Source organism: Micromonospora sp. LZ37 (assembly GCF_059359015.1).
In genome coordinates this window covers 511,534-565,215 of record NZ_JCADBL010000002.1, presented here as the reverse complement: position 1 = coordinate 565,215, position 53,682 = coordinate 511,534, and the positions used below count along the sequence as shown (strand labels likewise).

Annotated in this window: 60 protein-coding genes (1 of these 60 only partly in view); 32 read left to right on the top strand and 28 right to left on the bottom strand. The window is 74.4% G+C overall.

All coding sequences use genetic code 11. From position 1 onward, the window contains the following. The 4 genes in view from AC5L3Z_RS06780 to AC5L3Z_RS06765 are tightly spaced (each overlapping or abutting the next) and all read right to left on the bottom strand, a layout consistent with a single transcriptional unit that may run on beyond the window. On the bottom strand, positions 1 to 1,041 hold the 5' portion of the coding sequence (locus AC5L3Z_RS06780) for an MAB_1171c family putative transporter (protein ID WP_494840363.1). Its footprint begins 255 nt before the window's first position; only the first 1,041 of its 1,296 coding nucleotides appear in the window; the start codon lies at positions 1,039 to 1,041; its stop codon lies off the left edge, out of view. Next, positions 1,038 to 1,577: a hypothetical protein gene (locus tag AC5L3Z_RS06775; protein WP_494840362.1), complete on the bottom strand. Its 540-nt coding sequence runs from the start codon at positions 1,575 to 1,577 to the stop codon at positions 1,038 to 1,040. The genes AC5L3Z_RS06780 and AC5L3Z_RS06775 overlap by 4 nt, the downstream gene beginning before the upstream one ends. Then, complete coding sequence (locus tag AC5L3Z_RS06770) at positions 1,574 to 2,104, bottom strand: hypothetical protein (protein ID WP_494840361.1); 531 nt, start codon at positions 2,102 to 2,104, stop codon at positions 1,574 to 1,576. The genes AC5L3Z_RS06775 and AC5L3Z_RS06770 overlap by 4 nt, the downstream gene beginning before the upstream one ends. After that, a complete protein-coding gene (locus tag AC5L3Z_RS06765; RefSeq protein ID WP_494840360.1) occupies positions 2,101 to 2,544 on the bottom strand; it encodes a hypothetical protein in 444 nt (147 codons plus the stop codon). The genes AC5L3Z_RS06770 and AC5L3Z_RS06765 overlap by 4 nt, the downstream gene beginning before the upstream one ends. Positions 2,545 to 2,919: 375 nt before the next feature. Here AC5L3Z_RS06765 and AC5L3Z_RS06760 point away from each other — a divergent pair, with 375 nt between their 5' ends. From AC5L3Z_RS06760 to AC5L3Z_RS06750, 3 genes are read left to right on the top strand one after another with little or no spacing between them, the layout of a single operon-like run. Continuing rightward, a complete protein-coding gene (locus tag AC5L3Z_RS06760; protein WP_494840358.1) occupies positions 2,920 to 4,422 on the top strand; it encodes an ATP-binding protein in 1,503 nt (500 codons plus the stop codon). 21 nt (positions 4,423 to 4,443) lie between these two features. Continuing rightward, a complete protein-coding gene (locus AC5L3Z_RS06755; protein WP_494840357.1) occupies positions 4,444 to 6,252 on the top strand; it encodes an acyl-CoA dehydrogenase in 1,809 nt (602 codons plus the stop codon). A 47-nt stretch (positions 6,253 to 6,299) separates the two neighbouring features. Beyond that, positions 6,300 to 6,650, top strand: coding sequence for a hypothetical protein (locus AC5L3Z_RS06750; RefSeq protein WP_494840355.1), 351 nt, complete (start codon positions 6,300 to 6,302; stop codon positions 6,648 to 6,650). A gap of 6 nt (positions 6,651 to 6,656) precedes the next feature. On the opposite strand, the gene AC5L3Z_RS06745 is transcribed toward AC5L3Z_RS06750, so the two are convergent. The 4 genes from AC5L3Z_RS06745 to AC5L3Z_RS06730 all read right to left on the bottom strand — a co-directional run bounded on the left by AC5L3Z_RS06745 (position 6,657) and on the right by AC5L3Z_RS06730 (position 10,192). Next, positions 6,657 to 8,336: a long-chain-fatty-acid--CoA ligase gene (locus AC5L3Z_RS06745; RefSeq protein ID WP_494840354.1), complete on the bottom strand. Its 1,680-nt coding sequence runs from the start codon at positions 8,334 to 8,336 to the stop codon at positions 6,657 to 6,659. A 172-nt stretch (positions 8,337 to 8,508) separates the two neighbouring features. Continuing rightward, a complete protein-coding gene (locus AC5L3Z_RS06740) occupies positions 8,509 to 8,688 on the bottom strand; it encodes a hypothetical protein (RefSeq protein WP_494840353.1) in 180 nt (59 codons plus the stop codon). A gap of 82 nt (positions 8,689 to 8,770) precedes the next feature. Beyond that, the gene (locus tag AC5L3Z_RS06735) at positions 8,771 to 9,481 is read right to left on the bottom strand and encodes a polyamine aminopropyltransferase (protein ID WP_494840351.1); all 711 of its coding nucleotides are present in this window, start codon (positions 9,479 to 9,481) and stop codon (positions 8,771 to 8,773) included. Positions 9,482 to 9,589: 108 nt separating this feature from the next. After that, the gene (locus tag AC5L3Z_RS06730; protein ID WP_494840349.1) at positions 9,590 to 10,192 is read right to left on the bottom strand and encodes a class I SAM-dependent methyltransferase; all 603 of its coding nucleotides are present in this window, start codon (positions 10,190 to 10,192) and stop codon (positions 9,590 to 9,592) included. A 133-nt stretch (positions 10,193 to 10,325) separates the two neighbouring features. Here AC5L3Z_RS06730 and eccB point away from each other — a divergent pair, with 133 nt between their 5' ends. Then, positions 10,326 to 11,717 carry a type VII secretion protein EccB gene (gene eccB, locus AC5L3Z_RS06725; RefSeq protein WP_494840348.1) on the top strand — a complete coding sequence of 464 codons (1,392 nt, stop codon included), beginning with the start codon at positions 10,326 to 10,328 and terminating at the stop codon, positions 11,715 to 11,717. A gap of 53 nt (positions 11,718 to 11,770) precedes the next feature. Here eccB and AC5L3Z_RS06720 read toward each other — a convergent pair whose 3' ends face one another. The 4 genes from AC5L3Z_RS06720 to AC5L3Z_RS06705 form a co-directional block, all read right to left on the bottom strand. After that, the gene (locus AC5L3Z_RS06720) at positions 11,771 to 12,376 is read right to left on the bottom strand and encodes a class I SAM-dependent methyltransferase (RefSeq protein ID WP_494840346.1); all 606 of its coding nucleotides are present in this window, start codon (positions 12,374 to 12,376) and stop codon (positions 11,771 to 11,773) included. A gap of 101 nt (positions 12,377 to 12,477) precedes the next feature. Continuing rightward, complete coding sequence (locus AC5L3Z_RS06715; protein WP_494840344.1) at positions 12,478 to 13,344, bottom strand: carbohydrate ABC transporter permease; 867 nt, start codon at positions 13,342 to 13,344, stop codon at positions 12,478 to 12,480. Beyond that, positions 13,344 to 14,303 (bottom strand): carbohydrate ABC transporter permease, encoded by a 960-nt coding sequence (locus tag AC5L3Z_RS06710; RefSeq protein WP_494840342.1) that lies wholly within the window; start codon positions 14,301 to 14,303, stop codon positions 13,344 to 13,346. The genes AC5L3Z_RS06715 and AC5L3Z_RS06710 overlap by 1 nt, the downstream gene beginning before the upstream one ends. Continuing rightward, positions 14,300 to 15,694 (bottom strand): ABC transporter substrate-binding protein, encoded by a 1,395-nt coding sequence (locus AC5L3Z_RS06705; protein ID WP_494840340.1) that lies wholly within the window; start codon positions 15,692 to 15,694, stop codon positions 14,300 to 14,302. The genes AC5L3Z_RS06710 and AC5L3Z_RS06705 overlap by 4 nt, the downstream gene beginning before the upstream one ends. Positions 15,695 to 15,811: 117 nt before the next feature. Between AC5L3Z_RS06705 and AC5L3Z_RS06700 the strand changes: the two genes are divergently transcribed. From AC5L3Z_RS06700 to AC5L3Z_RS06690, 3 genes are read left to right on the top strand one after another with little or no spacing between them, the layout of a single operon-like run. Then, positions 15,812 to 16,849 carry a zinc-dependent alcohol dehydrogenase gene (locus tag AC5L3Z_RS06700; protein ID WP_494840338.1) on the top strand — a complete coding sequence of 346 codons (1,038 nt, stop codon included), beginning with the start codon at positions 15,812 to 15,814 and terminating at the stop codon, positions 16,847 to 16,849. Further along, a complete protein-coding gene (locus AC5L3Z_RS06695) occupies positions 16,849 to 17,667 on the top strand; it encodes a sugar phosphate isomerase/epimerase family protein (protein WP_494840336.1) in 819 nt (272 codons plus the stop codon). The genes AC5L3Z_RS06700 and AC5L3Z_RS06695 overlap by 1 nt, the downstream gene beginning before the upstream one ends. 38 nt (positions 17,668 to 17,705) lie before the next feature. Next, positions 17,706 to 19,043: an MGH1-like glycoside hydrolase domain-containing protein gene (locus tag AC5L3Z_RS06690; RefSeq protein WP_494840637.1), complete on the top strand. Its 1,338-nt coding sequence runs from the start codon at positions 17,706 to 17,708 to the stop codon at positions 19,041 to 19,043. Between the two features lie 43 nt (positions 19,044 to 19,086). Here AC5L3Z_RS06690 and AC5L3Z_RS06685 read toward each other — a convergent pair whose 3' ends face one another. The 4 genes from AC5L3Z_RS06685 to AC5L3Z_RS06670 all read right to left on the bottom strand — a co-directional run bounded on the left by AC5L3Z_RS06685 (position 19,087) and on the right by AC5L3Z_RS06670 (position 21,446). After that, the gene (locus tag AC5L3Z_RS06685; RefSeq protein WP_494840335.1) at positions 19,087 to 19,491 is read right to left on the bottom strand and encodes an arsenate reductase ArsC; all 405 of its coding nucleotides are present in this window, start codon (positions 19,489 to 19,491) and stop codon (positions 19,087 to 19,089) included. Between the two features lie 33 nt (positions 19,492 to 19,524). Next, the gene (locus AC5L3Z_RS06680) at positions 19,525 to 20,268 is read right to left on the bottom strand and encodes an aquaporin (RefSeq protein WP_494840333.1); all 744 of its coding nucleotides are present in this window, start codon (positions 20,266 to 20,268) and stop codon (positions 19,525 to 19,527) included. Positions 20,269 to 20,345: 77 nt separating this feature from the next. Then, positions 20,346 to 21,029 (bottom strand): arsenate reductase/protein-tyrosine-phosphatase family protein, encoded by a 684-nt coding sequence (locus AC5L3Z_RS06675; RefSeq protein ID WP_494840332.1) that lies wholly within the window; start codon positions 21,027 to 21,029, stop codon positions 20,346 to 20,348. 33 nt (positions 21,030 to 21,062) lie between these two features. Beyond that, complete coding sequence (locus AC5L3Z_RS06670) at positions 21,063 to 21,446, bottom strand: ArsR/SmtB family transcription factor (protein ID WP_494840330.1); 384 nt, start codon at positions 21,444 to 21,446, stop codon at positions 21,063 to 21,065. Positions 21,447 to 21,561: 115 nt separating this feature from the next. Between AC5L3Z_RS06670 and AC5L3Z_RS06665 the strand changes: the two genes are divergently transcribed. From AC5L3Z_RS06665 to AC5L3Z_RS06650, 4 genes are all read left to right on the top strand, one after another. Then, the gene (locus AC5L3Z_RS06665) at positions 21,562 to 22,059 is read left to right on the top strand and encodes a GNAT family N-acetyltransferase (RefSeq protein ID WP_494840328.1); all 498 of its coding nucleotides are present in this window, start codon (positions 21,562 to 21,564) and stop codon (positions 22,057 to 22,059) included. 74 nt (positions 22,060 to 22,133) lie between these two features. Beyond that, entirely contained in the window at positions 22,134 to 23,552 is a 1,419-nt protein-coding gene (locus AC5L3Z_RS06660; RefSeq protein WP_494840326.1) for an FAD-dependent oxidoreductase, read from the top strand. A gap of 107 nt (positions 23,553 to 23,659) precedes the next feature. Then, positions 23,660 to 24,058: an NUDIX hydrolase gene (locus tag AC5L3Z_RS06655; RefSeq protein ID WP_494840325.1), complete on the top strand. Its 399-nt coding sequence runs from the start codon at positions 23,660 to 23,662 to the stop codon at positions 24,056 to 24,058. Positions 24,059 to 24,189: 131 nt separating this feature from the next. Then, positions 24,190 to 24,612 (top strand): DUF2267 domain-containing protein, encoded by a 423-nt coding sequence (locus AC5L3Z_RS06650; RefSeq protein WP_494840323.1) that lies wholly within the window; start codon positions 24,190 to 24,192, stop codon positions 24,610 to 24,612. Between the two features lies 1 nt (position 24,613). Here AC5L3Z_RS06650 and AC5L3Z_RS06645 read toward each other — a convergent pair whose 3' ends face one another. The 3 genes from AC5L3Z_RS06645 to AC5L3Z_RS06635 form a co-directional block, all read right to left on the bottom strand. Next, positions 24,614 to 25,858, bottom strand: coding sequence for a hypothetical protein (locus tag AC5L3Z_RS06645; RefSeq protein ID WP_494840321.1), 1,245 nt, complete (start codon positions 25,856 to 25,858; stop codon positions 24,614 to 24,616). 41 nt (positions 25,859 to 25,899) lie between these two features. Next, positions 25,900 to 26,415, bottom strand: coding sequence for an NUDIX hydrolase (locus tag AC5L3Z_RS06640; RefSeq protein ID WP_494840320.1), 516 nt, complete (start codon positions 26,413 to 26,415; stop codon positions 25,900 to 25,902). Between the two features lie 234 nt (positions 26,416 to 26,649). Beyond that, positions 26,650 to 27,252: a DUF4291 domain-containing protein gene (locus tag AC5L3Z_RS06635; RefSeq protein WP_494840319.1), complete on the bottom strand. Its 603-nt coding sequence runs from the start codon at positions 27,250 to 27,252 to the stop codon at positions 26,650 to 26,652. 93 nt (positions 27,253 to 27,345) lie between these two features. Between AC5L3Z_RS06635 and AC5L3Z_RS06630 the strand changes: the two genes are divergently transcribed. Next, complete coding sequence (locus AC5L3Z_RS06630; RefSeq protein ID WP_334613557.1) at positions 27,346 to 27,840, top strand: type II toxin-antitoxin system PemK/MazF family toxin; 495 nt, start codon at positions 27,346 to 27,348, stop codon at positions 27,838 to 27,840. A gap of 33 nt (positions 27,841 to 27,873) precedes the next feature. Here the strand turns inward: AC5L3Z_RS06630 and AC5L3Z_RS06625 are convergent, their stop codons facing one another. After that, the gene (locus tag AC5L3Z_RS06625; protein WP_494840318.1) at positions 27,874 to 28,524 is read right to left on the bottom strand and encodes a GGDEF domain-containing protein; all 651 of its coding nucleotides are present in this window, start codon (positions 28,522 to 28,524) and stop codon (positions 27,874 to 27,876) included. A gap of 267 nt (positions 28,525 to 28,791) precedes the next feature. Between AC5L3Z_RS06625 and AC5L3Z_RS06620 the strand changes: the two genes are divergently transcribed. The 6 genes from AC5L3Z_RS06620 (at position 28,792) to AC5L3Z_RS06595 (ending at position 34,049) form a co-directional block, all read left to right on the top strand. Next, positions 28,792 to 29,031, top strand: a complete 240-nt coding sequence (locus tag AC5L3Z_RS06620; protein WP_334524252.1) for a DUF397 domain-containing protein — start codon at positions 28,792 to 28,794, stop codon at positions 29,029 to 29,031. A gap of 135 nt (positions 29,032 to 29,166) precedes the next feature. Further along, complete coding sequence (locus tag AC5L3Z_RS06615) at positions 29,167 to 30,048, top strand: Sco1979 family transcriptional regulator (RefSeq protein ID WP_494840636.1); 882 nt, start codon at positions 29,167 to 29,169, stop codon at positions 30,046 to 30,048. Between the two features lie 96 nt (positions 30,049 to 30,144). Beyond that, the gene (locus AC5L3Z_RS06610) at positions 30,145 to 31,005 is read left to right on the top strand and encodes an SAM-dependent methyltransferase (RefSeq protein ID WP_334524258.1); all 861 of its coding nucleotides are present in this window, start codon (positions 30,145 to 30,147) and stop codon (positions 31,003 to 31,005) included. 175 nt (positions 31,006 to 31,180) lie between these two features. Further along, positions 31,181 to 32,236: a LacI family DNA-binding transcriptional regulator gene (locus AC5L3Z_RS06605; RefSeq protein ID WP_494840317.1), complete on the top strand. Its 1,056-nt coding sequence runs from the start codon at positions 31,181 to 31,183 to the stop codon at positions 32,234 to 32,236. 2 nt (positions 32,237 to 32,238) lie between these two features. Further along, positions 32,239 to 32,442 carry a hypothetical protein gene (locus tag AC5L3Z_RS06600; RefSeq protein WP_494840315.1) on the top strand — a complete coding sequence of 68 codons (204 nt, stop codon included), beginning with the start codon at positions 32,239 to 32,241 and terminating at the stop codon, positions 32,440 to 32,442. A gap of 125 nt (positions 32,443 to 32,567) precedes the next feature. Next, the gene (locus AC5L3Z_RS06595; RefSeq protein ID WP_494840314.1) at positions 32,568 to 34,049 is read left to right on the top strand and encodes a serine/threonine-protein kinase; all 1,482 of its coding nucleotides are present in this window, start codon (positions 32,568 to 32,570) and stop codon (positions 34,047 to 34,049) included. A 42-nt stretch (positions 34,050 to 34,091) separates the two neighbouring features. Here the strand turns inward: AC5L3Z_RS06595 and AC5L3Z_RS06590 are convergent, their stop codons facing one another. Both AC5L3Z_RS06590 and AC5L3Z_RS06585 read right to left on the bottom strand, forming a co-directional pair. Next, complete coding sequence (locus tag AC5L3Z_RS06590; RefSeq protein WP_494840313.1) at positions 34,092 to 34,736, bottom strand: phosphotransferase; 645 nt, start codon at positions 34,734 to 34,736, stop codon at positions 34,092 to 34,094. 156 nt (positions 34,737 to 34,892) lie between these two features. Then, positions 34,893 to 35,597, bottom strand: a complete 705-nt coding sequence (locus tag AC5L3Z_RS06585; protein WP_494840312.1) for a carbon-nitrogen hydrolase family protein — start codon at positions 35,595 to 35,597, stop codon at positions 34,893 to 34,895. Positions 35,598 to 35,687: 90 nt separating this feature from the next. On the opposite strand from AC5L3Z_RS06585, the gene AC5L3Z_RS06580 reads away from it, so the two are divergent. From AC5L3Z_RS06580 to AC5L3Z_RS06560, 5 genes are all read left to right on the top strand, one after another. Beyond that, positions 35,688 to 36,473 (top strand): DedA family protein, encoded by a 786-nt coding sequence (locus AC5L3Z_RS06580; RefSeq protein WP_494840310.1) that lies wholly within the window; start codon positions 35,688 to 35,690, stop codon positions 36,471 to 36,473. Between the two features lie 525 nt (positions 36,474 to 36,998). Further along, positions 36,999 to 37,595 (top strand): hypothetical protein, encoded by a 597-nt coding sequence (locus AC5L3Z_RS06575; RefSeq protein WP_494840309.1) that lies wholly within the window; start codon positions 36,999 to 37,001, stop codon positions 37,593 to 37,595. 217 nt (positions 37,596 to 37,812) lie between these two features. Further along, positions 37,813 to 38,730: a hypothetical protein gene (locus tag AC5L3Z_RS06570; protein WP_494840307.1), complete on the top strand. Its 918-nt coding sequence runs from the start codon at positions 37,813 to 37,815 to the stop codon at positions 38,728 to 38,730. Between the two features lie 25 nt (positions 38,731 to 38,755). Then, complete coding sequence (locus AC5L3Z_RS06565; RefSeq protein WP_494840305.1) at positions 38,756 to 39,727, top strand: pirin family protein; 972 nt, start codon at positions 38,756 to 38,758, stop codon at positions 39,725 to 39,727. A 41-nt stretch (positions 39,728 to 39,768) separates the two neighbouring features. Next, on the top strand, positions 39,769 to 40,434 hold the full coding sequence (locus AC5L3Z_RS06560; RefSeq protein WP_334525848.1) for a hypothetical protein: 666 nt from the start codon (positions 39,769 to 39,771) through the stop codon (positions 40,432 to 40,434). Positions 40,435 to 40,735: 301 nt separating this feature from the next. Here the strand turns inward: AC5L3Z_RS06560 and AC5L3Z_RS06555 are convergent, their stop codons facing one another. Further along, entirely contained in the window at positions 40,736 to 41,005 is a 270-nt protein-coding gene (locus AC5L3Z_RS06555; protein ID WP_494840304.1) for a DUF2795 domain-containing protein, read from the bottom strand. Positions 41,006 to 41,159: 154 nt separating this feature from the next. Here AC5L3Z_RS06555 and AC5L3Z_RS06550 point away from each other — a divergent pair, with 154 nt between their 5' ends. Then, the gene (locus AC5L3Z_RS06550; RefSeq protein ID WP_494840302.1) at positions 41,160 to 41,573 is read left to right on the top strand and encodes a DUF2267 domain-containing protein; all 414 of its coding nucleotides are present in this window, start codon (positions 41,160 to 41,162) and stop codon (positions 41,571 to 41,573) included. Between the two features lie 10 nt (positions 41,574 to 41,583). On the opposite strand, the gene AC5L3Z_RS06545 is transcribed toward AC5L3Z_RS06550, so the two are convergent. Next, entirely contained in the window at positions 41,584 to 42,753 is a 1,170-nt protein-coding gene (locus AC5L3Z_RS06545; protein ID WP_494840301.1) for a CaiB/BaiF CoA transferase family protein, read from the bottom strand. A gap of 270 nt (positions 42,754 to 43,023) precedes the next feature. On the opposite strand from AC5L3Z_RS06545, the gene AC5L3Z_RS06540 reads away from it, so the two are divergent. The 5 genes from AC5L3Z_RS06540 (at position 43,024) to AC5L3Z_RS06520 (ending at position 46,384) form a co-directional block, all read left to right on the top strand. Then, positions 43,024 to 44,040 (top strand): TerC/Alx family metal homeostasis membrane protein, encoded by a 1,017-nt coding sequence (locus AC5L3Z_RS06540; RefSeq protein WP_494840299.1) that lies wholly within the window; start codon positions 43,024 to 43,026, stop codon positions 44,038 to 44,040. 137 nt (positions 44,041 to 44,177) lie between these two features. Then, positions 44,178 to 44,768 carry a sulfite oxidase-like oxidoreductase gene (locus AC5L3Z_RS06535; protein WP_494840635.1) on the top strand — a complete coding sequence of 197 codons (591 nt, stop codon included), beginning with the start codon at positions 44,178 to 44,180 and terminating at the stop codon, positions 44,766 to 44,768. Continuing rightward, a complete protein-coding gene (locus tag AC5L3Z_RS06530; RefSeq protein ID WP_494840298.1) occupies positions 44,765 to 45,499 on the top strand; it encodes a ferredoxin reductase in 735 nt (244 codons plus the stop codon). Before AC5L3Z_RS06535 ends, AC5L3Z_RS06530 begins: the two co-directional genes overlap by 4 nt. Before the next feature lie 16 nt (positions 45,500 to 45,515). Then, positions 45,516 to 45,803 (top strand): DUF6510 family protein, encoded by a 288-nt coding sequence (locus AC5L3Z_RS06525; protein ID WP_494840296.1) that lies wholly within the window; start codon positions 45,516 to 45,518, stop codon positions 45,801 to 45,803. Between the two features lie 53 nt (positions 45,804 to 45,856). Beyond that, on the top strand, positions 45,857 to 46,384 hold the full coding sequence (locus AC5L3Z_RS06520) for a GNAT family N-acetyltransferase (RefSeq protein ID WP_494840295.1): 528 nt from the start codon (positions 45,857 to 45,859) through the stop codon (positions 46,382 to 46,384). 39 nt (positions 46,385 to 46,423) lie between these two features. Here the strand turns inward: AC5L3Z_RS06520 and AC5L3Z_RS06515 are convergent, their stop codons facing one another. After that, on the bottom strand, positions 46,424 to 46,585 hold the full coding sequence (locus tag AC5L3Z_RS06515) for a hypothetical protein (RefSeq protein WP_334525867.1): 162 nt from the start codon (positions 46,583 to 46,585) through the stop codon (positions 46,424 to 46,426). A gap of 99 nt (positions 46,586 to 46,684) precedes the next feature. Continuing rightward, positions 46,685 to 48,127, bottom strand: coding sequence for a M20/M25/M40 family metallo-hydrolase (locus tag AC5L3Z_RS06510; protein WP_494840293.1), 1,443 nt, complete (start codon positions 48,125 to 48,127; stop codon positions 46,685 to 46,687). A 114-nt stretch (positions 48,128 to 48,241) separates the two neighbouring features. Between AC5L3Z_RS06510 and AC5L3Z_RS06505 the strand changes: the two genes are divergently transcribed. The 3 genes from AC5L3Z_RS06505 (at position 48,242) to AC5L3Z_RS06495 (ending at position 51,766) form a co-directional block, all read left to right on the top strand. After that, positions 48,242 to 50,230, top strand: a complete 1,989-nt coding sequence (locus AC5L3Z_RS06505) for an amylo-alpha-1,6-glucosidase (RefSeq protein WP_494840292.1) — start codon at positions 48,242 to 48,244, stop codon at positions 50,228 to 50,230. Between the two features lie 17 nt (positions 50,231 to 50,247). Beyond that, positions 50,248 to 50,397, top strand: coding sequence for a hypothetical protein (locus AC5L3Z_RS06500; RefSeq protein WP_494840291.1), 150 nt, complete (start codon positions 50,248 to 50,250; stop codon positions 50,395 to 50,397). Positions 50,398 to 50,467: 70 nt separating this feature from the next. Then, positions 50,468 to 51,766, top strand: coding sequence for an NAD(P)/FAD-dependent oxidoreductase (locus AC5L3Z_RS06495; RefSeq protein WP_494840290.1), 1,299 nt, complete (start codon positions 50,468 to 50,470; stop codon positions 51,764 to 51,766). Positions 51,767 to 51,831: 65 nt separating this feature from the next. On the opposite strand, the gene AC5L3Z_RS06490 is transcribed toward AC5L3Z_RS06495, so the two are convergent. Next, positions 51,832 to 52,620 (bottom strand): spermidine synthase, encoded by a 789-nt coding sequence (locus AC5L3Z_RS06490; protein WP_494840289.1) that lies wholly within the window; start codon positions 52,618 to 52,620, stop codon positions 51,832 to 51,834. Between the two features lie 73 nt (positions 52,621 to 52,693). Beyond that, positions 52,694 to 53,671 (bottom strand): DUF2267 domain-containing protein, encoded by a 978-nt coding sequence (locus AC5L3Z_RS06485; RefSeq protein WP_494840288.1) that lies wholly within the window; start codon positions 53,669 to 53,671, stop codon positions 52,694 to 52,696. Between the last annotated feature and the right edge of the window lie 11 nt (positions 53,672 to 53,682).

Sequence of the window (53,682 nt, the reverse complement as noted above, 5' to 3'; positions counted from 1 at the left end):
CGTCGCCTCCACCGTGGCGGCCAGTCGGTCACCGGTCAACCCGGCCCGCCGGCCGGCGTCGCGCGCCGCGGTGAGGACCGCGGCCGACATCCAGGGACGCAGGGTGGCGTACCCGTCGAGGATCTCCACGGTGGCCCGGACCCGGCGCAGGTACGGATCGCGCAGCACCGCCACCAGCCCGGCGAGGCCGCGTGGCTCGGGCAGCAGGGCGACCTCCGGGAGCACCCGGTGCACGGCGACCTGCAACGGGCGCAGCCGATGGTGGTCGGCGACCGCCCGGGCCCGATCCCAGACCCGGTCCAGCCGCAGCAGCGGCCCCCACGAGGGCAGCGTCGAGCCGATCAGGATCAGCAGGATGGAGACGGTGAAGGTGAACACCACCACCGCGTCGGAGATCAGCCCGGCGTCGGGCCAGAGCGCGCCGGCGGCGATCGCGGCCAGCTTCGCCACCACGTAGAGCAGGCCACAGGCGGCGCCGGCCACGATCAGCCGCAGGCCGGCCCGGAGCAGCGGCCGGCCGGCCTCCCGGGCGTAACGGCCGGCCAGCACTGCCACCTGCGTCACCGACCAGCCGAGATGGCCGAGATAGACGAAGAGGAACGGGGCGTCGAACGGTTCGCCGTAGTAGCGGCCGCTGACCACCCGCGGGTCGTCCAGGTCGGCCCCGGCCGGGGTCAGCGCGAAGAGCACCGCGATGGCGGCGACGCACACCGCCAGCGCGACCGTCCGCCGGCGGACCTGCCGCCGGACGCGCTCGTCGTTTCCGGTCATGTGCAGCAGGAACGCCTGCGCGGCGGTGGCGGAGACCAGGGTCAGGCAGTTGGCGAGCGCCCGACCCAGGTCCAGCACCCCGAGCGCCCGGTCCAGAGCCGGCATGAACGGCTGGATGGTCAGCGACACGGTGACGCCGACCAGCGCCAGGCACAGCGCGCGCAGCGGCCGGTAGTGCGGTGCCCGGGCCAGGTCGCGCAGCTTGTAGAGGCTCATCAGCCAGCAGATCAGCGTCACGCCGATCATCAGGTTGCGGACGATGCTGATCATCGGTGGCGGCGTCGTTCGAGGGTGGCGGCGAGACGGGCGGCGATCGCGGGGTCGCCGGTGTCGCTGACCGGGATCTCCGACCAGCCCTCCGCCCGCTGCACGGCGAGGGTGCCGAACAGCTCCGCCCGCCGCTCCTGCGGCAGCGCGTACGAGCTGCGGGCCAGCCCGTCCGAGGTGGGGCCGCCGGTCAGCGCGGTGGCCACCTGTTCCAACTCCGACGGCGCGGAGGCGTCGTCGAAGAGGGCGTGCCCGTACTCGTGGCCGATGATGAGGCGCTGCCGCACCGGGCTGGCGTTGGCGGCGTAGAAAATGTAGTCGGCGAACTCACCGGCTACCCAGAGCCCGTGCGGGGCCAGGGCCGGCAGGTCCCGCGGGATCAGGTGCACCGGCCGGCCCCGGCGACGCTCGACCCGCTCGTGCAGTTGGGCGAAGGTGAAGGTCTCCGGCAGGCCCAGCGCGTCCAGGGCCTGCTCGGACTGCCGGCGCAGCTGCCGCAGCTGATCGTCGCCGCCGGCCGGTCGTCGTCGGCCGATCATTGGGCCGACGCCGCACGGGAGGCCGGCAGCCTGCGCGCGGCGAGCGACTGGACGCGGGTGGCGAAGAGCTCGGCCTGGCGTTCCTGCTCGACCGTGTAGGTCAGCCGGGTGAGCTGGCCGCGCAGCCGGTCGAGCGTCCCGGGGCCGAGGAAGCCGGCGAGCGGGCCGGCCACCGTGGGCAGCCCCTGGTGGCCCAGCAGCATGTGGCCGACGCCGTGCAGGACGAGGTGGTCGCGGTGCGCCCCGGACCGGGTGCGGCCCACCACGATGTGGTCGGCGTCCGCGCCGCGGCACCAGATCGCGCGTGGCTCCGGCAGTCGGGTCGGCGCGACGGTGACCACCAGCCGGCGTCCGCGCGAGCGGGCCAGCTCCGCCACGAACCGGCGCAGGTCGAACGGGCGCGGCAGGGCGATCCCGTCCAGCAGGTGGTCGTGCGCGTCGGCCCGGCCCGCCGGATCCGGCGGCAGCCACCAGCGGCGCAGCCGCGCGCAGGCGCCGGTGACCGGCCGGTCGGCGACGACGCTCACCGGTGCTCCGCCCGGCGGCGGGCCCGGGCGGCGGCCTCGAGGCGCTCCACCTGCTCGATCATCGCCACCACGGCGGCGTGCCCCTCGGGGGAGAGCCGGGCGTCGGCCAGCCGCATCGCCACCTGCTTGATGTGCGGATTGGCCAGGGCGTGCGCCAGGTCCCGCCCACCCTCGGCGTCGTCCTGGCCGGAGGCGAAGAAGCTGGACGGCTGGCCGAAGAACGCGGCGATGGCGTCCACCACGGACTGTCTCGGGTCCGGCGCCCGCCCCTGGCGCAGGTTGCTCAGGTGGGTGTGTGAGATGCGGCAGCCGCGCCGGGTCAACTCCTGGGCGACGTGGCGGACGCTGTAGGGCCGTCCCCGCCCGTCGGTGACGGTGCGGAACAACTGGTCGAGACGGGCGGCGAAGGAGTCGTCGCCCGGAACGCTCGCCTGAGCCATGGACTCCTCCGCGGATGGCTGATCGTGACCGGCGCCCCGCGGTGCGACCGCTTGTTGACCCCGCTACCGCGAGTATGTATAGCATTACGAGCCCTGGCATTGGGAGTGGACACTCCAGTCCACATGTGGCATCGCCGAATGCCAGGTGACGTCCTCGGAAGGTTCGACGGGAGCGCGCAGCGATGCGCCATCGGGGGTCCGTCGGAATCGCGGCGAGGACGCGTACGGGCCGGCGCGAGCCGACCCGCTGGGGGTGCGGCACGCCGACCGATCGGCGTGCCGCACCCCTTTTCCGCAGCTCCCGGGCGGTGGCAGCGGGCGCGTACGGGTGTCAGACTTGCCACCGGGCACCCAAGCGGCGAGGGACGTGGGCGCATGACGGGACACGGGAACGCACTCCGGCCGGACACCGACACCGCCGACCTGCTCGGTGCCCGGGTCACCCTGGTCGACCCGGCCGGGCTGCTGGCGGCCGCCGCCGCCGGACCGGTGGAGCTGCTGGCCGGCGCGGCCTTCCCCACGCCGGTACGCCGGGTCCGATTCACCGTCCGCACCGAGACCCGCGACGGGCGGCCGGTGCACCGCTTCGACGCGTGCCTGCGGGCCGGGCTGCCCAGCACCGCCGTCGGGCTGCTCGCCCTCGGCCTCGGCGGGCCGGCCGGGCTGCTGCTGGCCCACCGGCTCGCCGCCGGTGACCCGGTGGCCGGCCGGGTGGTCGCCGGCGTCGGACGGGTCGCCACCGAGGCGTCCCGACGGCTCGGGCTGCGCCCGTCCGGCACCCCGCCGGCCGAGCCGCCCCGGGACGCGGCCGGCACGGCGGCGCTGCACGCCGCCCAGGCGCTGGGGCTGCACCCGCGCATCGAGCACGAGGCCACCTCCGGCGGTCGGACGGCCACCGTACGCGGGGCCGTGTCCAGTGCGGACGTCACGCCGGCACACCTGCGGGCGATGGTCGCGGTCGTCCTGCAGGCCGTCCGTGAGCTGGCCGGTGACACCCCCGAACCCCGGGTGCTGGCCGGGCGGGCGTACACCGTGGGTCGCCGGCCGGAGGCGGTCGCGACGCCGCCGGTCGCCGCGGCGGTGACCCTCGACCAGGTCGGGGGCCTCGACGAGGTGGTGGCCCGGTTCCGGGAGATCGCGGTGTCGTTCCGGCACCCGCAGGTGATGGCCCGCTGGGGCGCCCGCCGCCCGCAGGGCATCCTGATGTACGGGCCGCCGGGCACCGGCAAGACCATGCTCGCCCGGGCCCTGGCCAACGAGATCGGCGCCGACTTCCGGGAGATCCGCACCCCGGAGATCCTCGACAAGTACCTCGGCGGCTCCGAGCGCAACATCAAGCAGATCTTCCGCGAGGCCCGGGGCTACCGGCGGCCCACCGTCATGCTCTTCGACGAGTTCGACAGCATCATCAGCTACGCCGGCGCCGGCGGGGACGCCGCCAGCCAGGCGGTCAACGCCGTCGCCGGCATCTTCAAGCAGGAGATGAACACCCTCATCGAGGCCAACCCGGACGTCATCGTGGTGGCCACCACCAACTTCCCGCAGCGGGTCGACGCCTCGCTGACCCGGTCCGGGCGCTTCGACGTCAAGCTGGCCATCCCGCTGCCCGACGAGACCGGACGCGCCGAGATCATCACCAAGATGGTCCGTGAGCTGATCGACCGGCACGAGCGGCCCGGCTTCCGGATGTTCGCCGACGACGTCGACCCGGGTGGCCTGGCGGCGCTCACCCCGGGGATGTCCGGCGCGGACATCCGTGAGGTGCTGCGCCGGGTGCAACTCGCCAAGGCGATGCGCGAGGCGTCGGAGGGTGCGCCGGCCGGCCCGATCAGCCAGGATGACCTCCGGGAGGCCGTCGCCGGGCTGCGCCGCGGCTGACGGCCCGTCGGAAGGAGACCCGTGTCGCCCACCCTGCTGTCCCGCCGTGACCTGAAGTTCCTGCTCTACGAGTGGCTGGACGCGCCCCGGCTGACCGAACGATCCCGCTACGCCGAGCACTCCCGGGAGACCTTCGACGACGTGCTCGACCTCGCCGAGCGGGTCGCCACCGACCACTTCGCCCCGCACAACCGGGCCGCCGACACCAGCGAGCCCACCGTCTCCGGCGGCCGGGTACGGATGATCCCGCAGGTCAAGGCCGCGCTGGACGTCTTCGCCGAGACTGGTCTGCTCGCCGCCAGCCTGGACGCCTCCGTCGGCGGGATGCAGCTGCCGCACGTCGTCTCCGCCGCCGCCTTCGCCCACTTCCAGGCGGCCAACATCGGGACGTCGGCGTACCCGTTCCTCACCCTCGGCAACGCCAACCTGCTGCTCGCCCACGGCAGCGCCGCACAGATCGACACCTTCGTCCGGCCCATGGTGCAGGGCCGGTTCTTCGGCACGATGTGCCTGTCCGAGCCGCAGGCCGGCAGCTCGCTGGCCGACATCACCACCCGGGCCGAGCCGCAGGACGACGGGACCTACCGGATCTTCGGCACCAAGATGTGGATCTCCGGTGGGGACCACGAGCTGGCCGAGAACATCGTCCACCTGGTGCTGGCCCGGATCCCCGACGGCCCGGCCGGGGTGAAGGGCATCTCGCTGTTCATCGTGCCGAAGCTGCTGGTCGAGGCGGACGGCGCGCTCGGCGCCCGCAACGACGTCGTGCTGGTCGGCCTCAACCACAAGATGGGCTACCGGGGCACCACCAACACCCTGCTCAACTTCGGCGAGGGGGTGCACCGGCCGGACGGCCGGGCCGGCGCGGTCGGCTACCTGGTGGGCGAGCCGCACCAGGGGCTGGCGCAGATGTTCCACATGATGAACGAGGCGCGCATCGGCGTGGGGGCCGGCGCCACCGCGCTCGGCTACACCGGCTACCTGAAGTCCCTGGCGTACGCGCGGCAGCGCCCGCAGGGCCGGCCGGTCGCCGACAAGGACCCGACGGCGCCGCAGGTGCCGATCGTGGCCCACGCCGACGTACGCCGGATGCTGCTGGCCCAGAAGAGCTACGTGGAAGGCGCCCTGGCCCTGGTGCTCTACTGCGGACGCCTCCTCGACGAGGAGCGGACCGCCCCGGACCCGGCGGACCGGGAACGGGCGCACCTGCTGCTGGACATGCTCACCCCGATCGCGAAGAGCTGGCCGTCGCAGTGGTGCCTGGCCGCCAACGACCTGGCCATCCAGGTGCACGGCGGCTACGGCTACACCCGCGACTACGACGTCGAGCAGCACTGGCGCGACAACCGGCTCAACCCCATCCACGAGGGCACCCACGGCATCCAGGCGCTCGACCTGCTGGGCCGCAAGGTCACCATGAGCGGCGGAGCCGGGCTGACGCTGCTGTTGGAGACGATCGGCGCGACGGTGAGCCGCGGCTGGAAGGCCGATGGCGAAGCCGCCGAGCTGGCCGCGCAGCTGCGCGGGGCGACGGACCGGGTCGCCGCCACCACCCGCCGGCTCTGGGCCACCGGCGACCCGTCGCTGGCCCTGGCCAACGCCAGCGCCTACCTGGAGGCGGTCGGCCACGTGGTGATCGCCTGGATGTGGCTGGAGCAGCTGCTGGTCGTCGAGGCGGCGACCGGTGACCCCGACGCCGCCTTCTACGCCGGCAAGCGGCAGGCCGCCCGCTACTTCTTCCGGTACGAGCTGCCGCGCACCACGGCCTGGTTCGACCTGCTGGACAGCCTGGACCGGACCACCCTGGAGATGCGCGACGACTGGTTCTGAGCGGTGTGGGCCGAGCCGGTTGCGCCAGCCCCCTACCGTTGTCGGGCATGGAAGCGGGCGAGGCGGCGCACTCGGTCGCCGACGAGCGGCTGGTGACGTTGCGACGGTGGTGGCGGTTGCCGACCCCGGTCCGCCGGGAGGTCGTCACGCTCAGCCGGGCCCGGCGGCACCACCCGGACGACGAGGTCGCCTGGGTCGCGTGGCGGTGGGCGCAGGTGGTGCTGCCGCCGGGCGCCCCGGAGCCGGGTCGGGCCCGCAACATCGCCAGCGCCTTCGGCTTCTGGCTCGCGCTGCTGGTCGGCCTCCTGGGCGACGACCCGACCGACCCGCCCGCGCCGCACTGGCTGGACCGCCGTCGGGCCCGGCGGCTCCTGCGGCTGGGACCCCCGTTCCGCTGACGACGTTCAGCCCTCGGCGAGCAGCCGGTCGCGGACCTGGCGGCGCAGCACCTTGCCGATCGGCGAGCGGGGCAGTTCGTCGACCACGACCACCCGCCGCGGCACCTTGTAGCCGGTGAGGTGGTGGCGGCAGCTGCTCCGGATGTCGTCGGGCTCGGCGTCGGCCCCTTCGTCCAGCTCGACCGCGGCGACGACGTCCTCACCGCCGTGCTCGCCGGGCAGACCGACCGCGGCGGCCTCCCGCACCCCGGGGACCCGGCGCAGCGCCTCCTCCACTTCCGACGGGTAGACGTTGAACCCGCCGGCGATGATCATCTCCTTGATCCGGTCGACCACGGTGACGAAACCGTCGGAGTCCATCACCACCACGTCCCCGCTGCGCACCCAGCCGTCCGGCAGCAGGGCCGCCGCGGTCTCCTTCGGACGGTTCCAGTAACCGGAGAAGACCTGCGGCCCCCGGACCAGCAACTCGCCGGCCTCACCCGCGGGGCGGACCCGGGCCGGGTCCTCGGGGTCGACGACCCGGACCTCGGTGGAGGGGAAGGGCAGCCCGACCGTGCCCGGCCGCCGGGCGGGAGAGATCGGGTTGGCGAGCGCCACCGGGGAGGTCTCGGTCATGCCGTACCCCTCGACCAGCAGGCCGCCGGTGACCGACTCCCACAGCTCGACCGTGGCCGGCGGCAGGGCCATCGCGCCGGACAGGGCGTACCGGATGGGGCTGAGGTCCACGCCGCGTTCGCGGGCGGCGGTGGCGAGCTTCTCGTAGATGGGTGGCACCGCCGGCAGGAACGTCGGCGGGCGGCGGCCGATCGCGGCCAGGACCTTGTCGAGGTCGAACTTGGGGAAGAGCACCAGGGTGGCGCCGACGCTCACCGAGAAGGTCAGGCAGAGCGTCAGCCCGTAGGCGTGGAACAGCGGCAGGACGGCGTAGAACGTCTCCTCGCCGTCGCGCAGCCAGGGCACCCAGGCGCGACCCTGCGCGGCGTTGGCCCGCAGGTTGCGGTGGCTGAGGATCGCGCCCTTCGGGGCGCCGGTGGTGCCGCCGGTGTACTGCAGCAGCGCGGTGTCGTCCGGGCCGGGCGCCGGGTGGTCGGCGGCGAGCGGGCCGGCCGCCAGCAGCGAGTCCCAGCTCATCGCGTCCGGTGCCGGTGCGGTCATCGCCGCGCGGTGGGCGCGCGCCTTCCGCGTGGGCAGCCGCAGCGCCCAGCGCTTGAGCCGGGGCAGCGCCCGGGTGAGGTCGACCGCCACCACGGTCTCCACCGCGCCGGCCTCCCGGACCTGCGACGCCATCTTGTCCCACGCCACCGCCAGCCGCGCGCCGTGGTCGGTGAGCTGGCGGGAGAGCTCCTCCGGGGTGTAGCGCGGGTTGTGCTCGACCACCACCGCGCCGAGGCGCAGCGCGGCGTAGAAGGCGACGACGTGCTGCGGGCAGTTCGGCAGCACCAGCGCCACCCGCTCGCCCGCGCCCACGCCGAGGCGGCGCAGCCCCTCCGCCACCCGCGCCACCTGAGCGTCCAGCTCGGCGTACGTGGTGGTCGCACCGAAGAAGTCCAGCGCGACCCGGGGGCCGAACCGGCGGGCCGCCTCGCGGAGCAGGTCGACCAGCGAGTCGTCGGGGACGGTGATGGTGGCCGGCACGTCCGGCGGGTAGCTGCGCAGCCAGGGCCGCTCGGCGGTCAGGTCCATCGGTCCCTCCTCGCTGGTCACGCTGGCGCGGCGGGCGTACGCGACGACCGGCGCACCCCGTGACCAGCCTAATTACAGGTCGGTAACCTACGGGCCCGTACGCGGTGTCCGCACCCGGTCCAGCGCACCGCGGTGTTGTCCCGGCCCGGACGGATCGGACCTCGAGGCCGGCCTAGCGGCGGCCGGGGGGCTGGCGCCGCGCCGCCCGTCGGCCCTGAAGGAAACCCAGGACGGCGACCGCGACCAGCGCGATCCCCCCGATGATCACCAGCCAGCGGGCCGCTTCGAGGAGCAGGCCGAGCAGGAGGAGCGCGCCGCCGGCGATGCCGACGATCCAGAGCAGCGCCCGCATGTTCGCCTCCCCGGCCTCGGTTCCCGCCCGGGTCTTCCCCCTTCCGACCGGGGCCATGCCCGCCCGGGGCGGCGGATCGGCCTCAGCGGTGCGCGACGTAGACGGTGTTGGCCGACTCGCCGCCGGTGAACGGGTTGGCGAAGCGCACCACGTGCGCCTCGGAGGTCGGAAACACCTCGGCGAGCGCCGCGCCGAAGTCGGCGTCCGGCGGGTCGTCCGACCAGAGCGCGAAGACCCCTTCCGGGTGCAGCAGGCCGGCAAGCCGGCGCAGGCCCTCCGGGGTGTAGAAGGGGGCGTGGCTCGGGTGCAGCACGTTGCGCGGGGAGTGGTCGACGTCCAGCAGCACCGCGTGGAAGCGGCGGTCGGGCCGCTCCGGGTCGAGGTCACCGGCGGCGACGGCGGCGAAGAAGTCGGCCCGGACGAACCGGGTACGCGGGTCGGCGGCCAGCCCGGCGGCGAAGGGGAGCAGTTGCCGACGGTGCCAGTCGATCACGTCCTCGATCGCCTCGACGACCACCAGCGAACCGACCCGGGCGTCCTCCAGCGCCGTCCGGGCGGTGTAGCCGAGGCCGAGACCGCCTACCACCACGTCGAGGTCGTCGCCGGTCAGCGGCGCCAGGCCCAACCGGGCCAGCTCGATCTCCGCGACCGGGAAGAGGCTGGACATCAGGAACTCGTCGTCGAGCTTGACCTCGTACACGTCGACGTCGAGCGCCGGGTCGCGGCGCCGGCGCAGGCTGATGGAGCCGATCGGGGTCTCCCGCCAGGCCAGTTCCTCGAATCGCAAGCCCATCCGGCCGCCTCTCTGCCGTCGCCGTCCGTGCGGATGCTACCGGCCGGGCCGACCGGGGCCACCGCCGCGACCGGCCCGGGGCCAGGTCATCGCCGTCGGACCACCGGCTCACCCGGGCCGACGGGCGACCACCACCGTGTCCAGGGCGTCGACGGTGCCGCCCGCCACGGCCACCGGCCGGCGGGCCGTCTCCGCCCGGTCCACCCGCAGCCCGGTGAGGCCGGCGACCACCGCCTCCGGGGTGAGCAGGATCGCCGGGTCGCGGGGGCCGCCCGTCCCGACGTCGAGGTTGGCCCGGTCGTGTCCGACGACCACCACCGTGCCGCCCAACCGCAGCGCCCGGCGGGCACCGGCCAGCACGGTGGCCAGGTCGGCCGGGGGCAGGTGCAGGTAGGCGACGACCACCAGGTCGTAGCGGTCGGGCTCAGGTGCGGTCGCGGTGACGTCGGCGATCTGCCAGCGCACCGGTACGCCCCGCCGCCCCGCCAGCTGCCGCCCGCGTTCCACCGCGACCGGCGAGAAGTCCACGGCGGTGACTCGCCAGCCCCGTTCGGCCAGCCACACCGCGTTGCGCCCCTCGCCGGCGGCGAGGTCCAGCGCGTCGCCCGGGGGCAGATCGGCGGTCGTCGCCACCACGAAACGGTTCGGCTCCGCCGTCCACACCAGCTCGGCCGAGCCGGCGTACCGGGCGTCCCAGTCGTCGCTGTCCACCGACCGGTTATACGCGACGGAGCCGGTGGTGGGGGAGCCCGCCTCCCGCCGCCCCGGGGCACGGCGACGCTGGGTCAACGAGACATCGACGCAACGCATATCCTGTGCCCGGGAAATCGCCGGAAGGGACACCATGCCGTCGCGGCAGGACCAGCTCCACTCATACCAGTTCACCGTCCAACGGGCGGTCGCCGCCCTGGTGATGCGGGAGACCGACCCGGCGCAGTCGCCGTTCCGTCGGCTCGCCGGCGCCGGCCTGGCCAGCGTCCTGGTGGCGGCCATCGGGCTGGGCGGCTTCGCGCTCTACGGGCTCTTCGCCGGCGGCGGCACGAAATGGCGCGACACCGGCGCGGTGATCGTGGAGAAGGAGTCCGGCGCCCGGTTCGTCTACCGGGACGACAAGCTGCACCCGGTGCTCAACTACGCCTCGGCGCTGCTCATCGTCGGGGCGGACAGCGCCCGGACGGTGCTGGTCTCCCGCCGTTCGATCGAGGGGGTGCCGCGGGGCCTGCCGCTGGGCATCGCCGACGCGCCGGACTCGCTGCCCGCGCCGGGCCGGCTCTCCACCGCGCCGTGGACGGTCTGCTCGGTGACGGCGACCGAGGCCGACCGCCCGGCACCCCGCTCGGCGCTGCTCATCGGCCGGGACGCCGGCGGCGGGCGGCCGCTCGGCGCGGAGGGGATGCTGGTCCGGTCTGCCGACGGCACCCTGCACCTGCTCTGGCAGCAGCGGCGCTACCTGCTGCGCGACACCAGCCGGGTGCTGGCGGCGCTGGCCGCGACCCGCGAGCGGGCCGTGCCGGTGGCCCCGGCCCTGCTGAACACCCTGCCCGCCGGCGCCGACCTGACCCCGCCCGCCCTGGCCGGCCTGGGGGAGCCCTCGGCGCAGGTCTCCGGCGCCAGGGTCGGCGACGTGCACCTGGTCCGCAACTCCGGCGGCGGCCGGCAGTACGCGGTCGCCGCCCGCGACGGCCTCGCCGGCATCACCGAGTTGCAGGCGGCCCTGCTGATGGCCCGGACCGGGCAGGGCGAGCCGACGCCGATCACCCTGGGTCGGTTCGCCGCGCTGCCGAAGCTGCCGGACCTGGTGCCGAGCGGTCCGGCCGCCCCGCCGCCCTCCCCGCCCCGGCTGGCCGCGGCCGACGGCGGCGCCCTCTGCACCCGGGTCGGCGACGACGGTGAGGTGCGCGACGTCCGGGTCGGCGCCGCGGTGCCGGACCTGACCGCCGCCGGCCGCACCGTCGCCCCCGCCGGCCGGGGCGGGGTGCTCGCCGACCACGTGGTGGTCGAGCCGGGCCGGGGCGTGGTGGTCGAGTCCGTCGCCGCGCCCGGGGCCACCGGCGGCGCGGTCTCCGTCGTCACCGACCTGGGCCGGCGGTACGTCCTCACCGGCGGCGACGTGCTCGGCATGCTCGGCTACCGGGACGTGCGGCCGGTGCGGCTTCCCGCCGCCCTGGTGAGCCTGGTGCCCGCCGGCAGCGCCCTCGACCCGGCCACCGCCCGGGCCGTCGCCGCCCCGGCCTGACCAGCCGGCGGCCACCGCGGCGAGCCGGTCCCGGGCTGCCCGTCGCGGTGCGGTCAGTCGGCGGGGCGGCGCAGCACGGTGACCGCGAAGTCCGCGTCCTCCCGCCAGGGCCGCAGGTCCCAGGTGGCGAAGCGGTGCTCGCGGCGCAGGCCGGCGGCGACGGCGTCGCCGTCGAAGTCCTCGATCCGGTAGCCCCGGTCGAGACCGAAGCCGACCAGCACCACGCCGTCGGGGCGCAGGTGGGCGGCGACCCGGGTGAGCACGGCGGCTTCGGTGCCGGCGGCGACGAAGGCCATCACGTTGCCGGCCACCACGGCCGCGTCGAAGGGTTCCGGCTCGCCCGCCGCGGCGAGGTCCAGCTCGGCGAGGTCGCCGACCAGCCAGCGCGGCCCGGGATGGTCGGCCCGGGCGGCCTCGACCAGCGCCGGATCGGCGTCGACCCCGACCACCTGGTGGCCGCGGGCGGCGAGCGCCGCCCCGACCCGGCCGGTGCCGCAGCCCGCGTCGAGGATCCGCGAGCCCGGCGGCACCATGGCGTCGACCAGCCGGGCCTCGCCGGCGAGGTCCGCCCCCTCGGCGGCGAGTTTGCGGAAGCGGTCGATGTACCACTGCGAGTGCCCGGGACCGGTCTCGGTCGCCCAGCGGGTCGGGTTGGCCATGCCGCCACGGTAACCGGCGCGCCGCCGCCTTACGCGCCGCTCCGGGCAGGGGGGACCGCCGTCACGGCCCGGGGCGGCGGGTGACCGCCGCCCCGGACCGGTCAGCCCTTCTCGGCGCCCGCGGTGAGGCCCTCGGTGAGCAGCCGTTCGCTGGCGAAGAAGAGCAGCACGATGGGCAGGGTGAGGATCACCGAGCCGGCCATCAGCACGGTCTTGGGCACCTCCACCCCGTCGGCGAGCAGCGACAGCCCCAGCGAGACGGTCCACCGGTTGGGCTTGTCGACCAGGAAGAGCAGGGCGAAAAGGAACTCGTTCCAGGCGATCATGAAGTCGTAGAGCGCGACCGCCATGATCGACGGGGCGGCCAGGGGGAGGCTGACCCGGCGGATGATGCCGAGCCGGCCGGCCCCGTCGATGGCCGCGGACTCCTCCAGGCTGATCGGGATGGTCTCGAAGTAGTTCTTCAGCATGTAGACCGAGACCGGCAGGGTCTGTGAGATGTAGACCAGCACCAGCCCGAACAGCGACCCGCGTAGTCCGGCCCGGGTGAAGACCACGAAGAGCGGGATCGCGATGACGATCGACGGGAACAGGTAGACCGCCAGGAACAGCACGTTGACCTGCCGGCGGCCGAAGAACCGCAGCCGGGAGACCGCGTACGCGCCGGGGATGGCGACGATCAGCGTCAGCGCCGTGGCCGCCACGGCGACCAGGCCGCTGTTGCGGATGAAGGTGAGGAAACCCTGGCCGCCGTCGTCGACGGACCTGAGGACCTCGGTGTACGTGTCGACGGTGAACTCGCTCAGCGGCACCCAGAGCGAGCCCGGGTCGAGCAGCAGCCGCTCGATCGGGCGCACCGAGAGCACCAGCATGTACCAGAAGGGCAGCACGGTGACGAGCAGGAACGCCGCGACCACCACCCGGCGTACCCACCGCAGCGAGACGGTCTCGATCTGGTCGCGGTCCATCACCCCTCCTGCCGTGCGGTGAAGAAGCGCAGGTAGATCGCCACGAAGACGATCAGCACCACGGCCAGCACGACCGCCTGCGCCGACGCCGCGCCGATGTCGGTCCGGGCGGTGAGGAACTGGTAGACCCGGACGCTGACCACCTCCGTCCCGGCCGAACCGCCGGTGAGCAGGTAGACGTCGTCGAACTTGTTGAAGGTCATGATGAACCGCAGCACCGCGAGCAGGGCGATCACCGGGAGCAGTTGGGGCAGCAGGATGTGCCGGAACCGTTGGGTCGGGGTGGCGCCGTCCACCCGGGCCGCCTCCTCCAGCTCCCCGGGGACGGCCTGGAGCCGGGCGAGCAGGAACAGGAAGGCGAACGGGAAGTACCGCCACGCCTCGAACGCGACCACCGTGGTCAGCGCGGTCGAGTCCTGGGTCAGGAACGGGATCGGTGCGTCCCAGCCGAGGAACCGCTGGCCCCAGTTGTTGACGATGCCCAGCTGCGGGTCGAGCATCACCTGCCAGACGAACGCCACCGCCACCACCGGCGCCACGTACGGCAGCAGCATCGACGCGCGGACCAGGGTGCGGCCCTTGAACGGACGGCGGACCGCCAGCGCCGCGGCCAGGCCCAGCGCGATCGAGCCGCCGGTGCCGCCCAGGCTGTAGAGGACGGTGGTCCAGAGCGTGTCGGCGAAGCCGGGAGTGTTGAGCACCCGCTCGAAGTTGTCCAGCGTCAGCTCACCGAAGAGCCCGGTCTTGCGCAGGGTGGCCAGGCGTACCCGCTGGAAGGCCAGCACCACGGTCCAGACGATCGGGATGCCGATCACCGCGACCACGACGAGCAGGGTCGGCGCGACCAGCGCGAGCCCGGCGCGGGACTCCCGCCGGCGCAGGGTGAGCGGGCGTTTGCGGCCGGAGCCGGGCCGCTCCCGGGTGGGGGAGCGGCCGGCCTCCGGCGGTGCGGTGGTCAATTGACGCCCGCCTTGATGGCCTCCACGTCCTTCTTGGCCCGGGCGGCGGCCGCGCCCGCGTCGGTCTTGCCGCCGACGACGTCCGCGAGGGCCTTGGGTACGGGGAGTTCACCGAGGATCGCGCCGACCAGCTTGCCCTGGCCCTGGGTCAGGCCCCAGCGCTGGAAGGTGTCCGGGCTCTTGCGCAGGTTGGCCAGCACCTCGTCGCCGTACACCTCGGAGAGTGGCTTCTTCGCGTCCACCCCGGCCTGGCTGGTGTTCCAGGCGGTGAGGAACTTCTCCTTCTCCTCGGCGGTGCCCTTGCGGACCGGGAAGCGTCCCTCGGGGGACATCCCGAACCAGCGGGGGTAGCCGTCGGAGAGCATGAACTCGACGAAGGAGCGGGCCGGGTCGGTGGCGGCGCCGTCGAGCACCGCCCAGGAGCTGATCTCGCCGTACTGGGCCGGCTCGGCGCCGTTCGGGCCCTTGATCGCGGTGACGAAGCCGCTGTGCTCCTCCAGGAAGCTGGGGTCCCGCTGGCACTGCGGGCAGGTCGGCTTGGCGTCGTTGCGCAGGCCGGCCAGCTCGTCGAGGATGAACGGCGACCAGATCAGCATGGCCGCCTTGCCGGCGAAGTAGGTGGCCCGGGTGGTGTCCACGTCCTGCGCGCCCTTGACCGAGTGGTTCCGCATCAGGTCGCCGTAGAAGCGGAAGGCCTCGACACACTCCGGCGAGTCCAGTTTCACGGCGCCGGAGTCGTCGGTGAGCTGGCAGTTGTTGGCCAGGGCCAGGTGCTCGAAGGTCTGCTGGGTGAAGACGTCGCCGGGGGCCGTGGCGGCCGTGATGCCGGCGACGCCGTTGCGGTTGAGGGTCCGCGCGGCGTTGGTGATCTTCTCGTACGTGTCCGGTACCGGCAGGCCGGCGGCGTCGAAGAGATCCTTGCGGTAGACCAGCAGCTGTCCCCACCCGTCGCTGGGGACGGAGAGCTGCTTGCCGTCGTCGGAGGTCAGCTCCAGGGCGCGGGGGGAGAAGGTGTCCCGTCCCAGCTTGTCGACGATCTCCTTGTTGGCGTCGGGGTGCAGCAGTTCGTTGCCGGCGAGGGTGCGGATGCCGGCGAGCGACACGGACCCGACCACGTCGGGCAGCTCTCCGGCGGCGGCGCTGGAGGCGATCAGGGAGGGGAACTGGTCCTCGTTGACGGTGACCAGGTTGACCTTGACGCCGGTCTTGGCGGTGTAGTCGGCGATGATCGCCTTGGTGGCGGCGACCCGGTCGGCCACGTCCTCCAGGCTCCACACGGTTATTTCTGAACTGTCGCTTTTCGACTTGTCGTCGCTGCAGGCCAGCAGGCTCGCCCCGGTTACTGCCATGATCAGGGTGGCGGCCAGCATCCGCATCGGAGGGGTTGACATCGGTGGCACTCCTCTCGAAGAGGTACATGAGGGATTCAACGTGCTGGATTGATCAATTACAAGACATATAACGATTTTTTGTTAAGATTGAGCCCGGTACGTCCCGGGAGTGACGTCATGGGCAACTGGGTTGTCTCTCTGGCCGGGCCGCGGCGCGTCAGCCTCGAGCCCTGCCCCTCCGATCCGCTCGGCCCCGGGCAGGTCCGGGTCCGCACCCGCTACTCCGGCATCTCCGCCGGCACCGAGCTCACCCTCTACCGGGGCAGCAATCCCCGGCTCAGCAAGGACTGGGACGACGTCACCCGGATGTTCGTCCCCCGCCAGACCCCCGTGCCGTACCCGCTGGTCGGCTTCGGCTACGAGGAGGTCGGCGAGATCGTCGAAGTCGCCCCGGACGTCGCCGACCGACATCCCGGCCAGCTCGTCTGGGGTATCTGGGGCCACCGCGCCGAAGCGGTCGTGCCCGCCGCGGGGGTCACCCCGCTCGCCCCCGGCCTCGACCCGCTCGCCGGCGTCTTCGCCCGCCCCGGGGCCATCGCGCTGACTGCCGTCCTCTCCGGCGACCTGCACCTCGGCGACTGGGCCGGGATCTTCGGACAGGGCGTCATCGGCCTGCTCGCCACCCGGCTCGCGGTCCTCTCCGGGGCCCGGGTGGTCGCCGTCGACCGGGTGCCCACCCGGCTGGAGACGGCCGCCCGGCTCGGCGCCCGGCTCACCGTCGACGCCGGCGTCGAGTCCGCCGCCACCGTGCTGCGCGAGGTCACCGAGGGCCGGGGCGCCGACGTCTGCCTGGAGCTGTCCGGGGCCTACCCGGCGCTGCACGAGGCGATCCGGGCCACCACCCACGCCGGGCGCGTCGTGGCGGCCGGCTTCTACCAGGGCCAGGCCGACGCGCTCGGCCTCGGCGAGGAGTTCCACCACAACCGGATCCAACTGGTGGCGGCCCAGGTCTCCGGGCCCGCCCCGGCACCCGGTCTGGCCGGCCGGTGGTCCGGTGCCCGCATCGCCCACACCTTCATGGACCTGGTGGCCGAGGGCAGCGTCGACCCGCTGCCGCTGGTGAGCCACGTCGTGGACGCCCGCGCGGTGGCCGACGCGCTCGCGTTGCTCGACCGCGGTGCCGATGACGTTCTCCAAGTCGTGCTGAGGTTCTGATGTCGATCCCGATCGCCTGCCAGGAGCAGCTGCTCCCCGGCACCAACCTGTCCCAGAAGTTCGCTCTCGCCCGCTCGCTGGGCTACGACGGCATCGAGCTGCGCGGCCGGGGTGACCTGGCCTTCGCCCGGCGGCTGCCGGAGCTGCGCCGGGCCCGCGCCGAGGGCGTGGTCATGCCGACGGTCTGCGTGGAGATGGACCACTTCATCGGCGACTTCGATCCGGAACGCTCCCGCGACGCGGTGGCGAACCTGCGCTGCCAGTTGTCGGTGATCGCCGAACTCGGCGGGATCGGCGCGATGACCCCGGCCGCGTGGGGGATGTTCTCCCGCCGGCTGCCGCCGTTCGAGCCACCCCGGTCGCCCGCCGGTGACCGGCAGGTGCTCGTCGACGCGCTGGGCGCCCTCGGCGAGCACGCCCGGGCCGAGGGCGTCACCCTCTACCTGGAGCCGCTCAACCGGTACGAGGACCACATGGTGAACCGGCTCGACGAGGCGGTGACGCTCTGCGCGGCGGTGGGCCTGCCCTCGGTGCGGGTGGTCGCCGACACCTTCCACATGAACATCGAGGAGGACGACGTGCACGGCGCGCTGCGCGCCGCCGCGCCGTACCTGGGGCACGTGCAGGTCAGCGACTCCAACCGGTTCCAGCCGGGCGCCGGGCACCTGGACTGGCCCGCGCTGCTGCGTACCCTGCTCGATCTCGGCTATCCGGGCTGGCTGGCCCTGGAGTGCCGGCTGCGGGGCGACCCGGTCCGCGCGCTCCAGCAGGCGGCCACCGTGCTGCGGCACGCCCAGCCCCGGCGGGCGGCGGCGTGAGCGCCGGCACGGCCGGAGCCCCCGGCGCCGGGCCGGGCGTGGCCGCCTCCGCCGGGTCCGGACCCGCTGCCCCGACCCACGCCGAGCTGCGCCGGCTCGCCGTCGCCACCCTCGACGGCAACTGGGAGCACGACCACACGGTGCCCTCGCGCACCCTCTACCCGCACCAGTGGAGCTGGGACTCCGCGTTCATCGCCGTGGGGCTGGTCCACGTCCGCCCCGACCGTGCCTGGCGGGAGCTGCGGACCCTCTTCGCCGCGCAGTGGACCGACGGGCGGGTGCCGCACATCGTGTTCAACCCGGCGCTGCGGGTCGGCTCGTACTTCCCGGGGCCGGAGTTCTGGAACTCGGCCGCCGCCGAGGGCGCTCCCGCCGCCGCCACCTCCGGCCTCGTCCAGCCGCCGGTGCACGCCCTCGCGGCCTGGCTGGCGCACCGGCGCGCCCCCTCGGAGAAGTCGGCGCGGGCGTTGCGCCGGCTCTATCCGCGGCTGGTCGCCCAGCAGCGCTACCTGACCGTCCACCGGAACGTGGGCGGCGCCGGGCTCGCCTGCATCGTGCACCCGTGGGAGTCGGGTGTCGACAACAGCCCCGCCTGGGACGCGCCGATGGCCGCCGTGCCCGCCGACGTCGCCGTGATGCGCGCGTACCGCCGGCACGACACCGCGCACGCCGACGCCGCGCACCGCCCCACGGACCTGGACTACGCGCGGTACGTGGCGATCGTCGCCGCCTACCGGGAGGCCGGCTACCGCGACGAGGGCCTGGCCGGTCGGCACCCGTTCCTGGTGGAGTGCCCGCTGGTGAACGCGGCGCTGGGCGTCGCCGAGCACGCCCTCGCCCGGATCGCCCCGGTGGTCGGCGCGGACCCGGGCCCGCACCGGGACCGGGCGGCCCGGATCACCGAGGCCCTCGTCGACCGGCTGTACGACCGGGTAACCGGCACCTTCCACCCGCGTGACCTGCGCACCGACCGGCTGATCCCGGCACGGACAGCGCTCGGCCTGATGCCGCTCATCCTGCCCGACCTGCCCGCCCGACAGGTGACGGCGGTGGTGACCGAGGCGTGCTCGGCGCGGTTCGGGCTGTCGGCGCGGATGGACCGGCCGCTGCCCAGCCACGACCGGACCGCCCCGGACTTCGAGCCGCTGCGGTACTGGCGCGGCCCGAGCTGGATGAACCTGAACTGGCTGCTCTGGCGCGGGCTGCGCAGCCACGGCCGACCCGACCTGGCGGCCGGGCTGCGCCGGTCCATGCTGGACCTGGTGGCCACCGCCGGCTGCCACGAGTACTTCCACCCCGACACCCGCGCCGGCCTCGGCTCACCGGCCTTCAGCTGGACCGCCGCGCTCCTCCTGGACGTCCTCGCCGAGAGCTGACCCCGGCCCCGTGCCGCACTGCCGCGACTCCCGGTGCGGCCGGTCAGGCCGGGCGCAGTTCGCGCAGCAGGCGCTCCACCCGGCCGCGGATGTCGTCCCGGATCGGTCGGACCGCCTCGACGCCCTTGCCGGCCGGGTCCTCGAGCTTCCAGTCCTCGTAACGCTTGCCGGGGAAGACCGGGCAGGCGTCGCCGCAGCCCATCGTGACGATGACGTCGGAGGACTCGGCGGTGGCGTACTCCAGCAGCTTCGGCCGCTGGTCGGTGATGTCGATGCCGACCTCGCGCATGGCCGCCACGGCGGCCGGGTTGACCGTCTCGGCGGGCGCGGAGCCGGCGGAGCGGACCTCGACGGTGTCGCCGGCGAGGTGGCGCAGCCAGCCGGCGGCCATCTGGGACCGGCCCGCGTTGTGCACGCAGACGAACAGGACGCTGGGCTTGTCGCTCATGAGGTGCCTCTCGGGTACGGGTCGGTGGTGCGGTCAGGAGCGGGGATCACGGGCCAGGTCGTCGTCGGCGGGCACCACGACCTGGCCCGCGGCGTCGCCGGCGTCGGGGTAGAGCGCGGCGAGGAGGCCGACGCCGACGACCAGCCCGATCACCTGGGCGACGACGAAGCCCGCGACGGAACCGGGCGCGATGCCGGCGAAGGTGTCGGTGAACGTCCGGCCGACCGTCACCGCGGGATTCGCGAACGACGTCGACGAGGTGAACCAGTACGCGGCGCCGATGTAGGCGCCGACGGCGGCGGGCGCGACGGAGGCGCGACCGGACCGGGCGAGGGCGAAGATCAGCAGGATCAGGCCGGCGGTGGCGACGACCTCACCGAGCCAGAGGGGCCCTCCCGCGCGCTCCTTGCCGGAGAACTCCACGGCCGGCAGGTCGAACATCAGGTTCGCCAGGATCGCCCCGGCGATCGCCCCGGCGACCTGCGCCAGCGTGTAGCCGCCCAGGTCCCGGCCGGTCAGGCCGGTGCCGGACCGGCGGCCGAGGAACCAGTCCGCCGCGGAGACGACCGGGTTGAAGTGGGCGCCGGAGACCGGACCGAAGATCAGGATGAGGGCACCGAGGGCGAACGCGGTGGCGACCGAGTTCTCCAGCAGTTGGAGCCCGACGTCGTCGGGGGAGAGGGTGGCGGCCATGACGCCGGAGCCCACCACGGCGGTGACCAGCAGGGCGGTGCCGGTGAACTCGGCCAGCAGGCGCCGCCGGAGTGCGATGGTCATCAGTCTGTGCTCTCCCCTGGATGTGCCGTCCCGGGCCGCCTGTGGGCCGGGTGTGGTGGTGACGTGGTCTTGCGGAGCTACGGGCGGGTGTCGATGACGGCGGGGGCGAGCCGGTCGATGCGGTCGGCGAGGTCGGCGTAGGCCGCCTCGAAGGCCGCGTCGGTGTCGACCCGCGCCGGATCGGGCACCGACCAGTGCAGCCGGGGCCGCACCGGACCGGTGAGGTCCTCGTGGGCGTTGTCGCAGACGGCGATGACCAGGTCCTCGTCGCGAACCACGGCGGAGACGTGGGCGGTGCCGGCGGGGTCGAGAGCCAGGCCGTGCCGGTGGGCCACCGTCACCGCGCGGGGGTGCACCCGGTCGGCGGGCTTCGTGCCGGCGGAGGCGGCGGCGCTGCGGGTGCGGCGCTTCCACAGCGCGGCGGCGAGCTGGGAGCGGGCGGAGTTGTGGGTGCAGACGAAGACCACCCGGTCCACTCCGGGCAGCGGCGGCGGGGTCAGCGTGGCGAGGGCCTCCGGTCGCAGCCGCAGGTAGGTGCGCCGCCGGTCGCCCTCGGAGCGGCCCCGGACGACGAGACCGGCCTCGGTGAGCACCTTGACGTGGTGGGCGACCAGGTTGGTCGGCAGGTCGAGGGTGCGCGCGATCTCCCCGGGGGAGGCGTCGCCGAGGGTGAGCGCGTCCACCATCGCCAGCCGCGCCGGGTCGCCCAGCGCGGCGTGGATCCGGGCGCGCCCGGCCAGGGAAGAAAGCTCAGCGGTCATTGAGTCAACTATCGCTGAGTGAAACCCGGAACGTCAAGTGCGCAGGTCAGCCGGGGGTTCGACGGTGAGCAGCGCGGCGAGCCGGCGCAGGATGGCGGGCCGCGCCCGGTAGTAGACCCAGGTCCCGCGCCGCTCGGCGTCCACCAGGCCGGCCTCCCGCAGCGTCCTGAGATGGTGGGAGATGGTCGGTCCGGTGAGGTCGAAGGCGGGGGTGAGGTCGCAGACGCACACCTCGCCGCCCTCGGCGGAGGCGATCATCGACATCAGCTGCAACCGGACGGGATCCCCCAGCGCCTTGAGCGCGGGTGCGAGCGTGGCCGCGGTCTCGGCCGGCACCCGGCGCTGCGTCAGTGGAGCGCAGCAGGGCCCGTCGGCGGTGAGCGCGACGAGGGGGGCGGGCGTCGCCTGCTTCGACATGTCTCTAGGTTGACAGCCATCTAACCAATGTGCAAACGTCTGATTCGATGGACGTCGAGACAGCCGGCTCGCCGTCGCCCCCGGGTGCGCCGCCCCCGACCGAACGGAGTGGCTGATGGTCGACTTCACCGTCCGCCCGATGAGCCCCGACGACGCCGAACCGGTGTTGGCGATCTACCAGGCCGGGCTCGACGGCGGCGACGCGAGCTTCGAGACCACCGCCCCCACCTGGGCGGCGTTCGACGCCGGCCGGCTTCCCGCCCACCGCCTCGTGGCCGTCGACGGCGACCACACCCTGCGCGGCTGGGCGGCGGTCTCGCCCACCTCCGCCCGGGCGGTCTACGCCGGCGTGGTGGAGCACTCCGTCTACGTCGACCCGGCCACCCGGGGACGCGGCGTGGCGAGGCTGCTGCTCGACGCGCTGATCGCCTCCACCGAGGCGGCCGGGATCTGGACCATCCAGTCCGGGGTCTTCCCGGAGAACACCGCCAGCCTCGCGCTGCACCGGCGGGCCGGATTCCGGGTCATCGGCGTACGCGAACGGATCGGCCGCCACCACGGCCGCTGGCGCGATGTGGTGCTGCTCGAGCGCCGCAGTCCCGTCGTCTCCTGACCCGCCCCGGTCCCGCCGGCCGGGCCGATTCCGCCCCGTTGATTCGATCGTTGTCAAGACAAAGGAGTTCCGCAATGACCGTCCTGGACGAACTGCCCGTCGTGGTGATCGGCGCCGGCCCCGTGGGGCTGGCCGCCGCCGCGCACCTGCACGAGCGCGGCCTGCCCTTCACCGTCCTCGAATCCGGCGACACCGCCGGCGCCGCGGTCCGGCAGTGGGGGCACGTACGGGTCTTCTCGCCGTGGCGGTACGACATCGACGCCGCCGCCCGCCGGCTGCTCGACCAGGCCGGCTGGGTGGCCCCCGACCTCGACGCGCTGCCCACCGGCGCCGAACTCGCCGCCGACTACCTCCAGCCCCTGGCCGAGCTGCCACAGCTCAAGCCGCACCTGCGCTACGGCGCCCGGGTGGTCGCCATCAGCCGCCTCGGCCTCGACCGGCTGCGCACCGCCGGACGCGACCGCACCCCGTTCCTGATCCGGCTCGCCGATGGCGACGAACTGCTCGCCCGGGCCGTCGTCGACGCCTCCGGCACCTGGGGCCGCCCCAACGTGCTCGGCGCCTCCGGCCTGCCCGCCCGGGGCGAGAGCGACGCCGCCGCGTACCTGGAACACGCGCTGCCGGACGTGCTCGGCGTCGACCGGGACCGCTTCGCCGGCCGGCACACCCTGGTGGTCGGCGCCGGTCACTCCGCCGCCAACACCCTGCTCTCGCTGGCCGAACTGGCCGCGGCCGCCCCGGGCACCGAGGTGACCTGGGCGATCAGGTCCGCCTCGCCGACCCGTACCTACGGCGGCGGTGAGGCCGACGCCCTGCCGGCGCGCGGCGCCCTCGGTTCCCGGCTGCGCGCGCACGTGGACACCGGTCGGATCCGGCTGCTCACCGGCTTCTCCGTGCACGCCCTCACCCCCGTCGACGGTCGGGTCGCCGTCGTCGTCCGGCACGCCGACGGCAGCCAGGAGTCGGTCACGGCGGACCGTATCGTCGCCGCCACCGGTTTCCGGCCGGACCACTCGATCGCCGCGGAGCTGCGCCTCGACCTGGACCCGGTGCTGGGGGCGACCCGCGCCCTCGCCCCGCTGATCGACCCGAACGAGCACTCCTGCGGCACCGTCCCTCCGCACGGGGTGGACGAGCTCGCCCACCCGGAGGTCGGCTACTACGCGGTCGGCATGAAGAGCTACGGCCGGGCGCCGACCTTCCTCATGGCCACCGGCTACGAGCAGGTCCGCTCGGTGGCCGCCGCCCTGGCCGGCGACTGGGAGGCCGCCCGCGACGTCCGGCTCGAACTGCCCGAGACCGGCGTGTGCAACAGCGACCCCGACGACTCGGCCACCGGGGAGAGCTGCTGCGGGACCGCCCCGGCCACCGCGCCGGCCGCCCGGGGGCTGGCCACCGGCGTCGCCGGCGGGCTGCTGTCCGCGCCGCTGAACCTGGTCAGCCTCGACGCCGCCCCCGCCGACGGCCAGGTCGGTGGCTGCTGCGGCGGCTGATGCCGAGCAGCGCCGGCACGGTGCCCGCCGACCCTCGGGGCCGGCGGGCCGCCGGTCGCCCCTCGTACGCCCTACAGTGAGGGGCCCGTCCGAGCCCGAGGAGCACCGTGGCCACCATCGACAAGATCGCGTGGATCCGGATCGAGGGCGGGCGGATCCTCAGCACCCGCTCCCGGGGTCGGGACGTCTGGTACCTCCCCGGAGGCAAGCGGGAACCCGGCGAGAGCGACCTGGACACGCTCGCCCGGGAGATCGCCGAGGAGCTGCGGGTGGTGATCGCGCCGGGAACGGCCGTCCACGTCGGGACCTTCGCGGCGCAGGCGCACGGCCACCCGGACGGCGTGCTAGTGCGGATGACCTGCTACACCGCCGACCATCGGGGCGTGCCCCGACCCGACCACGAGATCGAGGAGGTGGCCTGGCTCGGCTACGCCGACCGGGACCGGGTCTCCCCGGTCGACCAGGTCATCTTCGACCACCTGCGGCGACGGTCCCTGCTGACCTGAGCCGGCGCGACGTGCCCGGCCGGCCCCGGTCGGCCGGCCGCCGGTCGCCCGCGCCGGTCGTTTGTGCCCGCGCCGAGCGGGTAACCGCGCGGCGGCGTCCGGCCGGGGTGGCCGGGGCCGGAGGAGGACCGGTGCGCTTTCCGCTCTTCGTCGACGCCGTCGCCCGCCGGGCCGAGCTGCCGCGGGACACGGCCGCCTCGATCGCCCGGGCCGTGCTGGTGACGCTGGCGGAACGGGTCAACGCCGACGAGGCCGACCACCTCTCCGCCCAGCTCCCCGACGAACTGGGCGCCTACCTGACCGGCCCGCCGGCCCCGCCGCCGGACGCCCGCCCGGCCGGTCCCGGCACCGCCGCCGCGTACGGGCCGGTGGAGTTCGTGCACCGGGTGGCCGCCCGGGCCGGCGTCGACCCGGCCGTCGCCCAGGTCGGGGTACGGGCGGTCTTCGCCACCCTCCGGGAGGCGGTCACCGTCGGCGAGTTCGAGGACCTGGTGGCGCAGCTGCCGGGCCGGCTCGGCAGCGACCTCGACCCGCCGCCCGGCACGGTCCACTGAGTCACCACGCCTCGGGCGGGTCGGCCAGGTCGGCCGCCGACGGCTCCTCCGGTTCGGCGACCCAGGCGGAGAAGACGGGCACCCCGTGCCACGGCCCGACCCGGTCGCCCCGGCGGTCGGTCGCCAGCGCGACCACCGCGTACGGGTGACCGAAGCGCAGCTCGGCGGTCCGGGCGACCCCCACCGGCGGCAGGCTGGTCAGCGCGAACGCGCCGGTCACCGCGGCCGCCTCGAAGCCGTACCGGCCGTACCGGGCCGCCGCCGCCTGCCGGGCCTCGACGCCCAGCTCCCGCCCGAGCAGGCCGGCCACCGTCCGGGCCACCGCCGGGAAGCCGAGCGCGGGGGCGCTCAGGTCGTGTTCGTCCCGCGCCGACCAGCAGGGCAGCACCGCGGTGTGCCGTTCCTCCCGGCCGTCCGGGGCGTTGGTGCGGACCGACTCCTCGCGCAGCGACCAGAGCGGGCCGTCGCCGAGCGGCAGGTCGAACAGGGCACGCCGGTTGGTCGGCGCCCCGTCGACCGCCGTCGCGCCCACCTCGTACGCGGCGCTGAGCACGTCGACCGGCGGCACCTGCGGGTCGGCGGCGACCGACACCACCACCAGTCCCGCGCCACCGGATTCGAGCGGCCGGGCGCCCGCGCGGTGCACCGCGACGTCGCCTGCCGCGCCCGTCGCCGCGATCCAGGCCCGGTGACCGGCCGCCGGCGTACGCAGTACCCGGCCCAGCCGGCCGGCCCAGGCGCTCCCCGCGCCCAGCGCCGCACCGGGCACCAGGTCGAAGGGCTCGGCCCAGGAGATCCGGGTGGCCAGCGCGCTGGCCAGTGCCAGCGCCACCTGCGGGGTCAGGGTCAACGGGAACCGCTCGACCAGCCCCAGGGTGTGCTCGCGGGCCCAGGCGTCCAGCCCCGCCTGGTCCGGCAGCGGGCCGGTCCGCGTCGACCGGGGCAGGCCCCGCCGCCAGTCGTCCAGCTGGCCGGTCTCCTGACCGGGCCGGTGCCAGACGGCGGTGGCGGACGGCACCAGCGGGTGCGGCTGCTCCAGCAGCGCGGCGGCGGTCGCCGCGGCCGAGTCGGCGTCCATGCCGAGTGCGTCGTCGAGTTCCTTCCGGACGGGACCGGTGGCGGCCGGCGCGGTGAGCGCCAGCAGCAGCCAGGCCCCGAGCGGGGAGGCGACGTGGTGCCGGTCGCCGATGTCGGCGTGCAGCCGGGCGGCGTAGCGGGCCAGCGGGGCGGACGGGATCGTGGTCATGCCCTCCACTGTGCCCACCGCGGACCCGCTCGGCACCCCGGTCAGGACCAGAGTTCGAATTCCTCGTCGATCTCCTCGCCGGCCAGGAAGCGGGTCAGCAGCGCCGGCAGCCGACCCGGGTAGAAGCGCCCGTCGCTCGTCACCACCTCCTCGACCGGCCACCAGCGGAACCCGAAGTAGTCCTCCACCTCGTAGTCCAGCCGCTCGGCGCCGTTGACGTCCGGGCCGGGGACGTCCAGCCGTACCGTCATCACCACCTCGTCCTGGAGGTGGCGCAGCTGCCGGTGGATGAAGCTGGCCCGCCGCCGCCAGGACGGCGGGCCGAGCCGGGCGGCGGTGATCGCGATGCCGGCCTCCTCGCGCAGCTCCCGCACCGCCGTCTCGGCGTAGGTCTCCCCGGGGTCCATCCCGCCGCCCGGCAGCTCCCACCAGGTGCCCAGCCGGGGGTGGTCGGGGTCGCGGGTGTGGAACAGCAGGATCCGGCCGTCCCGGTCGCGCACCACCAGCCGGACGGCGGTGCGCTCGACGATCGGCAGGTCCCTCGGCAGCTCGATCACGTGTCTCCTTCGGGTGGTCCACCGCGCCGTCGGTGGTGGGCGGGCTCGGCGATGCCGGCCGGGCTGCCCGGCGGAGACCGCCGGGGCCATTCTCGCCCGTCCGGCGGGCCGTCGTCCCGGCTCGGCACCGTTGACGCGGACGACGACCGCCTGATCGGCCCGAGTTGCCGTGGGCGGACCCGGGCTGACCTGCGCACCACGTCCGGCACGGCCACCGATGGGGGACGCGTGCGGTCAGTCCGTGTCGGCGCCGACCGCGGCGGCCAGGGCGGGTGACAGCGGGTAGGGCCGCTCCGGCGGCAGCGCCGCCGCCGCGCCGTCGTCGTCCCCGGCGTCGAGCAGGGCGCGGATCTCCCGCGCCGTGGCGGTGACGTCGGTCAGGCCGACCAGCCACTCGTCGACGTACCGGTCGGCCGCCGCGCCGGAGAGGCCGAGCTGCAGCGAGCGGTACGGCAGCGGAGCCAGCCGCAGTGACCGCTCGGGGTCCCACTGCACCCGCACGTCGCTGCCCCGCAGGCGGCGGGCCCAGTCGGCGCGGTCGGTGTGCCACCGCGGCTCGTAACCGCTCAGGCAGGCCCGGCCCAGCGCCCACTCCAGGCCGGGCCGGGTCATCTCGACCGCCAGCACCCGCTCCTGGCCGGGCTTGGTGGCCCAGCCGCTGCGGTACATCAGCCACCGGAAGGACGGCTTGATCCAGGTCATCCGCCCCCGGCGGAACGGCGGCACGAAGCGGCCGGCGGCCAGCGCGGCCTCCGCGATCTCCGGCGGGTACGCCTGGTACACGGTGACGGTCTCATCGGTGTAGTGGGCCCGGATCTGCCGTGGGGGAACGCTCACCCCGGGATCTTCACCGTGCCGGCCGGGTGGCGTCCACCGGATTCGGTCCACCGCGCGGGGCGGCGTGGCACCCGGTGCGGCTAGGCTGCCGCCGTGGCAGGTCTGTTGAGAAACGTCGCCGCCCGGCTCGGCCGGGTCACCGGGACGGTGGCCGCGCCGGCCCGCACCGGCGGCCCGATCCCGGCCCAGGTGGCCCGGCGGCGTCAGGTCGGCGCGCTGCAGCGCCGGGAGTTGACCTACGCCCCGGAGCTGGACGGCCAGGCCGACCCGGGCGAGATCGTGTGGACCTGGGTGCCGTACGAGGACGACCCCCGGCAGGGCAAGGACCGGCCGGTGCTCGTGGTCGGCCGGCACAGTCGGACCCTGTTCGGCCTGATGCTCTCCAGCCAGAGCGAGCGCGACGGCCAGCGGCACTGGTTGGCGCTCGGGCCGGGGGAGTGGGACCGGGACAATCGTCCCAGCTGGGTGCGGCTGGACCGGGTGCTCACGATGCGGGAGGACAGCATCCGGCGCGAGGGCGCGGTGCTGGACCGGGGTCGCTTCGACCGGATCGGCCGCGCGCTGCGCGCCGGCTACGGCTGGCGCTGACCCGTCCCGGCGACGGCCGGGGCGGCGGCGCGGTCAGCACTCGGCGAGGCGCGCCGAGTCGAGCAGTTGACGGGGTGACCGGCGGGCGGTGACGCCCTTCGCCCGGTACATCGCCGCGTCCGCCCGGCACAGCGCCTCGGTGAGCTGGGTCGGCCCGGTGACCGGGGCGAGCCCGACGGAGGCGGTGACCCGGATGCTGCGCCCGCCCAGCGGGATCGGCGCGGCCATCGCCTCGCAGAGCCGCCGGGTGGCGTGCTCGATCCAGCGCCGGTCGACCGACGGGCTGGCGAGCAGACCGGCGAACTCGTCGCCGCCGAGGCGGGCGACCGGGTTGTCCCCGGCGAACGCGGCCAGCCGCTGGGCGACGTTGATCAGCACCTGGTCACCGGCGGCGTGCCCGTAGCGGTCGTTGACCTGCTTGAAGTCGTTGAGGTCGAGCACCACGGCGATCAGCGGCCGACCGCCCGGGTCGGTGAGCAGGGCGGCGGCCAGCCGGTAGAAGGCCCGGCGGTTGGGCAGCCCGGTGAGCGGGTCGTGGCTCGCGGCGTGCCGCTCGGCGGCCAGCTCGGCCTGTAGCTGCTCGATCTCCGCCTCGGCGCGCAGGGCGCGCTGGCGCAGCTGCCACACCGAGACGAGCGCCCCCGCCGCGGAGAGGCCGGATGCGACGGTCAACGGATCCGGCACGAGCCCTCCCTCGCGGCATCGGTGGACGGCCGGAGCGGTGGTCGGCCGATGCGCGCGGTGCCGTGCCGTCGTTTCACAGGTGGCCGGCCCGAGCAGGGTCACCCACAGTGAACGGATGGGCACCGCGCACGTGGGCTATCATGCTCGCTGTCCGATGCAGATGCAATAGCAGATGCACGTGCAGACGGCCCGTGCGGATGTCGCGGCCACCCGCCACACCACCTCCCCCACGCGACACCCGGACGGCTCTTCACAGAAAGACGCCCCATGCGACAGCCTCAGAACGGCGTTCCCGCCACCCAGCTGCCCCCGTTGCGGTGGCAGAAGAGCCGGCGGAGCAATCCCAGCGGCAACTGCGTCGAGCTGGCGGAACTCCCCGGCGGGGCCGGCATCGCGGTACGCAACTCGCGCCACCCGGAGGGGCCGGCGCTGATCTACACGGTGGACGAGATCGCGGCCTTCGTCCTCGGCGCCCGGGACGGGGACTTCGACCATCTGATCAACTGACCTCGATCCCGTCGGCGGGACCCTCCGTCCGTCCGGATGAGTTCTTCTCACCGTCGGTCCATGGCATGCTTACACGTTGGTCGAGGTGGGACGCCCGACCAGGGGCGAGTGGCACGCGGAGGGCGGCACGTGACGATGGTTTCCGCCGAGGGCGGTCCGGCCACCGGGCCGACCGTCCTGCGCATGCTGCTCGGCTCCCAGTTGCGCCGGCTCCGGGAGTCCAGCGGGGTCAGCCGGGAGGGCGCCGGCTGGGAGATCCGCGCCTCCGAATCGAAGATCAGCCGGATGGAGCTGGGCCGGGTCGGCTTCAAGGAGCGCGACGTCGCCGACCTGCTCACCCTCTACGGCGTCACCGCCGCCGACGAGCGCGAGGCGCTGCTCAAGCTTGCCCGGGACGCCAACAGCCCCGGCTGGTGGCACCGCTACGGCGACGTGCTGCCCAGCTGGTTCCAGTCCTACCTGGGCCTGGAGGCCGCCGCCGCGCTCATCCGCACCTACGAGGTGCAGTTCGTCCCCGGCCTGCTGCAGACCCCCGGGTACGCCCGCGCGGTCGTCCTGCTGGGCCACCGCAACGCCCCGGCCGAGGAGGTCGACCGCCGGGTCGAGCTGCGGATGCACCGCCAGCAGCTGCTGCGCCGCGCGGAGCCGCCGCAGCTGTGGGCGGTGGTCGACGAGGCCGCCCTGCGCCGACCGATCGGCGGGGCCGAGGTGATGCGTGGCCAGCTCGACGCCCTGGTGGAGGCGACCCGCTCGCCGCACGTGCGGCTGCAGATCATCCCGTTCGACGCCGGTGGCCACGCCGCGGCCGGCGGCGCCTTCACCATCCTGCGTTTCGGCGACGACGACCTGCCGGACATCGTCTACATCGAACAGCTCACCAGCGCGCTCTACCTCGACAAGCGGGAGGACCTCGACTACTACGCGGTGGCGATGGAACGCCTCTGCGTCGAGGCCGCTCCGCCGGAGCGTACGCCCGAGATCCTCACCCGGTTGCGCGACGAGCTCTACCCGGGGTGACCGTCGCCGGGGTGACGGACGAGCCCCGACTGCCTCTACCATGGTCCGCGACCGGTGAGAGTGGACGGACGCCATCGCGGCGATGGCGCGGACGTCATGGAGGCGACTGTGACCAGCGATGCCCCGGGCACCACGACGGGAACCGCCCACCCCAGCGACCGGATCGACACCTCGGTCGCGCACCCGGCCCGGCGGTACAACTACTGGCTCGGCGGCAAGGACAACTTCCAGGCCGACCGGGATTCCGGTGACGAGATGGCCGCGCACTTTCCGACCATCCGCACCAGCGCCCTGGAGAACCGCCGCTTCCTCCAGCGCGCGGTCGGCTACCTGGCCCGCGAGGCGGGCATCCGGCAGTTCCTCGACATCGGCACCGGCATCCCGACGGCGAACAACACCCACGAGGTGGCCCAGTCGATCGCCCCCGAGGCCCGGGTGGTCTACGTCGACAACGATCCGATCGTGCTCGCCCACGCCCGGGCGCTGCTGACCAGCTCCGCCGAGGGCGCCACCGCCTACATCGACGCCGACCTGCGCGAGCCGGAGAAGATCCTCGGCCACCCCGACCTGCTGCGCACCATCGACCTGTCCCGGCCGGTGGCGCTGATGCTGGTGGCGATCCTGCACTTCGTCCCCGACGGCGACGACCCGTACGCGGTGGTGCGCCGGTTGCTGGAGGCGCTGCCGCCGGGCAGCTACCTGGCCGCCTCGCACGCCACCCACGACTACCTGCCCCCGGAGGTCGCCGAGGCGGCCAGGGCGGCGGCCCGGGGCGGCGGCCCGCACGGGGTCATCAACCTGCGCAGCCTGGACGAGTTCACCCGGTTCTTCGACGGCCTGGAGCTGGTCGAGCCGGGAATCGGCTCGGTCGCCGAGTGGCGGGCCGAGCAGGAGCCGCAGCCGCGTCCCTCGGTGGTCGAGGTGAGCATGTACGGCGGGGTGGCCCGCAAGTCCTGACGCGCGGAGTCCGGGACGATCCCGGGCCCACCGCCTCATCCTCGATGCAGCAGCGGCGTCGGCTTCGGTGCCGGCGCCGCTGCTGGCTGGGGGTCCATTGTCGATTGACCGTCGCCGACCGGTCGGGGTAGTCTCTGTATCGATCCAGACTGAATCGATACAGAAGGGCCGCCGGGTGACCTCGAAGCCGACCTTGCAGGACGTCGCCACCGCGGCGGGCGTCTCCCGCAGCACCGTCTCCAACGCCTACAGCCGCCCCGACCAGCTCTCCGCGGCCCTGCGCGCCCGCATCCTCGACACCGCTCGGCAGCTCGGCTACCCCGGGCCCAACCCGACCGCCCGGTCACTGCGCCGCGGCGTCGCCGGCGCGATCGGGGTGCTCTTCACCTCCCAGCTGTCGTACGCCTTCACCGATCCCTTCGCCGTCCGCTTCCTGGCCGGCGCGGCCGGCGCGGCCGAACGGCGCGGCACCAGCCTGCTGCTCGTGCCGCTGCCCACCGACACGACGCAGGCCCGGGTGGCCGTGGAGAACGCCGCGGTCGACGGCTTCTGCGTCTACTGCGCCGCCGACGAGAGCTGGGCCCTGGACGTCCTCCGCGCCCGGGGGCTGCCGTTCGTCACCACCGCGCCCCGCGACGACGCCGGCGCCGACCCGTACGTGGGCATCGACGAGCGGGCCGCCGCCCGCTCCGTCGCCGACCACGTGGCGGCCCTCGGTCACCGGCGGGTGGCGCTGCTGGCCGAGAGCATCCTGCCCGGCGCGCCGCCGGGTCCGCTGCGGCTCGCCGAGGTCGGCGACGTGCCGCACCCCACCACCCGGGGCCGCCTCGCCGGTTTCGCCGACGCGCTGGCCGCCGTCGGGGTTGCCTGGACCGACCTCACCCTGCTCAACGCCACCGACAACAGCCGCGCCGCCGGCGCGAGGGCGGTCACCGGCACGATCACCGGTGACGACCCGCCGACCGCACTGCTGGCCTGCTCCGACGTGCTGGCGCTCGGCGTCCTCGACGCCCTCGGCGAACGCTCCGCGACGGTCTCGGTCACCGGCTTCGACGACGTCGCCGACGCCGCCGCGGCCGGCCTCACCACCGTCCGGCAGCCCGCCGAGGAGAAGGGCCGGATCGCCACCGAACTGCTGCTCGACCCGCCCACCGAGCCCGCCGCCGGGCACGTCCTGCTCCCCACCGAGCTCGTCGTCCGCACCTCCACCCGTCCCGTCCCGAGGAGTTGACCATGGAACAGCCCACCGGCTTCACCCTCGCCCTCGACGCGGTAAACCGCCACGTCAACTCGGCCCGCCCGGACGCGCCCGTACGGCCCGAACGGCCCCGACGGCACCGGCTCGCCCCCGCCCGGCTCGCCGCGGCCGGGGCGCTGCGCCGGCTGGCCGACCTGATGGAGCCCGCGCCCGTACCCGCGCCGCCCTGCCGCCCCTGAGCACCCGCCCGGGTGGTCGGCGCCACCCGGGCGGGTGACCCGTACCGGGCGTCGCGCACCAGCGGGGACGCAACCGGGCACCGCGGTTGGTGCCCGGCCGGTCCGACCAGGCAGACTGAACCACCATGTCGTCGTTCACGCCCACGCTGCGGCTGCACGATCGGTACGTCCTGCGCGCGCGCATCGGCCTCGGCGGGATGTCCGAGGTGTGGCGCGCCGACGACGAGGTGCTGCACCGCCCCGTCGCGATCAAGGCGCTCGCCGGGCAGCTCGCCACCGACCCCGAGCTGCGCGCCACCATCCAGCGCGAGGCACGCGCGGCAGCGCGGCTCACCCACCCCCACGTCACTCAGGTGTACGACTACGGCGAGGCGGCCCTGCCCGGCGGCGCCGTCGTGCCGTACCTGGTGATGGAGCTGGTCGAGGGGCGCAGCCTCGCCGACCGGCTCACCGCCGGTCCGCTGCCGTGGCCGGAGGCGGTCCGTACCGCCGGCCAGATCGCGGCCGCCCTGGCCGCCGCGCACCGCATCGGCGTGGTGCACCGCGACATCAAGCCCGGCAACGTCATGCTCACCGAGATCGGCGCCAAGGTGCTCGACTTCGGCATCGCCGCCCTCGCCGGGCCGCGCGCCGCGGGGACCGCCGAGCCGCTGATGGGCACCCCCGCCTACTTCGCGCCCGAACGGATGACCCCCGGCCCGCCCCACCCGGCCAGCGACGTGTACGCCCTCGGCGCGCTGCTCTACCGCGCCCTCACCGGGCGGGCGCCGCTGCCCGTGCAGACCTGGGAGGACGCGCTGGAGGTGCACGCCCGGCGTACCCCGGTGCCGCCGCTGCGGATCACCGGACTCCCCGCCGACGTCGCCGACCTCACCATGGCCTGCCTCGCCAGCGACCCCGACCGCCGGCCCACCGCCGCGCAGCTCGCCGACCGGTTCGGCGCCGGTCGCCCCGCCGAACCGCCCACCAGCCTGCTGCCCACGGTGCCGGTGCCAGCGCACCCGCCCACCCTGATCGACCGCGCCCCGGCGCCCGGCCGCGCGGCCGTCGGCGTCGCCGGGCCGGGTCATCCGCCCATCGACCGGGCCCCGGCGTCGGCCCGTCCGGAACCCCGCCGGGCGCTGGGTGTCCTCGTCGCCGCCGGCCTGGCGTTGCTGGCCGGACTGGTCGGCGTGCTCGTCCTCGACGACGACGCCGACCGGCGCACCCCGGCCGCCCCGGTCACTGCCGGGCCCGTGCAGGACGAGCCGGCCACCACCGAGCCCACCCCGGCGGCGGAGCCGACCACGGCCGCACCGCCGTCCCGGGACGACCGCGCGCAGCCGCGGACCGCGCGGGAATTCGCCGCGGAGTTCGCGGCCGTGCTGGACCGGGCCGAGGCGTCCGGCGACGCCGACCCGAAGACCGTCGAGGAGCTGCGGAAGAAGCTGGCGGAGCTGGCCGAGGCGAAGCCGAAGGACCGGGGCAAACGCCTACGGGACCTGGCCGGCAGGATCCAGGAGGCGGTCGAACGGGACCGGATCAGCGACGCCACCGTCATCGAGCTGGGACGCCTGCTCGCCGCCTGGCCGCGGCAACGCGGCGGCGGCGATGACGACGACGACTGAGCCGCTCGGCGCAGCTCAGCGCCACAGCTGGACCAGCCCCCCTCACCGGCCCGTCGTCGCGACCAGGGCCGCGGCCCGCGCCAACAGGTCGGCGTCCAGCATCCCGCTCGCGGCGCGCCGGGCCACCGCCTCGTCGAGCAGCAGCGGTGGCCCGCTCTCGGCGAGGAACGCCCCCAGCAGTTGCCCGGCCGGGCCGGCCAGCGGCAGGTCCGGGTCCACGGCGGTCTCGGCGATGATCAGCGCGGTGGTGGTCCGGTCCAGCTCCGGCGGACCTTCCGTGGTGTTGCGCCAGTCGACGACGTACGGGCCGTCGGCGGTCAGCATGACGTTTTCGCAGTGCAGGTCCAGGTGCAGGATGCCGACGGCGGGGTCGGTGGAGTGCCGCGCCGGCAGGGCGTGCAGCCGGCGGTGCAGCTCGGCGAGGGTCCGCGCGACGGACCGGAGGTCGACCAGGCCGGCGACGAAGGCCGCCAGCAGCGTCGGCCCGGACAACCGGGCCATCTCCAGCTCGGGGCCGTCGGCCCGGAACACCTCGGGCACCGGGTAGCCCTGCCCGCGCAGGTACGTCATGACCTCCACCTCGGCCTGGACGTCACCGCCCTCGCGGTACCGGCGCAGCACCCGGCCGGCGTCGATGGCGTACACGTCGGCCTCGCGACCGGAGGCGAGCGGGACGGTGGCGGTCACCCACCACACCGTAGCGGCCGGTCGCCCGCGGGTGGCCCCACCGATCCCGGCCGCCGTCGATCCGTACCCCGATCCGGCCGTGACCGCCCTGCGGCGGGCGTCGCTGCCCCGCTCTTCGCCGACGATGCCGGACCGGGGGTGTCGGCGCGCTGCCGGTCAGCGGAGCGTGGCGCGGCCGACCTCGCCGGGGCCGACGCCGGTCCGCACCACCGGCGTGCCGTCCGGCCGCCACACCCCGGAGCCGCCCGCCGTCTCCGGATACCGGCTGCCCGACGGCCCGGCGAAGCTTGCCGTGGCCACCCAGACGCCGTGGTCGGCGGCGACCCGCCGGGCCCGCGCCTCCGGCACCGCCGCGTCCGCCGGCGCCTCCAGCACCCCGGCCGCGTACACGTCGACGCCGAGCGCCACGGTGCGCCTCGCGTGCTCCCGCACGCCGGTGTCCCGGCAGACCGCCAGGCCCAGCCGCCAGCCGTCGACCGCCACCACGGCCGGCCCACCGCCCGCCACGAACCGCTGGGGCTCCACCCCACCCAGAAACATCTTCCGGTACGCCACCCGCACGCCGGCGCCGTCGACCGCCAGCACCCCGATGTACGCCGATCCCGCGCCGTCGTCGACCGGCGCACCCGCCAGCGCCAGCGCGCCGGTGTCCGCGCACGCCTCGACCAGCGGGGCCAGCCGCGCGTCGGCGACGTCGAGGCTCGGGGCGTCCAGGTCGTACCCGGTCAGTGACAGCTCGGGAAAGAGCACCACCCGGGCGTCGGCAGCGCGGACGGCCGACGCGTGCGCCGCCACGTTGGCCGCCACGTCGTGCGGGACGCAGAGCGGCTGGGCGACGGCGAGCGTCAGCGGCGTACGCACAAGGGACCTTCCTTCCTCCCGGCTGCCGGTGCTCGGAAGCATATGGGCGGATCCGTGGTCGATCCGCCCGACGCCTCGTAGCTTTGTCGCATGATCAGAAGCTCTCTGGCCCCCGATCTCCGCACCCTGGTGTCCGCTGCCGAGCCTTCCGCGGAGGGCCCGGTCGGGTACGTCACCGGGCTGGTGGAGCGGCTCGGCGGCCCCGGCGCCGGGCTGGCCGTGGCGCTGGAGAACCTCTTCCCGCCGATCCCCAGCGAGGTGATCCTGCCGCTGGCCGGCTTCACCGCGGCCCAGGGCCGGATCAGCCTGATCGGGGCGATCCTCTGGACCACGCTGGGCTCGGTGGTCGGCGCCTGGCTGCTCTACGGCATCGGCGCCGCCCTCGGCCGCGACCGGATGCGCGCCATCGTGGCCCGGTTGCCGCTGGTGAAACTCCACGACGTCGACCGGACCGAGGCGTGGTTCCTCAAGCACGGCGTCAAGGCGGTGTTCTTCGGCCGGATGATCCCGATCTTCCGCAGCCTGATCTCCATCCCCGCCGGCGTGGAACGGATGCCGGTCGGCACGTTCCTGCTGTACACCACGCTGGGAAGCCTGATCTGGAACACCACCTTCGTGATGGCCGGTTACCTGCTGGGCGAGAACTGGCACGTGGTCGAGTCGTACGTCGGGTCGTTCCAGAAGGTCGTCATCGCCGCCTGTGTGGCCGCCGCCGGCTGGTTCCTGTTCTCCCGGATTCGCCGCGCCCGCCAGGCCCGCGCCACCGCCGCCTCCGACGATCTGGAGCCGGCGGCGGTCTCCACCGGGTACGACGAGAACCGGGTGTACCGGGGGACGGTCTACCGCGGGGGCTCCTGGAGCCGCGACACCGACTAGCGCCTATGGCGGGCGCGGTGTCTGATGTCGCGGCGTGACGGTTGTGCCCTGATGTCCGGATCGGCCCCGTCTGTGTGGTCTGCGGTGACCGACGGCACGCTCAGGCTGGAATCGTGGCGGGGCCGGGGTCGTTACATCTCCTGTACGACCGCAGCAGGTGTGACTTTCGCTGCCGGCCTCCATGATCCCGCCCCCGGCGGAATGACCGCAGGTCCCCGGTCGTTACATCCCTCGGACGATCGCACGAGCAGCCCCGCCTCCCTTGGCGGAATGACGGCAGGCCGGTGGTCGTTACATCCCCCGGCCCGGTCTCACGACCGAGCAGCCTCCGCCCCGTCGGCGGAATGACAGCCGGCCGCCGGTCGTTACACACAGTCCCGGCGCCGCGAGCCCCCGGCTTGCTGGCCCGCCGGTCGAGGACTTTCTTTTTTTTCCTCTGATCTTTTGAGCGCCTGATCGTGGTGCTTGCGCCGTGTTCCGACCCCCATTGGGACGCGTCGCCAACCCCCGGATGGAGCTTCTCTGATGAACACGAACATTCTGCGTAAGAGCATGCTGAGCATCGCTGGTCTGGCCTTCGCCGGTGGCATCTTCGCCGGCCCGGTGACCGAGGCTCACGCCGCCCCGACCACGGAGGCCAAGGCTGTCGCCGTGGCCGTGCAGGCTGACAAGGCCGACAAGGGCAGCAAGCTGATTCCGCACGGTGTGCAGGGCAAGCAGTCGCACATCGATCTCGGCGCCGAGCAGACCAGGAATGTGAAGGCGATCATCGCCGCGACGAAGAAGGCCGACATGGACGAGCGCGCCGCCGTCGTGGCGATCGCGACGGCGCTGCAGGAGTCGAAGTTGGAGAACCTGGGTCACCTGGGTGAGCGCAACGACCACGACTCGCAGGGCCTGTTCCAGCAGCGCCCGAGCTCGGGTTGGGGCACGGTCGAGCAGATCACCGACCCGGAGTACTCGACCCTCGCCTTCCTGAAGGGTCTGAAGCAGGTCGACGGGTGGCAGGACATGCCGCTGACCGAGGCCGCCCAGACCGTGCAGGTCTCGGCCTACCCCTTCCACTACGCACAGTGGGAGCAGCAGGCCGCCGACCTCGTCGCCAAGCACTGGAACAACTGACCCACGAACCACCCGCTGGCCGGCACCCCGAACCCGGGGTGCCGGCCAGCGGCGTATCCACCCACACCGTGAAGACGCTGATCATGAAGTTGTTGGCAGGAATGGAGATCCACACTGCCGACAACTTCATGATCACCGAGGCGAGGAGGGGGCGGGGGGTGATCCGTTCGGGGGGCGGGTACGTACTGCTCCCCGGGGACCGTGGGAGGGGAGCGTCATGGCCGGGGTGGAGCCGACGGTGGGGGAGAACGGCGACGGGAAGCGACCCGCGCCGGTGGTCGAGGTGACGGGGGAGCCGTCGGTGACCGGCCGGCCGGCGTCGTCGTACCCGTCCTCCCGGCGGCGGACGATCCGGCTGCTCGTCGCGGCCGCCGTCCTGGTGGTGGCCCTCGGCGCGGTGGCCGTGGTCGTCACGCTGGCCAACCCGGACCGGCTCGGGGTGGCGTTCTCCGGCGGGCGGGAAGCGGCGCCGCCGGTGACGGTCGCCGCCGAGCCGGGCGACGCCGGCGCCACCGAGGCGGCCGCCGAGCGGACCCGGACGGCCCCGGTGCAGGGCCGCCGCCGAGCCGCCTTCGAACTGGCCGACGGGCTGGCCTCCTTCCGGCTGCGGACCGAGGACCTGGGCGATGAGCTGTACCGGATCGGCAGCCCGGCCGACGCCGGTGTCGTCCCCCGGCCGGAGGTGCTCGGCGACCGGGTGCGGTTGCGCGTCGAGCAGAGCGGCCGGGGCGGGCCCGGCGCGGTCGACGTGGTGCTCAATTCGCGGCTCGTCTGGCGGCTCCGCCTGGTCGGCGGGGTCAGCGAACACCAGCTCGACCTGACCGGCGCCCGGCTGGCCGGGGTGGAACTGGTCGGGGGCGCCGCCCGGGTCGACCTCCGGCTGCCGGAGGTGACCGGCGGCCTGACCGTCCGGATGTCCGGCGGGGTCAACCAGTTCACCGTGCGGGTGCCCGGCGCTGCGCCGGTGCGGATCCGCGCCGCGTCCGGCGCCGGCACCGTCACCCTGTACGGCGACCGGCGTGCCGGGGTCGCCGCGGGCGAGACGATCAGCACGCCCGGCTGGGACCGGTCCCCCGAACGGGTCTACGTCGACCTGGTCGCGGGAGTGAACACGATCACGGTGGGTGAGGACTGAGAGAGTCCGGCATAGAGTCGGGACCGTGGAGCGTACCGAATCTTTGCCCGCGCAGACCCGACCACCCGGCGTGGCGCCGGTCGACCCGGGCAGCGTGCTGCTGCTCGGACACGACGTGCCGCTGGGCCGCTACACCACCGTGCGCCGGCTGCTGCCGCAGCGCCAGCGGCGGATGGTGGGCGCGTGGTGCTTCGTGGACCACTTCGGCCCGGACGACGTCGCCGCGCGTCCCGGCATGGAGGTGCCGCCGCACCCGCACACCGGTCTGCAGACGGTCACCTGGCTGCTCGACGGTGAGATCGTGCACCGGGACAGCCTCGGCAACGTCCAGCCGATCCGCCCCGGCCAGCTCAACGTGATGACCTCCGGGCAGGGCATCGCCCACTCCGAGCGGTCGCCCGCCACGCATCCGCCGGTGATGCACGGCGTGCAGCTCTGGGTGGCGTTGCCGGACCCGGCGCGGGCCGGCGCGGCCGACTTCGCCCACCACGCCGAACTGCCCCGCTGGACCGACGGCGACTGGGATCTCACCCTGCTCGTCGGTGAGCTGGCCGGCGAGCGCTCACCGGCCGTCGTGCACACCCCGCTGCTCGGCGCGCAGCTGGAGGCCCGCGGGTCGGCGCCGGCGACGCTGTCCCTGCGGCCGGACTTCGAGTACGGCCTGCTGGCCATGTCCGGCGCCGCGCAGGCCGACGGCCTGGCGTTGAACCCCGGCGCGCTGCTCTACCTCGGCGTCGGCCGGGACCGGCTGGAGGTCACCGCCGAACCGGGGAGCCGGTTGCTGCTGCTCGGCGGCGCGCCCTTCGAGGAGCCCCTGGTCATGTGGTGGAACTTCGTCGGCCGCTCGCACGAGGAGGTGGCCACCGCCCGGGAGGACTGGATGGCCGGCCGTCGGTTCGGCGTGGTCGCCGACGACGACGCCCCGCCGCTGCCCGCCCCGGAGATGCCCAGCACCCGGTTGAAGGCCCGCGACCGGCGGGGTGACGTGCGCGGCTGAGGAGCAGGCGTGTCCGCCGTGCGGGCGGGTAGACGCGCGGCATGACGCGCAGTGTGATCTCCCGTACCGAGGACCGGAAACGTCTGGTGCGCCGGCTCGCCGGCGACGGCCGTGGCTTCGCCGAGCAGTACGGCTTCCGGGTGACCAACAACCCGTCGAGCCTGTTCCAGCTGCTCTGCCTCGCGGTGCTGCTGAACCGCCGCGGCGACTTCCGGCGCGCCCTGGACAGCGCGCACGCCCTGCCCGACAACGGTTGGGACAGCGCCGCGCGGCTGGCCCGTTCGCTGCACGCCGACCGGGTGCGGGTGCTGCGCGAGGCCGGCCAGCGCGGGGACGTCGACGCGCTGGCCAACCAGCTGGGCGACCTGGCCCGCACCGTGGTGGAGCGGTACCGGGGCGACCTGCGGCGGCTGCGCGCGTCGGCCGGCCACGACGCGGGCCGCGAGCGGGCGCTGCTCACCGAGCTGCCCGCGGTGGACGACCAGGTGGTGGACCTGTTCCTGCGGGAGGCCCAGGCGTTGTGGCGGGAGGTCGCGCCGGTGGCCGACCGGCGGGCGTTGACCGCGGCCCGGCGGCTCGGCCTGGGGCGCTCCGCGACGGACCTGGCCGAGCTGGCCGGCAGCGGCGAGTCGGAGCGGCTGGCCTGGCTGGTCGGCGCGCTCGCCCGGGTCGACCTCGAGCAGCGGTACGCCGAAGTGACAACCTGATCAGAGGTGCCCTGCCCCACAGTCCGGCGAAAATCAGCCGTACGGATGATGTTGTGTCGTAGGATCTTCGTGGAAGTGATGCCCACCCGGTTCGGGTGGACATCCATCTCCTGGCGGTCGCGACCCGGTTCGGGCGTGCACTCCCGCCAGTTTCAGGTACGCGTGGCGTCCCCGGTCGCGGTTCGTGACTTGGGGCGCCACGCCTGTTTCCGGCCCTCACAGGTCGCCACGAGGCCCCCGCGCGCTGATGCCGGCCCCGCGGTGGCGGGACCGGCATCGGGCTGAGGCCCCGCCGGCGCGCTCAGATGCGGCGCAGGTGCTGCGAGACCCGCTGGTGCGGCTCCCGAGCCTGCGCGGCGCGCTGGGACGGCCCGACCTCCGGGGCCGCTTCGATCTTGGCGGAGCGGGCCACCTCGTTGCCGTTGGCGTAGTCGACCGGCGGCAGCGCGCGCAACGCCTTGAGCACGTCCGGCGGAGCGCCCTCCCGCTCGGCCTCCCGTACCACGTCGTCCTTCTCCGCCGGGTAGTCCAGGCTGGACAGGTACTGCAGGACGTCGGTGTAACTCGCCATGGCGTGGGCTCCCTCACCGCCTCGATCCGGACACGACCGGCGGCGGTTACCCGTCCCCCCGGCGCTCACGCGCCGCCCCGGTCGGATTTCCGCACCGTTTCCGCCGCCCGAGCGCGGGTACCCGAGCCTTCCGAAGTCGATGGGGGGAACGCCGATGAACTACGACACCTTCGTCGACCAGGTCGCCCGGCGGACCCAGGTCGACTCCGAACGCGCGGTGCGGCTCACCCACGCGATCCTGGAGACCCTCGCGGAGCGGCTGACCGGGGGCGAGGCGCTGGACCTCGCCGCCCAACTGCCCGCCCCGCTGCAGATGGTGCTCAAGCCGAGCCCGCGCACCGAGTCGGCGGACCGGTTCGGTTCGGCCGAGTTCCTCGCCCGGGTCGGCCGGCGGGCCGGCGTGGACGAGCCGGCCGCGCGCGAGGCGGTACGGGCGGTCTTCACCACGCTGCGCGAGGCGCTCACCGGCGGCGAGTTCGACGACATGGCGACCCAGCTGCCCCGCGACTACCGGAAGCTGGTGGAACCGGCCCTCGCCCCCGGCGCGGCGGTGCTGCGTCGCGGCTGACCGGCGCCGCTCACGCCACCGCGCCCCCGGCGCGCAGCTCGGCGATCCGGTCGGCGTCGAAGCCGGCCTCGGCCAGCAGCTCGTCGGTGTGCGCGCCGGGCTGCGGCGGCGGTCGGCGCACCGACGTCGGCGTCGCCGAGAAGCGGGGCGCCGGCGCGGGCTGGACCACCCCGTCCGGGCTGACGAAGGTGCCGCGGGCCGCCAGGTGCGGGTGCTCCGGGGCCTCCCGCCAGTCGAGCACCGGCGCCGCGCAGGCGTCCGAGGTCGCGAGCAGGTCCGCCCACTCGTCCCGGGTGCGGGTACGGAACAGCCGGGCCCACGCCTCACGCAGCGCCGGCCAGTTCCCCGGGTCGGTCCGGTCGAGCGCCTCGTCGCCGGCGAGCGAAAAACCGGTGAGCCGGACCAGTTCGTCGTAGAAGCGGGGTTCCAGCGCGCCGACGGCGAGGTGTCGCCCGTCGGCGCACTCGTAGGTGTCGTAGAACGGCGCGCCCCCGTCGAGCAGGTTGACCCCGCGTGGGTCCTGCCACATGCCGAGCCGGCGCAGCGCGTGGATCTGGGTGCTGAGCACCGACACGCCGTCCACGATGGCCGCGTCGACGACCTGGCCGGGCGCGCCGGCGCGGACGGCGTACAGGGCGGCGACGACGCCGAGGGCCAGCATCATCCCGCCGCCGCCGAAGTCGCCCAGCAGGTTCATCGGCGGCACCGGCCGCTCACCGGGCCGGCCGATGCCGTGCAGCGCCCCGGTCAACGCCAGGTAGTCGATGTCGTGGCCGGCGGTCGCCGCCAGCGGCCCCTCCTGCCCCCAGCCGGTCATCCGCCCGTACACCAGCCGTGGGTTGACCGCCAGGCAGTCCTCCGGGCCGAGACCGAGCCGTTCGGTGACCCCGGGCCGGTAGCCCTCGATGAGCGCGTCGGCGTCCCGGACCAGCGCCCGCACCACCTCCCGGCCGGCGGCCGACTTCAGGTCGACGGCGACCGACCGGCGGTTGCGGTTGAGCAGGTCCTCCGGCGGACTGCCGAAGGCGGCCGGCGCGGTGCGATCCACCCGGACCACGTCGGCGCCCAGATCGGCCAGCATCATCGCGGCGAACGGCCCCGGACCGATGCCGGCCAGCTCGATCACCCGGACGCCGGTGAGGGGGCCGACCCCGGCGGGGACACGTGCGTCTTCGGTCATCGGGCCACGATAGGCGCAGCCCCTCCGCCGCGTCGCCCCCGCCGACCGCGGGGCCCGTACGCAGCTGTTGACCAGGGCAACCAGCTGACCAGCCGGCCGCGTGCCCCACTTGGCGGCGGACGGCGCCTGGCCTAACCTTGACCCGCGAGGGGAGTACTTCCCACGAACCATTCCGGTCAGTACGGCGTGCCCCGGGCACGCCTCGGGTGGTTGCCCACCGAACGTGGGTGAAGGAGACCTCGAACATGACACGGTGTTCGAGGAGGCTCCATGACCGACCTGTCGTACCTGGCTGCCGATCTCCAGTCGGTGGGCACGCCCACCCTGTGGACGGTCACCATCGCCGGTGTGCTCGCCCTGCTGGTGCTGGACTTTCTGGTCACCCGCCGCCCGCACGAGGTCTCGCTCCGGGAGGCCCTGGGCTGGTCGGCGTTCTACATCGCACTTCCGCTGGCCTTCGGCGCCTGGCTCTGGTCCCGCTTCGGCTCCCGGCAGGGCGTGGAGTACCTGACCGGTTACCTGGTCGAGAAGTCGCTCTCGGTCGACAACCTCTTCGTCTTCATGCTGCTGCTGGCCGCCTTCGCGGTGCCCGCCGCGCTCGCCCAGCGGGTGCTGCTCTACGGCATCGCCGGCGCGCTGGTGCTGCGCGCGGTCTTCATCGCCCTCGGCGCCGCGGCCCTGGAGACCCTCGACTTCGCCTTCCTGCTCTTCGCCGTCATCCTGATCGTCACCGCGGTCAAGCTGCTGCGCGACGCCCTCTCCGGGCACGAGCAGGAGGTCGACATCAACAGGATGCGGTCGGTGCGGCTGCTGCGCAGGTTCATGCCGGTCGTGGACGACTACCACGGCACCCGGATGACCGTCCGGCAGGACGGCCGCCGCGCGCTCACCCCGTTCGCCCTGGTCGTGGTCGCGGTGCTCGCCACCGACGTCGTCTTCGCCGTCGACTCGGTGCCCGCCGTCTACGGCATCACCGAGGACCCGTACCTGGTCTTCGCCACCAACGCGTTCGCGCTGCTGGGCCTGCGCGCGCTCTACTTCGTGCTGCACGCCGCGCTGAGCCGGCTGGTGCACCTCAGCTACGGCCTCGCCGCCATCCTCGCCTTCATCGGCGTCAAGCTGGGGCTGCACTGGGCGCACGGCATCTGGAAGGGCGTGCCGGAGATCCCCACCCTGGCCTCGCTGGGCGTCATCATCGGCGTCCTGGTGGTCGTCACCGTCACCAGCCTGCGCGCCACCCGCGACCGTACTCCCGGCGAGCAGGAGGTCGTCGCCGAGCACCGCTGACCGGGTCGGGAGGGCTCCTGCCCACGCCCCGGCGTGGTGCCGGGGCCCTCCTAACACGTCAGCTCGCGCCGCCGCCCCGCTCCGGCGAACTCCGGCGCGTCCCGCTCGGCGGGTGGTACGACTGACGAGTGGGAATCGTGTCACCGGGATTTCAAGGCCGACGCCGTGCGGGCGGAACCGAACTTCCGCCCGGGCAGTACCTGACCGAGGACTTCCCGGTCCTCTCCGCCGGTCCGACGCCCCGGGTGCCGCTGGACACCTGGGAGTTCGTCGTCACCACCGAGATCGGCACGGAGTTCCGCTGGTCCTGGGACGAGTTGATGAGCCTGCCGCAGGAGACGCCGACGGTCGACCTGCACTGCGTCACCCGCTGGTCCAAGCTCGGCACCAACTGGGGCGGTGTCTCGCTGGACGTCCTGCTCGACAACATCGACACCGCCGCCGACTACGCCACGGCCCACTCGTACGGCGGCTACACCACCAACCTTCCGCTGGACGACCTGCGGGACGGGCGGGCCTGGTTGGTGCACACCTACGACGGTGACCCGCTCCCCGCCGAGCACGGCGGGCCGGCCCGACTGCTCGTGCCGCACCTGTACCTGTGGAAGTCGGCCAAGTGGGTGCGCGGCATCCGGTTGAACCTCGAGGACGAGCCGGGCTTCTGGGAGACCGCCGGCTACCACGACTACGGCGACCCGTGGCGCGAACAGCGCTATCAGGGCGATTGACCGGGCCGCTGGCGTGGCGGGTGGGCCGGCTGGTGGAGCGCCGGACCGAGACCCCGACCGCGCAGACCCTCGTCCTGGACCTGCCCGGCTGGCCGGGTCACCTGCCCGGGCAGCACGTCGACGTCCGGCTCACCGCGCCCGATGGCTACCAGGCGGCCCGGTCGTACTCGCTGGCCGGACCCGCGGCGGGGGACCGGATCGAGTTGACCGTGCAGCGGGTGGCCGACGGCGAGGTGTCGCCGTACCTGATCGACACCTTCGCCGAGGGCGACCCGGTGGAGGTGCGCGGCCCGGTCGGCGGCTGGTTCGTCTGGCGGCCCACCGAGAGCGCGCCGGTGCTGCTGATCGGTGGCGGGTCCGGGGTGGTGCCGCTGATGGCGATGATCCGCGCCCGGCGTCTCGCCGGCAGCCGGGCGCCGTTCCGGTTGATCTACTCGGTGCGCACCCCGGCCGACCTCATCTACGCCGACGAACTGCGCCGCCGGGTCCGCGACGACTTCGGCCTGGACGTCGCGTACGTCTACACCCGCGAGGCGCCCGAGGGGTGGCGTGGCGAGCCGCACCGGATCGGGCTGGCTGACGTCAACACCCACGGCTGGCCGCCCGACCTGGAGCCGCTCTGCTACGTCTGCGGGCCGACCGGCTTCGTGGAGACGGTGGCGGACCTGCTGGTGGGGCTGGGCCACCAGACCCGTCGGGTGCGCACCGAACGCTTCGGCCCCACCGGTTGAACCGCGAGGAGACCCCATGACCGACATGTCCTACCTGGACGGCAACATGCTCGACGGCCCGCTGCGCGAGCTGTTCGCCGTCGACCTGAGCTCCGCGACAGGCCGGTGCCAGTCGTGCGGCAGGGTCGGCCCGATGGCCGGGCTGCACGTCTACTCCCACGCGCCGGGTCTGGTGGCCCGCTGCCCCGCCTGCGAGGGGGTGATGCTGCGGCTGGTCCGCGCCCCCGACCGGGCCTGGCTGGACCTGCGCGGCTCCACCTTCCTGCGGGTGCCGATGCCGCTGGACGAGCCGTACGGCCGCTGAGCCGGCGCGTCCGGTTGGACAACGTGCCGGGGCGCGGACCAGAGTGATCGGCCGTGAGATACCTGCGCAGCGCCGGGCCGGTCGGCATCCGACGGCCCCGCCCCGCCGACTCCGCGGAGTTCGTCGCCGCCGCGCGGCGCAGCCGCGAGCTGCACCACCCGTGGTTGACCGCCCCCGACACGGCCGAGAAGTACACCGCGTACCTGGCCGCGGCGCGCCGCCGCACCCAGCAGAGCTTCCTGATCTGCGACCGGCCCAGCGGGCAGATCGCCGGGTACGTCAACATCAGCGGCATCGTCATGGGCGCGCTGCGCGGGGGCTTCATGGGCTACGCCGCGTTCCTGCCGTACAGCGGGACCGGGCACGCGTCCGCCGGCATCGGTCTGGTGGTGGCGCACGCGTTCACCACCCTGGGTCTGCACCGGATCGAGGCGAACATCCAGCCGGGCAACGAGCCGTCGAAGCGGGTGGCCCGCAAGCTGGGCTTCCGGCAGGAGGGGTACTCCCCGGACTACCTGTTCATCGACGGCGCCTGGCGCGACCACGAACGCTGGGCGATCGTGGCACCCGTGCCGGAGTGAGGACGGTGGCGACCGGACGTGGCCGCCACCGTCGCCCGCTCACCGTCCGGGACGGCGCGTCTCGGCGCGTTGCACGCCCAGCCGCTCGAAGCGTCCCTGCTTCTGCTCGACGCGCCGGCGCTGCCGGGGCGTGAGCTGCTTACGGCCACTCTGCCGCAGGTAGATCGGCTGCCGCTGGTCGTTGGACATCGGCATGCTCATCCCGTCGCTCCCCTCGGGCTGGATGGCGGTGGAACACCACGCTGCCTCGGCGTCGGGTGAGGCGGCCCCACCCGGGGCGGGTGACCCCGGTCGGCACGGTCAACTGCCCGGCTTCGGGAACGCGACGGGGGAGCGGTGGCCGTCCCGGTCGACCGCCCGCACGCCGAAGAAGACGTTGTCCTTGGACAGGTCGACGGTCACCTCGGTGACGTCGCCGACCGGGATCACCCGCTGCCACTCGGCGGCGGTGGTCTCCCGCCACAGCACCTCGTAGCCGGCCAGGTCCGGCTCGTCGCCGCGCTGCCAGCGCAGCGTGGTGTCGTTGGTGAGGTTGGTGGTCAGGATGGTCGCGCCCTTCGGGGTGCCCGGGCCCTGGGCCAGCGACCAGAGCACCGCGCCGTTGACCCGGGTGACCCGGGCGATGTAGGCGAAGTCGCAGAACTCCGGCAGGTCGCCGTACTGGACCCCGTCGACCACCCGGACGTCCTGGTGCTGGTGGGCGAAGTCCTCGTTCGGTTCGGTGAACCGCCCGGCCGGCCAGCCCTCGCGCAGGAACGGGATGTGGTCGCTGCCGCGCAGGTAGCGGTCCCGCCGGTAGACGACCCGCACCCGCATCCCGGTGGCGGCGTTCTCGGCCACGTCGGTGACGAACCGGGCCAGCTGCCGGGACGGGGAGTCGTTCTCGCCGCCCACCGACTGCCGGGTGGTCGCCTCGGCCGGGGTCTCGGCCGTCGGCACCCCCTCGGCGAAGAGCCGCACGCTGCGTGGGTCGCGGGTGCCGTCGTCGGCGGTGCTGGAGCCGATGATGTCGTCGCTGAACATGCCCTGCACGTCGACCCCGGCGGCCTTGAGCTGCCTGGCCAGGTACGTCGAGCCGTACAGGCCCTGCTCCTCGCCGGCGACGGCGGCCAGGACGATCGTCGCCTCGCTGCGCCGGGTGGCCAGCACCCGGGCCAGCTCCATCACCAGCGCCACCCCGGAGGCGTCGTCGTCCGCCCCGGGCGCGTCGCTGACCGCGTCCAGCACGTCGGTGGCGCGGGAGTCGTAGTGGCCGGTCACCACGTACACCCGGTTCGGGGCGACGTCGCCACGGAGGGTGGCCACCACGTTGGTGATCCGGGTGGCGACCGGGATCCGGGGCGCCGGCTCCTGCACGTACGACTGGAGTTCGACGGTCATCCGGCCGCCGGAGGCGGCGGCGTACCCGGAGAGCTGCGCGAAGATCCAGTCCCGGGCGGCGCCGATGCCCCGCACCGGGTCGTCCTGGCTGGACAGGGTGTGCCGGGTGCCGAACGCGGCGAGCCGGCGCACGGTGGCCTCGATCCGGGCGGCGTCGACCTCCCGCAGCAGCGTGCGCAGCTCGCGGTCCGGGGCCTGGGGCCGGGCGGGGCGGCCCGGCCCGGCGGGGCCGGTCGTGGCGTCCGCCTCGGCCGGTCCCGGGGCCAGGGGTACGGCCACGGTGGCGGCGGTCGCGACGGCGGAGGCGGACAGGAAGGTGCGGCGGGTGGACCTGGTGGGTCGGTCGCTCTCGTGTTCTCCCATGACGGCATCCTCACCACCTGCAACGTCAGTTGTCCATATCCACGACAATGGATCAGGTTGTTCACCCGCGGCGGGTGATGCCCGGACCGCCCCGGCGTCCCTGCGGTGGGTGACATGGCCTCCGCCCGCCCGACGCCTGCCGATCCCATGCCCGATCTGCGCATCTCACGGCAGAGCGGTGACCAGCGGGCGGTTCCGCCCGAACTCGGCCCCAACTCGCTCGCGGTGCTCAGCGGGCCCACCTTCATGTACTCCGACCAGACCGGCAACGTGCCGGCCGGCGGCATCGGCGGCCTGGTCCACCTGGACACCAGACTGCTCAGCGGATGGGTGCTCACGCTCAACGGAAGCCGGCTGCTGGTGCTGCGCTCGGAGACCCTGGACCATTTCTCGGCGCAGTTCGTGCTCACCAACCCCGCCCTGCCCGGGCTGCCGCCGGACAACGTGACCGTGCGGCGGCTGCGCTACGTCGGCGACGCCTTCCGCGAGCGGGTGGAGCTGGTCTCCTTCCGCAGCGACGAACCGGTCCGGTTCGAGCTGCGACTGGCCGTCGCCGCCGACTTCGCCGACCTGTTCGAGGTGAAGTCCGGCGTACGCGACCGGTCGGCGCAGATCGTCCGTCGGCACGCGCCGGACGGCAGCGAGCTGCACTTCTCCTACCGGACGGAGGGGTTCTCCGCCGAGACGCGGGTGCGCTGCTCGGTCCCGGCGGACCGGATTGAGGGCGACGACCTGGTCTGGGAGGTGGAGCTCGCGCCCCGGGACGGATGGCAGGTCGACCTCGAGGTGCCACTGCCGCCGGGGCCGGGGCCGGGCGTGGTCGAGCCGGTCCGGGGGGACATCGCCGGGGTGATCCACGGCGGCCTGGACGACCCGAGCCGCCGCTGGATCGCCGACCGGGCCCGGCTGCACAGCGAGAACCCGATCCTGGAACGGGCCACCGACCGGTCCCGCCTCGACCTGGCGGCGCTCCGGCTGGAAATGGAGGTCCGGGGGCAGCGGGTCACCCTGCCCGGCGCCGGGCTGCCCTGGTTCCTCACCATCTTCGGCCGGGACACCCTGATCACCGCGTACCAGACCCTGGTGGCCGGGCCGGCCCTGGCCCGCGGCACCCTGCTCGCCCTGGCCCGGTTGCAGGGCCGCCGGTGCGACGACTTCACCGACGAGGAGCCCGGCAAGATCCTGCACGAGGTCCGCAGTGGCGAACTCACCCGGACCGGACAGAAGCCGTACAACCCGAACTACGGCACCGCCGACGCCACCCAGCTCTGGCTGATCCTGCTCTCCGAGTACTGGCGGTGGACGCGCGACGACGACACGGTGCGGCTGCTGCGCGACAACGCGCTGGCCGCGCTGCGGTGGATCGACGACTACGGCGACCGGGACGGCGACGGCTACGTCGAGTACGCCACCCGGTCGCCGGAAGGGCTGGGCAACCAGTGCTGGCGGGACTCACCCGACGGCGTCTGCTTCGCCGACGGCCGGATACCGGTGCTGCCGATCGCCGCCAGCGAGATCCAGGGCTACACCTACGACGCGAAGGTGCGGCTGGCCGAACTCGCCGACGGTCCGCTGGACGACCCGGTCCTGGGCGAGCGGCTGCGCGCGGACGCCGCCCGGCTGTACGAAGCGGTTCAACCGGGACTACTGGCTCGACGAGCGCGGCGGCTTCTACGTGGTCGGCCTGGACGGCGACAAGAACCCGATCGACTCCAAGACCTCCAACATGGGGCACCTGCTGTGGAGCGGCATCGTCCCGCCCGAGCGGGCCGAGCGGGTCGCGCGCCAGCTGCTGCACCCGGACATGTTCTCCGGCTGGGGCATCCGGACGCTGTCCCGAGCGGCCCTACAACGCCCTCGGCTACCACCTGGGCACGGTCTGGCCGCACGACAGCTCGCTGGCCGTGCTCGGGCTGGTCCGCTACGGCTATCGCGCCGAGGCCAACCGGGTCACCCTGGGGCTGCTCGACGCCGCCGCGCAGTTCGGTCACCGGCTGCCCGAGGCGCTCGGCGGGTACGACCGGAGCCGGACCCGGTTCGCGGTGCCCTACCCGACCGCGTGCAGCCCGCAGGCCTGGGCCAGCGGCGCCCCGCTCGCCCTGACCCGGGCCCTGCTGAACTTGAACCCCGGCGAGACCGAACTGGTCATCGACCCGGACATCCCGCCCGAGATCGGCCGGATCACCGCCGAGCGGGTCCGCGCCTTCGGCCGCCGCTGGAAGCTGGAGGCGGTGGGGCGCAGCGGGCACGTCCGGCTCGACGAGGACTGAGGGTAATGAGCCGGCTCCGGAACGTGAGCTGGCACGTTTGTCGGGCGGGTCGGTGGGAACGGCAGCGGGCATGACGAAACCTCGGGTGGTGATCGTGGGGGCCGGGTTCGCCGGTTACCACGCGGCGAAGACGTTGAGCCGGTTGGCCCGCGACCGGGCCGAGATCGTGGTGCTGAACTCCACCGACTACTTCCTCTACCTGCCGCTGCTGCCCGAGGTGGCCGCCGGCGTGGTGGAACCGACCCGGATCTCGGTGCCGCTGACCACCCTCGACGGGGTGCGGGTGATCATCGGCGAGGCCGACCGGGTCGACCTGCAGAACCGCTGGGTCGGCTTCACCCAACCGGAGGGCGACCGGGGCAAGCTCGCCTACGACCGGCTGGTCCTCTGCGTCGGCAGCGTCAACAAGCTGCTGCCCATCCCCGGGGTGACCCAGTACGCCCACGGCTTCCGCGGCCTGCCCGAGGCCGTCTACCTGCACGACCACGTGATCCGCCAGATCGAGCTGGCCGAGCAGGCCGAGGACCCGGCCGAGCAGCAGGCCCGCTCCACGTTCGTGGTGGTGGGCGCCGGCTACACCGGCACCGAGGTCGCCGCCATCGGGCAGCTCTTCACCGACGCCCTGCACGCCCAGCGCCCCCGGCTGAACATCCGCCCGCGCTGGCTGCTGCTGGACGTGGCCTCCCGCGTCCTGCCGGAGCTGGACCGGCGGATGTCGCAGACCGCCGACCGGGTGCTGCGTCGGCGTGGCGTCGACGTACGGCTGGGCACCTCGGTCGCCGAGGCCACCGCCGACGGGGTCCGGCTGACCGACGGCGACTACGTCCCCACCTGCAGCCTGGTCTGGTGCGTGGGGGTACGCCCCGACCCGTTCGTCGCCGAGCTGGGCCTGCGTACCGAGCGGGGCCGCCTGGTGGTCGACGAGTACCTCACCGTCCCCGGCTTCCCCGAGGTGTACGCCTGCGGCGACGCCGCCGCCGTGCCGGACCTGACCCGGCCCGGGGAGATCTGCACGATGACCGCGCAGCACGCGCAGCGGCAGGGCAAGCTCGCCGCGCAGAACATCGCCGCCTCCTACGGGCAGGGGCGGCGCAAGCCGTACAAGCACCACGACCTGGGTTGGGTGGTCGACCTGGGTGGCAAGGACGCCGCCGCGAACCCGTTGAAGGTGCCGCTGGCCGGGCTGCCGGCCAAGGCGGTCACCCGCGGCTACCACCTGCTGGCGATGCCCGGCAACCGGACCCGGGTGGGCGCCGACTGGGTGCTCGACGCCGTGCTGCCCCGCTCGGCGACCCAGCTCGGGCTGGTCCCCGCCAACGCGGTGCCGCTGGAGAGCAAGTCGCCGGAGATGCCGGTCCGCCGGTCGTGACGTGACCTGCACGCCGCTGCCCGCCCTCGCGGCCACCGCCGGCGGCCCGGTGCCGTCGCAGGCAGTCAGCCGAGGGTGGCGTCGGTGGCCGGTCGCGCCCCGCCCACGAAGGCGTCCAGCGCCGGGCCGTGCAGCACGCCGCCCGGCGTCTGGTCGGCGGCCACCCGGGCGGCGAGCCGGCGCACCGGCACCCGCCCCGGCTGCAGCGCGGCGGCCAGCACCACGTTGCCGTAGCGGCGGCCCCGCAGCATCCGACGGTCGGCCACCAGGCAGACGTCGGCGAAGACGGCCCGGAGCGTGGCCACCTGCACCCGGGTGAAGACCAGCGGCGGCAGGTCGGTGACGTTGACCAGGTACAGACCGTCCGGGCGCAGGGTCCGGGCCACCTCGGTGGCGAACTCCACGCCCGCCACGTGCCCCGGCATCCGGGCCGCCCGGTAGACGTCGGCGAGCACCAGGTCGTACCCGCCCGAGGGCGCGGCGGTCACCGCGTCCCGGGCGTCGGCCACCTCGACCCGTACCTGCGCGGGGAGGGGCGGCAGTTCCCGGGCCACCAGATCGACCACCGCGGCGTCCCGCTCGATGACCCGCTGCCCGGAACCGGGGCGGGTGGCCGCGACGTACCGGGGCAGGGTCAGCGCGCCTCCGCCCAGGTGCAGCAGCTCGCACGGCCGCCCCGCCGGCGCGGCCAGGTCGACCAGGGCCGCCATCCGGCGGACGTACTCGAAGTGCAGGTACCGGGGGTCGGCGACGTCCACGTACGACTGGGCGACGCCGCCCGCGAGCAGCGTCCGACCGCTCCGCCGGGCCGGGTCGACGACCAGTTCCAGCCGGTCGTCGGCGGCGCTGTCCATGCCGGCACGCTAACCGACGCCCCGACCACGCCGGGTCGGCGGGCGCGCGGCCCGCCGACCCGACCGGTACGGCTCAGCCGCCGGCCATCCCCGCACCGGCCTCCTCGATCGCGTCGTCGACCCGGTGGGCCAGGTCCACGTCGACCGCGGTGACCGCGTCGGCCCGCCGGCTGCGCACGGTCAGCACCGCGCTGTCCGGGTCGGGGCGGCCGATCTGCGGCCCCCGACCGACCTCCTCGCGGAGCAGGTCGAGCCGGTCGAGCACCCGGTTCAGGTTGCTCGGGGGCAGCTCGATGGTCCGCACCAGCGAACGCCGGTCGCTGGACCAGTACGGCAGGTCGTCCAGCGCGTCCCGGAGCTCCTGCTCGGTCAGCGGAGCGGTCGCGCTGCGCGGGCCGACCAGGCCGCCGCCGGGCGCTGACGGCACGAGCAGGTCGCGCAACCCGTCCGGCACGTCCAGCGACTCGATCAGCTCGCCGTCGTGGTCGGCCAGCGCGGCGAGGGTCGCCTCGGCCTGGTAGCGGGCCTGCTCCGGGGTGAGGCGGCTGATCCGGCCGACCTCGGCGAGGAAGCCCGGCAGATCCCGGTGCCGTTCGATGCCGTCGACCGGGACCACGTCGTGCAGCTTCACCGGCACCGCCTCGAGCAGCCGTTGGCGCTCTCCCTCGTCCAGCGCCCAGGCCAGCGTGAGGACGGTCGCCTCCGCGGCCACCTTGGCCGTGGAGAAGTCGACTCCGGCCCGGCGGCCCACCTCGTCGACCAGCGCGCGGTAGCTCATGCGCTGCCCGGTCGGCGCCTCCGGACCCGGATCCGGCAGGGGCCGGGGGGCGGTGGCCACGGCCCTCGACGGCGGCGCCGGGCCGCCCATCGCCGGGTCCGGCTTGTGCCGCCCGGCCGCCGGGGGACCGGCGCGGCGTCCCCGGTCCAGGCTGCTGAGCTGCTTGGAGGCGCTCAGCGACAGGCCCGCCTCGCTCGGCCGCGTACCCTGCTCGCGAGCCTGGCGGGCCAGGGTCCGCCGGCGCTGGTTGTCGCCCTCCATCTGCTTGCGCATGGTGCGCACCT

Bases quoted from the DNA above. Each gene is read 5' to 3' on its own strand.
- AC5L3Z_RS06775 (WP_494840362.1), bottom strand. From the start codon at position 1,577: ATGATCGGCCGACGACGACCGGCCGGCGGCGACGATCAGCTGCGGCAG.
- AC5L3Z_RS06765 (WP_494840360.1), bottom strand. From the start codon at position 2,544: ATGGCTCAGGCGAGCGTTCCGGGCGACGACTCCTTCGCCGCCCGTCTC.
- AC5L3Z_RS06760 (WP_494840358.1), top strand. From the start codon at position 2,920: ATGACGGGACACGGGAACGCACTCCGGCCGGACACCGACACCGCCGAC.
- AC5L3Z_RS06750 (WP_494840355.1), top strand. From the start codon at position 6,300: ATGGAAGCGGGCGAGGCGGCGCACTCGGTCGCCGACGAGCGGCTGGTG.
- AC5L3Z_RS06745 (WP_494840354.1), bottom strand. From the start codon at position 8,336: ATGGACCTGACCGCCGAGCGGCCCTGGCTGCGCAGCTACCCGCCGGAC.
- AC5L3Z_RS06740 (WP_494840353.1), bottom strand. From the start codon at position 8,688: ATGCGGGCGCTGCTCTGGATCGTCGGCATCGCCGGCGGCGCGCTCCTC.
- AC5L3Z_RS06735 (WP_494840351.1), bottom strand. From the start codon at position 9,481: ATGGGCTTGCGATTCGAGGAACTGGCCTGGCGGGAGACCCCGATCGGC.
- eccB (WP_494840348.1), top strand. From the start codon at position 10,326: ATGCCGTCGCGGCAGGACCAGCTCCACTCATACCAGTTCACCGTCCAA.
- AC5L3Z_RS06720 (WP_494840346.1), bottom strand. From the start codon at position 12,376: ATGGCCAACCCGACCCGCTGGGCGACCGAGACCGGTCCCGGGCACTCG.
- AC5L3Z_RS06715 (WP_494840344.1), bottom strand. From the start codon at position 13,344: ATGGACCGCGACCAGATCGAGACCGTCTCGCTGCGGTGGGTACGCCGG.
- AC5L3Z_RS06705 (WP_494840340.1), bottom strand. From the start codon at position 15,694: ATGTCAACCCCTCCGATGCGGATGCTGGCCGCCACCCTGATCATGGCA.
- AC5L3Z_RS06700 (WP_494840338.1), top strand. From the start codon at position 15,812: ATGGGCAACTGGGTTGTCTCTCTGGCCGGGCCGCGGCGCGTCAGCCTC.
- AC5L3Z_RS06695 (WP_494840336.1), top strand. From the start codon at position 16,849: ATGTCGATCCCGATCGCCTGCCAGGAGCAGCTGCTCCCCGGCACCAAC.
- AC5L3Z_RS06685 (WP_494840335.1), bottom strand. From the start codon at position 19,491: ATGAGCGACAAGCCCAGCGTCCTGTTCGTCTGCGTGCACAACGCGGGC.
- AC5L3Z_RS06680 (WP_494840333.1), bottom strand. From the start codon at position 20,268: ATGACCATCGCACTCCGGCGGCGCCTGCTGGCCGAGTTCACCGGCACC.
- AC5L3Z_RS06675 (WP_494840332.1), bottom strand. From the start codon at position 21,029: ATGACCGCTGAGCTTTCTTCCCTGGCCGGGCGCGCCCGGATCCACGCC.
- AC5L3Z_RS06670 (WP_494840330.1), bottom strand. From the start codon at position 21,446: ATGTCGAAGCAGGCGACGCCCGCCCCCCTCGTCGCGCTCACCGCCGAC.
- AC5L3Z_RS06665 (WP_494840328.1), top strand. From the start codon at position 21,562: ATGGTCGACTTCACCGTCCGCCCGATGAGCCCCGACGACGCCGAACCG.
- AC5L3Z_RS06660 (WP_494840326.1), top strand. From the start codon at position 22,134: ATGACCGTCCTGGACGAACTGCCCGTCGTGGTGATCGGCGCCGGCCCC.
- AC5L3Z_RS06645 (WP_494840321.1), bottom strand. From the start codon at position 25,858: ATGACCACGATCCCGTCCGCCCCGCTGGCCCGCTACGCCGCCCGGCTG.
- AC5L3Z_RS06620 (WP_334524252.1), top strand. From the start codon at position 28,792: ATGCGACAGCCTCAGAACGGCGTTCCCGCCACCCAGCTGCCCCCGTTG.
- AC5L3Z_RS06615 (WP_494840636.1), top strand. From the start codon at position 29,167: ATGGTTTCCGCCGAGGGCGGTCCGGCCACCGGGCCGACCGTCCTGCGC.
- AC5L3Z_RS06610 (WP_334524258.1), top strand. From the start codon at position 30,145: ATGGAGGCGACTGTGACCAGCGATGCCCCGGGCACCACGACGGGAACC.
- AC5L3Z_RS06600 (WP_494840315.1), top strand. From the start codon at position 32,239: ATGGAACAGCCCACCGGCTTCACCCTCGCCCTCGACGCGGTAAACCGC.
- AC5L3Z_RS06595 (WP_494840314.1), top strand. From the start codon at position 32,568: ATGTCGTCGTTCACGCCCACGCTGCGGCTGCACGATCGGTACGTCCTG.
- AC5L3Z_RS06580 (WP_494840310.1), top strand. From the start codon at position 35,688: ATGATCAGAAGCTCTCTGGCCCCCGATCTCCGCACCCTGGTGTCCGCT.
- AC5L3Z_RS06575 (WP_494840309.1), top strand. From the start codon at position 36,999: ATGAACACGAACATTCTGCGTAAGAGCATGCTGAGCATCGCTGGTCTG.
- AC5L3Z_RS06570 (WP_494840307.1), top strand. From the start codon at position 37,813: ATGGCCGGGGTGGAGCCGACGGTGGGGGAGAACGGCGACGGGAAGCGA.
- AC5L3Z_RS06560 (WP_334525848.1), top strand. From the start codon at position 39,769: ATGACGCGCAGTGTGATCTCCCGTACCGAGGACCGGAAACGTCTGGTG.
- AC5L3Z_RS06555 (WP_494840304.1), bottom strand. From the start codon at position 41,005: ATGGCGAGTTACACCGACGTCCTGCAGTACCTGTCCAGCCTGGACTAC.
- AC5L3Z_RS06550 (WP_494840302.1), top strand. From the start codon at position 41,160: ATGAACTACGACACCTTCGTCGACCAGGTCGCCCGGCGGACCCAGGTC.
- AC5L3Z_RS06545 (WP_494840301.1), bottom strand. From the start codon at position 42,753: ATGACCGAAGACGCACGTGTCCCCGCCGGGGTCGGCCCCCTCACCGGC.
- AC5L3Z_RS06540 (WP_494840299.1), top strand. From the start codon at position 43,024: ATGACCGACCTGTCGTACCTGGCTGCCGATCTCCAGTCGGTGGGCACG.
- AC5L3Z_RS06525 (WP_494840296.1), top strand. From the start codon at position 45,516: ATGACCGACATGTCCTACCTGGACGGCAACATGCTCGACGGCCCGCTG.
- AC5L3Z_RS06515 (WP_334525867.1), bottom strand. From the start codon at position 46,585: ATGAGCATGCCGATGTCCAACGACCAGCGGCAGCCGATCTACCTGCGG.
- AC5L3Z_RS06510 (WP_494840293.1), bottom strand. From the start codon at position 48,127: ATGGGAGAACACGAGAGCGACCGACCCACCAGGTCCACCCGCCGCACC.
- AC5L3Z_RS06505 (WP_494840292.1), top strand. From the start codon at position 48,242: ATGGCCTCCGCCCGCCCGACGCCTGCCGATCCCATGCCCGATCTGCGC.
- AC5L3Z_RS06495 (WP_494840290.1), top strand. From the start codon at position 50,468: ATGACGAAACCTCGGGTGGTGATCGTGGGGGCCGGGTTCGCCGGTTAC.
- AC5L3Z_RS06490 (WP_494840289.1), bottom strand. From the start codon at position 52,620: ATGGACAGCGCCGCCGACGACCGGCTGGAACTGGTCGTCGACCCGGCC.
- AC5L3Z_RS06485 (WP_494840288.1), bottom strand. From the start codon at position 53,671: ATGCGCAAGCAGATGGAGGGCGACAACCAGCGCCGGCGGACCCTGGCC.